This window comes from Legionella gratiana (genome assembly GCF_001467695.1).
GTDB lineage: Bacteria > Pseudomonadota > Gammaproteobacteria > Legionellales > Legionellaceae > Legionella > Legionella gratiana.
The window spans coordinates 295,380-353,050 of record NZ_LNYE01000023.1 but is presented as its reverse complement, the minus strand read 5'-3'; the positions used below and the strand labels follow the sequence as shown (position 1 = coordinate 353,050).

Sequence of the window (57,671 nt, the reverse complement as noted above, 5' to 3'; positions counted from 1 at the left end):
CCTCAATAACATGAGGCAAGCGAGCTAAAGAATAGTCATGCATTGCCACATCCATGCCACGGACCTTATATATATCTGCACTAATATAGTCTGGATTATCAAATCCGTGATCAATAAGATAGGACAACTCTGAACCATTCAGCTCCATGGAACATTTAAAGCAAAACTCCAAGCCGTAGTGCGCGGAAGAAAATAAAGGAGAATCTTTAGGGGAAGCTTTAAATTCTCTTTTTGTATATTCTGCTGCTAAATTTCGAGTCGCTCTTCCCAGAATGGGTTCAATAATATTTTTAATCTCAGATGAGGTAAACTCTTGGTCTGACTTCTTAGATAATAGGGTCCGTAATCGAACTTTCTCCTCTTCTTCAAGTTTTAGTATATTAAAAATATCTTCCGCTAACTCAGGAATGTTCTTGGCTCGTAGAAAATACATTAAAGAAATACTATACGCATAGTACATACAATTGCCTTTACCACTATTATCCACATGAAACATATTTACTCCTTTTGTAAATTATTAATCCTTGACTTGTTCTTGTGCTAATAAACTTTTGCTACCCTCCTTAAAACATAATTGATTACTTGCATCACTTAATTTTATTTTTTAATAGCAATAAGCTGATATTAATCAGTCCTATAAATCATTGAACTGCAAAATTGTATCTCTAAATCTGAAATTTCTTTGGCATTAAATGGAGTATTGATTTTTGCTAAGTAAACGTTGGCTTTTTCGTCCAAAGTGTCTGCTTGTATGATGGGATCGAAACACGTTGACACAACATTAATCCTTTAGTTTTTATTTAGCATAAAATGCAATTTATACGATCAAAATGATATATGCAATATCTTTATGCCATTATCCGATCAGTGAGTGCTAATTATAGAATAAATTGATTACTTTAATTCAATAGCTCATGGAAATCAGTATTGCTGTCAAGCGCTTTTGTATTGTATTCTGAGTTAGTTTTTAGCGTGGATGCTCATTATGAAAGGATACACCAGCTTTTTAGAATCATTACTCATTATTTCAATGTCATTAATTATTCTGTTAGCGATATGGAATGTATTTCAAAAAAAACACACCATATTAAGGAACTTTCCTCTTATAGGTTATGTACGCTATATTGCAGAAGAATTGGGGGTTTACTTAAGACAGTATTTTTATGCTCGAGATCGAGAAGAATTACCCTTTAATCGCACCGAACGTACCTGGGTTTATGAAGCAAGCAAAAACACAGATACCACTATAGGGTTTGGAACCACTCGCGATCGCAAACCGATTAATACAATCTATTTTGTAGACTCTCCTTTCCCAGTATTGAAACGTGATGTTGTAAAAGCACACTCTGTTACCATAGGAAAACATTGTAAATTTCCCTATACAACAAACTCGTTAATTAATATCTCCGCGATGAGTTATGGAGCCATTTCGAAAAATGCAATTTTAGCACTATCTCACGGTGCAAAAAAAGCAGGTTGTTGGCTTAATACTGGCGAAGGGGGATTATCCCCTTACCACTTAGATGGTGGTTGTGATTTAGTCGCCCAAATTGGAACCGCAAAATATGGTTATCATGATGAGCATGGCAACTTATCAGATGAAAAATTAAAAGAGGTTGCTGCGCATCCTCAAGTTAAAATGTTTGAAATCAAACTAAGTCAAGGGGCAAAACCCGGAAAAGGAGGACTATTGCCCGCAGTAAAAGTAACTCAAGAAATCGCTAAAATTCGAGGAATTAAACCGCACCAAGATTCTATAAGTCCCAATCGTTTCCCTGAAATTTCAAACTCCATTGAGTTACTTAATATGATTCATCACATACGAGAAGTAACTGGGAAACCTACTGGCTTTAAAGTCGTTTTAGGAAACTATGAGTGGCTCGATGAGCTATGTCAAGAGATTATCAAAAAGGGAGTTGAATATGCACCTGACTTTATTACACTTGATGGTGCTGAAGGTGGCTCAGGAGCCGCCCCTCTCACTTTAGCGGATTATATGGGCCTTACTTTAACAGAAAGTCTTCCTGTTCTTGTTGACAAACTTGTTGAATATGATTTACGTGAACGGATTAAAATTATCGCCTCAGGAAAATTAATAACTCCTGGTATGGTTGCATGGGCACTTTGTGTTGGTGCTGATTTTGTGAATTCAGCGCGTGGATTTATGTTTGCTCTCGGTTGTGTTCAAGCATTACAATGCCATAAAAATACGTGTCCTACAGGAATTACAACACACAATAAATGGCTTGTTAGAGGTTTAAATCCTAAAGTTAAGACAAACCGCGTATATCATTATGTAAAAAATCTTACTCATGAAGTAGGGGTCATTTGCCATGCCTGTGGTGTAGAAGAACCACGTGACTTAAGGCGACACCATGCCCGCATTGTCTCGGCGCATGGTACCTCAGTATCCTTAGCGGATGTATATCCATCCAAAGAAAAAGGTTCTAAAATTAAAAAAAATCATCAATGATAATTATCCTAAATGTAAAGTGCATAAGCGAAACAACGCTATAAAAAGATGTATTTCTGTAAGAAGACATTATTTATTGTATTTATAGTTCTCCCCATAAATAACTGAAATCTTCCGTCGTGAACAATATATTGTTTTATAAAAGGGTGATTTAAATAACTTTCTGCTTTTTGTCTAAATTTAAAAAGAATATCTTCTAGTCCTTTCTCAGAGAATCTAATGCCAGAATTGGATACCTTATTTAAGGTATCCATAGCAACAGCAATATTTATCAAGTTTTTACCTGTCTTTTCTATGTCTGAATGTATATCTACTCCTGGTATTTGGAGTTTAGTTATAAGACTCTCATCTCTAATGGCAATTTCAAAAGCAAGATTTTTAATTAGACTATCAATTACTACTTTTTTTTCATGTAAAGTACCGTATATTTGATCTAAATAAACTCTATCTGTCTCTATATCCGCTCGATGCAGCTTATCTTTTTCTTTAAGTACTTCCTGAATTATGTATTTTAAGGTACTGAAACAACTCATTTTCTTTATACCCCAACTAGGTTTATTAACCACACATCAATTTCTTCAATAGAGAAAATCTTTACCATTGATTTGCAGTAACTTTTGTTTACTTAATTTAAACATTAAGTAAAATTAATATCCAATCGGTTGTTTTTATATGTTATACGAAAATTTTAAATATTTATTTGTTTTCAACTGGTTATTTGATAATTTCCTAATAAGTTCTGAGAAAATACATAAATTAATGTTTACTGTTGTATAAAGGATTGTTTATAATTCATCATGCTCCTCTCCCCAAACCATTGGAGCTAGCATGGTTATCGATGGTGCTTAATCCTAAGTAGAGTTTCAGTATTAAGCATCAAACCATGTATATAATGTAATAGGTAAGTAAAAGTTGTAACCTCTCTCAACTCACAACACGTAACCTAAGTTTTCTATAACTTTGGATGTTTCAAAATGAGCCAGTTCTTAGACTTATCGCTCCTAAAAGAAAATCGTGACTTTAGATTAATCTATTTAGGACAATTCATTTCATTTATTGGTACCATGATCAGTGGTGTTGCCCTACCCTACCAAATTTATCAAATAAGCCATTCGAGTTTTATGGTTGGGTTATTAAGCCTTGTGCAATTAATGCCTCTATTAATTACTGCATTGATTGGAGGAGTATTTGCTGATCGGTATAATCGTCGAAAATTATTAATTATCAGTGAGCTATTTCTTACATGTGGCTGTTTATTACTCGCATTGAACTCTTATCACGCAAACCCATCTATTTGGCTCATTTTTATTGTTTCAGCCGCAATGTCAGCCATCAATGGCTTACATCGTCCTGCTTTTGACAGTATTATCCAACAAATCGTGAATCCAAGTGATTATAAAAAAGTAGGAGCTCTCGCCACATTTAAATTTAGTTTTTGCATGATTTGTGCTCCCGCTATTGCGGGCCTAATTATCGCTCATTATGGCATTGTGATTACTTATTTAATTGATTTAATTACTTTTTTCTTATCATTAATTACTTTAATCAGAATACATACGCTACCTAAACCAAAAATCCAAGAACACTCATCAATTTTATCGTCACTAAAACAAGGAATCTCTTTTGCATTTAATCGACAAGAATTAATAGGAAGTTATTTTGTTGATTTTTTTGCCATGATTTTTGCTTGGCCCAATGCACTGCTTCCTGCTCTGGCACAATCTTTTGGGGGTGCAAAAACTTTAGGCCTACTCTATTCCGCTCCTGCTGTAGGCGCACTATTTATTTCTTTTTTTAGTGGCTGGACTTCAAAAATAAATCAAGACGGTAAGGCAATTGCAATAGCGGCCATACTTTGGGGAGTCTCAATTATTGGATTTGGGTTATCAAGCTCACTTTGGCTTGTTCTCACTTTCTTAGCACTATCTGGTGCCTTTGATGCTATAAGTGGTATTTTCCGTAGCACCTTATGGAATAATACTATTCCAACTGAATATAGAGGCAGGCTAGCTGGCATTGAAATGATTAGTTATTTAAGCGGCCCTAAATTGGGTGATACGCGCGCGGGATTTATCGCCGCTACGTTTGGGATATCTACAGCTTTGATCTCAGGCGGCATATTATGCATTGTGGGAGTAACCACATGTTGTTTGCTGCTACCAAAATTTTGGCACTATCAATCCCATTCTATGAAATCTGAGAATTCGTAATTAACGTGAGTGAACTATCCTAGAAAAAAAAGTTGAGTCCTACTGCACAAGCTAAGGACCCAACTGCTTTTTCTAGGATTATAAAAATCAGAACAACACTATTCGGTTTTATTCAAATTTCGGCACGAATAAATCAAATCAAATTTTGAATTATATTCTTTTGTTTTCACATCAAAAAAAGCCAGCAGTGTAGAGAATAAATAGTCATGTGATAGAGAGTCTGATTGTTTGTTGCGAAGACAATCCTCTTGTATTGCTAATTGCTTTGCAAGCCCTTTAGACATCCATAAAATCATTGGGACCTTTTTTTGTTCATTCGGAGCCATAAAATAAGGTAATCCATGAAGAAACAATTTATGCTCTCCCAGTGACTCTCCGTGATCAGATACATAAATTAATCCTGTATCATGCGATTCAATCGCATTCAATAGATCAATAGCATTGGCTAATATCGCATCGGTATACAAAATGGCATTATCGTAAGTATTCACCAAGGCCTTTTGCGAGCAACTGGATAAATCTGTGGTTTCACAGGTAGGCTTCCAATGTTTAAACTGCGTTGGATATCGCTCGTAATATGCGGGTCCATGATTACCAAGCATGTGCAATATTATTAACTGATCTCCCTCAGTATTCACAATACGTTGCTGAAGTTGATGCAAGAGAACTTCATCAAAGCAACGTCCTTTTTTACATAAAGCATCTACTTCCAATTTTTCAATGGGTAAATCATCACATACTCCCTTACAACCCGATTGATTATCTCGCCATAATACTGAAATATTAGTTCGATTGAGAAGATGCAGCAATGACTCTGTTTGATTTATTTTTTGACTGTCATAAGCATGGATTCCATAAGGAGAAAACATGCACGGTAATGAAACTGCAGTGGTGGTGCCACAACTAGTTACTTGATTAAAATTAACTACTTGACGCTTTGCAAGTTCAGGTGTTGTTTGTCTGTGATAACCATTCAAACCCCAATTTAATGCTCGAACCGTTTCACCTACAACAAGTACTATAGCCCGAGATTTGCTTTTTTCTGCACGTGGAAGTTGATATGCATCTTCACCAATTTTGATTTTTGTTTTATCCGCACGAGTTTGGCGAGTCTTCCAATATGCTTTTGCAGAAGATGAAATTAAATTTAATGGAGTAATCAAATAGGCAATTTCTTTCCGTTCACGATGAACTGGACCAAAATCATGAAACACTGCCCATCCGCCCCCAAAAACCATACAGAGTGATAAAAAAATTGTTCCCAATCGTCCAATCCAATAAGAAGTGAGACTTCTCTTATAAATTTCAATATGCCATATAATCCAACAAGGAAGTACACCCAAGAATAAAAAATAAGGAAGAATTCGCCATTGCAAGAATTCTCTACTTTCATGATAATCAGTGCTCACAATATTGGTAATCATTGTGGAATCAATATAAACATGAAAAGTATTCATGAAATAAACTGCAATAGATGTGATCAAAAAAAGACAAATGGTAACCCACCGAAAAGTCCAACGATTAATCACTAATAAAAGTAAAAACCATTGTAACCCTGTGATTGCTATTGCAGTGCCCAAAATAACAAACCAAGTATGAACATTCATTAACTCCTTATCACGTAATAATTCAATCCAAAAAGAGCTATTACATGCTAAGGTAAAGAAAATGCTACATAATAAAGTGATTAATTCACTAGACCAATAACTAGTACGCATTAGTTTAAATATGATGGTTTACTCCTCAAAAGGCTATTTCTTAGTCACAAATTAAATCTTGAGGAAAAGTCAGATTTGAGAACCATTTTCATTCAAGATATACCCAATAAATTGTGGTAAAAGGTTCAGCTTAAAAGGGAACTTAGTTTACAAATTTTTTTATTAATTAGATAGTAGCATTCCAAAAACCTTAGTTTTACATGACATTTGCGGCTCAAACTACTCTCTTAAGAACCATAAATGTCACGAAACTTTAGGGGACAAATTAGAGGTATCATAGAATGAGTATATTCACCTAATTTAAGCAGGATATTTAAACCAAATTGGCATAACTTTATTAAGATATACCATAAACTTCCATAAACCAACCTGAGACTCCACATTACCATAGCTATCAGCTTTTGTTTCAGGATAAGCAATCCCCAAACCAAATAATCCAGGACCAATAATACCTACATAGGGGTTATGCTGAGAATATTCATAATCACCAATAACTATAGTTTTACGCTTCTCAAAACCCACTGCATAAATGACATGCTCGCATTCGGGTAAAAAACGTGCACTATTAGGTTCACTAACATTATAACGAACAAGGTTAGGAGGTAAAATACCATCAATATTTTCTCGAGCCCAAGCCGCACTTTGACCTTTTAGTCCAGTATTATCAAAAAGAATCCAATTATCCATTTCAATGGCATAACAACAAGGCGAACGATAAAAATTGATTATTTTTTTTGCACCCAATTCGACCAGGTGTTTTAAGATAATGATCGCGGAATGAGACGAACCAAATACCCCATAAGTTTCCTCATGATGAAACACTGAAGATAGTTTTTCCTTATCAATCGCAATCTCAAAAGGAATAACGTTAACTCCAGGGTAATTAAGTGTGGAAGGTGATGCCCCAGTAGCCAAAATCACATTTTTAGCATAATAAGTTTGTTTCTCTGAATTCAAAGACCATAAACGTTCAGATAAAGACATCGCGTGCACTATGGTTTTTACGGCCTGAACTTTTTTTAGTAAGTGATCGGTAATCCACTGTAACGGCTCAACCACAAAACCTAAAGTACATGTTTCATCTTCTGGTAAGTGATTTAACTTGAAATCTACAGGAGCGTCTTGATAATAAAACGAATTAACCGCAAATAAGAAATTTTTAAAAAGTTTTACCTTAGTATTACTCGATACATTCCGCCAAAAATACCCCAAATCACCAACGTTAAAATGAGGATCCAACCAGAGAATATCCTCCGGTAAAACCCCATGATCCAATAACTTACCTACGGCTGCAATTCCAGCAGGTCCTGCTCCTATTACTGCCCATTGAAATTTCTTATTCTGCATAATTTTTTTATTCATCACAGGTATTTACTAATATACATGTACCCGTACTGCAATCATCGACTGTTTGACATGAAGGATCATAATACCCTTCATCAGGCACCCCTACTACTACATTTGTATCATCATTTAGATTATTATCATACCAAATTCCATCATCCCATGAATTGACATCAATAGTTCCTCCATACCAGACGTTATTGTGATAACCATTATAATATCCATTATGTTCGTAATTACCACTATGATAGCCACCTCCGTAGTGATAACCACCATACTCATAAGCAAAAACTGATGTATTTAAAAGAAATGACCACCAAAAAATGAGAGAAGAGAGTTGCATTTTCATGTTCTTTCCTTAACATGGATAGGCCGCATTTTAATAAAGTATAGTAGGAGTAAAAAAGCTATTAATATCCAACACCATTTTTATGATAAATAAATATAAGATCTGAATATATATGATACACTTAAAATCCGTTTATCTTGATGAGGAAATTTCATGATTTACCTAACGATTCCTAAAGGAATGGTTTTTAAAAAAATAACTACAGAAGACCAAGACAAAAAAACATCAGAAATAAGAGATTGTTTTATTGATGCAACTGGGAAAAATATTATAGAACTTCAGGACTTAGTTAAAGATGCACTACGCACCAACACTGGACGTAAAAAATGTATTAAGTTAGATCAATTTACGATTTATCTCCGTACGCCCCCTAATACTGACGAACCATTTTTAGCATATAACCCTAATCATAATGGAAGATACCCCACTGCAACTGAGCCAGAATATGTGATTGGGAAAAATGCTCAGAAATATGATCCAAAAATTTATTCAAGTTATGGTACTTTTTGGAGTCACCATATGTATTTAACACGCTCCCAAGAGATTGAATTAGAAGAGAAAAGATTAGCTCAGAAAGAAAATCGCAGACATTATGGTGATTGTCCTTTACCAACATAATTCATACCGTTAATTTTGCTCTCTTTAGCATGGGAGAGCAAATAAAATCAGATAGTTAATAGGGCATTGATTGCAAAAGCAATTCGATGACATACACAATCAGTTATGCTAAAATTGCGCTTGTTCCAAAAAATATCGTTTATCCCAGACCTCACAGTAGAGGATATTTTTTGTTTCGTCGAGATAACCCAGATTCGACATATAATTAAAGAAGCAGAAAAAACATTTTTAATAAAGGATAAACAAAAGGAACCTACTGCGGATGTGTGTTTATATATGCCAGTAATTGTTCTTTTAACCAATTCTATATGCTTTGGAACAATGACAAATAACACTATATTGGATACATAATGGCAGTTACAATAAAAACTCCTGACGAAATAGAAAAAATGCGCATTGCTGGCAAACTTGCCGCTGAAGTTCTTGAAATGATCGGACCTTACGTAAAAGAAGGAATTACGACTGATGAGCTGAATACTCTATGTCATGACTATATTGTAGACACCCAAAAAGCCATTCCTGCCCCTTTAAATTATAATGGTTTTCCTAAATCCATTTGTACTTCAGTCAATCATGTTGTGTGTCACGGAATACCCGGTAAAAAAGTTTTAAAAGACGGAGATATCATCAATATTGATGTGACTGTCATCAAACATGACTATCATGGTGATACTAGTAAAATGTTTCTTATTGGTAATCCATCAATTAAAGCAAAACATGTAGTCCAAGTAGCCCATGATTGCTTATTTATTGGAATTGAAATGGTAAAACCTGGAGTCCACTTAGGAGATATTGGCTATGCAATTCAACAGCATGCCGAGAAAAATCGGTGTTCCGTTGTGCGCGACTATTGTGGTCACGGTATAGGTCGCATTTTCCATGAGGATCCACAAGTATTACATTATGGAATACCTGGAACAGGAATGATATTAGAACCAGGTATGACCTTTACAATTGAACCGATGATCAATGTTGGAAAACATCATACACGATTATTACCTGATCATTGGACCGTAGTTACTAAAGATCACAGTCTTTCCGCCCAATGGGAGCATACCCTATTGGTAACAGATAATGGTGTAGAAATTTTGACTCTGCGCGATGAAGAACGAACATAAATTTCCTAGAGCCACCCATCCTTTTTTATCAGGGACACCAGTAAATTTACACCAGCTTAAAAATACTGTTAAAGAGTTTAAAGAAAAACTTCGTAATGAGTTTGATTATAAAACCAATGTTACTACGATCATCCGCAAGTTAGTCGCCTTTATTGATGATCTGATAATTACTCTTTTCATTAAAAACAAACTGGATCATGATGTTTTTTGTCTTCTAGCCTTAGGCAGCTATGGACGCCGAGAATTACTTCTTTATTCCGATATTGATTTACTCTTAGTGCATACCGATAAAGTTTCAAAATCACAATTACAACATGCACAAAACTTCATCCAAGATTGTTGGGACGTAGGATTAAATATAAGCCATCAAATTACACGTGTCTCTGATTGTGCCGAATTAGCCAGGCAAGACATCACGGTCATTTCCAGTCTTATGGATATGTTTTTATTGTGTGGTCGTGGTGCATTGATGGAGGAATTAATTTATCAAACTCATCCCTTACATATGTGGACCAGTCATGATTATTTTTTAGCAAAACTGCAAGAACAGGAAAAACGTGATGCTAAATATGGTGAAACAGCATATAACTTAGAACCCAATGTTAAATATGGCCCGGGTGGATTACGCGACTTACAAATTTTGCTGAGTATCGGGAAACGTCATTTTAATATTAAAAAATTAGCGGATGGCATAAGCTACGGATTTATTACTGATAAAGAATATGAAAATCTAATGTATTGCCAACATTTTCTTTGGCGTGTACGATTTGCCTTGCATGTATTGGCTGAAAAAGCCGAAGAACGTTTGTCTTTCGATTATCAAATTAAACTAGCTCAATTTTTTGGCTATAAGGATAAACCTCACTCATTAGCTATAGAACAATTCATGAAAGATTACTTTAAAATCATTAAACGAAATAGAGAGCTTAATGAAATGTTATTACAATGGTTTGATGAAACTATTGTACGCTCTCCTAAACAACGACTGTTTCACTTGGATAATGAATTTCAACTTTCCAATAATTATATTGAAGTAAAAAATTCTCGAATATTTAGCCAACATCCACAAGCACTTTTAAAATTATTTCTTTGGATTGCAAGAAGACCTGATATTGAAGGAGTTAGAGCAAATACAATCCGATTAATTAGAGAGTCGCTCTACCTTATGAATAAACGCTTTAAAACATCACAAGAAACAACAGAAATTTTTATGAGCATCCTCAAAACTGAAGGTGGTCCTTATGAAGCATTACATAGAATGAGTCGTTATGGTGTGTTAGCTCACTACCTCGAATGCTTTGCCATGGTTACCGGACAAATGCAATATGATCTCTTTCATGTTTATACAGTGGATCAACACACTTTATTTGTCATTCGTAATCTCTCTCGTTTTAAACAAGAAAAATACACGAAACAATTCCCTCTTTGTGCTCAAATAATATCCACGTTAAATAAACCAGAGCTTCTTTATTTAAGTGCATTATTTCATGATATTGCGAAAGGAAGAGGCGGTGATCATTCAGAATTGGGAGCTATTGAAGTACTCTATTTTGCACAAAATCATTGTATTGAAAAAAAAGACTGTGATTTACTTGTCTGGCTAGTTCGTAACCATTTAATCATGTCACAAACGGCACAACGACAAGATATTTATGATCCAAATACAATAAAAAACTTTTGTCAACTATTACCCCAGCCCTATTATTTGGATTATTTATATTTACTTACAGTCGCAGACATTTATGGTACCAATCCTACTTTATGGAACTCATGGAAAGACTCTCTTCTTAAAGAATTATATCATGCAACGAAACATATGCTGCATAAAGAACAAGAATTAATGGATGAATCCGTGCTCATTGGGATGCGAAAGCAATATGCCTTATCGACCTTAACCGCCGAAGGTATAGCTCCTAAAAAAGTAGAATATTTATGGGCACAATTTAAAGATAAGTATTTTTTGCATGAATCTTCAGAAATAATTGCACGCCACGCTAAAGCCATTTTGGCATGTACCCATTTCCCTTTAGTTATGATCATGCCTCACCACAGCCAAGGTGGTACCGAAGTATTTATCTATATGCCTCATTGTGATGATCGATTTGCCATTGCAACAACAGTCTTAAGTAATCACAATGTAACCATCCAGGAAGCAATGATTCTTACTTGTGATAATCAATATGATTTAGATACCTATATCATATTAAATGAACAAAATCAGGCATTTTTTGATAAACAACGCTCTCATGATATTCAAGAAGCATTATGTACTCACTTATCTCAAAGCGGTCAATTACCTGGAGTAGTCAAAAGAAGATTATCTCGTGCTTTAGCACATTTCAATGTTAAAACTCAGATTCATTACTACGATGAAAGTGCAAATAATCAAACTCGTTTATTTTTAGTGACTAGTGACCGACCAGGGCTTCTAGCAACAATTGCTAGGGTGTTTTCAACGCTAAAAATTCACTTACATAATGCTAAGATTGTAACTGCTGGAGAACGCGCTGAAGATACGTTTTATATTACAAATCAAAAAAATCAAGCATTAATTCCTGAAGAAAAAGAAATGCTACGTCAAAAGCTTATTGAAGAACTTTCTAATACAGATTAAAAACACTTAAGCCATCTCTTGATACAGTTGTACTAACACTGTATCAAACGAGTCAATACGTATAAATCCAATACGAGGGAGTTCTAAATCAATAATAATAAAAATGGTGATTGCTATAACTAGCGCATAGCTTACGAGGTGTAAAATACTTCCATCTTTTTTTTCTCCAATATTATATCCTGCAAGCAATGCTCCTAGCAAAGCAAGTCCCACTAGCAGTATAAAAATGATCAACGGGGGGTGAACATAAGAATTTTCATAGCGAGTATTAGCAATATCAAACATTTTATTTAAAGCAGATAGAAGAAGCGAACACTCATACTGGTTATCTTTAGAGATACAGTCCTTTACTGCTAAGTTCCATATTTTCTTCTGTACCGCTTGGGCTTTCGCATGGTTTAATATGAACGTATTAAAATCAGATATTTTTTGATAGTTAGCAATTTGATAAAATAAATACTGTTTAAGCGCTTGACGTAAGTTTTTTTGTATTTCAGAACTCACTAAATCCATTCGAAGATAAACCGTTCTAATTGCATTTGCTTCCTCAATGATTAAATAACGACGTTGATCAAATCTTTGATTAGCCGAGGCAAAAGTAAAAGCTACAATTAATCCTAGTAAAGTAAAAACCGCCCCCTCTACAATTTGAAAGCCAGAGTTATTACTTGTTTTTCTATTTTTAGCCTTTCGCTGGGCACTGTAAATGCCTAAGTACAAAAACAATAAAATAAACGCGAAGAACACGATAAGAAAAAACAAGGCAATCAATTGAAACTTCATAAGAATTCGCTCCAATTATCAATTCGTTATTTTTTATTTAACGTGAACTCTATAAAAAGCAAAAATGCCTTATATGTCGCTAAACGAATGTTATTTAAGTATAGGCTCAGAATTTTAATATTTATGTGGCATATAAATTTATCGACAGGCTTTAAAAAACTCAGTTAACAAAGAAGCACACTGAGCTTGCATTATTCCTTCATCAATTTGAACTTTATGATTAAGCGGATAACCCTGCAATAAATTATAAACAGAACCTGCTGCTCCCGATTTAAAATCACGTGTAGCAAAAACCAATCTTCTAATACGTGCATGAACCATAAGCCCAGCACACATCGCACAAGGCTCCAGAGTCACATATAGAGTTGTATCCAATAAGCGGTGATTTTGTAAGCGCTGTGATGCCTGTCTGATGGCATGAATTTCTGCATGGCCCGATGGATCATGACTGTTTTGGATGAGGTTTCGTCCTGTCCCTAACAGCTGATTATCCTGACTCACTAATACCGCGCCGACAGGAATTTCTCCCTCAGTTTGAGCGAGAATCGCCTGTTCATAAGCTTTACGCATCCAGTATTGATCATTCATTTATAAAAGGCGATTTGGATAACATTGAAAACGCATCATTCCCATTCAATAGTAGCCGGTGGCTTACCAGAGATATCATATGTAACACGGGATACACCATCAACTTCATTGATAATGCGATTAGAAACTTGCCCAAGGAAATCCCAGGGTAATTGTGCCCAATGCGCGGTCATAAAATCGATTGTTTCTACAGCACGCAAACAAATAACATAATCGTATTTACGGCCATCCCCCATCACCCCGACACTTTTAACGGGTAAAAACACTGCGAACGCTTGACTCACCTTATAATAAAGGTCAGCTTTTTTCAGTTCGTCGATGAAAATAGCGTCTGCTTTACGTAAAATATCAGCATATTCCTTTTTCACTTCAGCTAAAATTCGCACTCCTAACCCTGGACCAGGGAACGGGTGGCGATAGATCATATCATGAGGTAAACCTAACTCAAGACCTATATTACGCACTTCATCTTTAAATAATTCACGTATAGGCTCTAATAATTGCAAATTCAATGTTTCCGGCAATCCACCCACATTATGGTGTGATTTGATAACCATTGAAGCACCATTTGTATTTGTCGCAGCAGACTCTATAACATCCGGATAAATGGTACCTTGAGCTAGCCATGAAACCCCAGGAATTTTATGAGCTTCTTCATCGAATACCTCAATAAAGGTATGGCCGATAATTTTTCGCTTTTCCTCAGGACAGGTGACACCTTTCAGCGCATTTAAAAATTTATGTTCCGCTTTCACAGAAATAACGTGTATCCCCATGTTCTTGCCAAACATATTCATGACCTCATCTGCTTCATGAACACGTAACAAACCTGTATCCACAAAAACACAAATCAATTGATTCCCAATTGCTTTGTGTAATAAAGCAGCAACAACAGAAGAATCAACACCACCCGATAAACCGAGCAAAACTTTCTCTGTGCCTACTTGCGCTCTTATTTCATTAATCGTCTCATCAATAATAAGATCCGAAGTCCAATTGGTCGAAGCGTTACAAATATCCACTACGAAACGATGCAAAATACGTAATCCTTGTAAGGTATGTGTTACTTCTGGGTGAAATTGTACCCCATACATTTGACGGCTTTCATCAGCCATTCCCGCAATAGGGGCATTACGTGTTTCACAAACAATTTTAAAGCCTGGAGGCAATTGTGTCACCTTATCACCGTGACTCATCCAAACATCTAATAAAGCACAACCATCGGAATTAATACGATCTTCAATCTGTGAAAATAACTTACTGTGGCCATGTAATTTTAATTCCGCATAACCAAACTCTCGAAGTGGAGAAGATTGAACTTCGCCACCCAGCTGGACTGCCATTGTTTGCATTCCATAGCAAACTCCTAAAATAGGTACTCCCGAAGTAAATAGCCATTGAGGCGCACGTGGGTTTATATCATGGGTTACCGTTGCGGGGCCTCCCGATAAAATTACCCCACACGGCTTTAACGCAATAAATTGCTCTTGCTCAATATTAAAAGGATGAATTTCGCAATAAACACCTAATTCACGAACACGTCGTGCGATCAGTTGTGTATATTGAGAACCAAAATCGAGGATCAATAAAGGATGCTGTTTTAAATCGTTCATGATTAATTATCCACCTGATAATTTGGTGCTTGTTTTGTAATATTTACGTCATGGACATGTGACTCTCGCATGCCAGCATTAGTCACTTGCACAAACTCAGCTTTTGTATGCAATTGTTCAATATTTTCACATCCTGTATAACCCATACAAGAACGCAAACCACCCAGCAATTGATGAATAATCGCTTGCGCTAATCCTTTGTAAGGTACACGTCCTTCAATTCCTTCTGGAACTAATTTCTCGGAACCTAATGATGCATCCTGAAAATAACGATCACTAGATCCTTGTGATAACGCCATCGCACCAATAGATCCCATCCCTCTGTAACTTTTATATGTTCTGCCTTGATATAATTCGATCTCACCAGGAGACTCCTCTGTTCCAGCAAACATGCTACCCAGCATTACAGTATCTGCTCCAGCTGCGAGTGCCTTACAAACATCCCCGGAAAAACGAATGCCACCATCGGCAATAATAGGAATTTTTCCTTTAAGTTCTTGGGCAACATTAGCAATAGCACTAATCTGAGGAACACCAACACCTGTTACAATCCTTGTGGTACAAATAGAACCAGGACCAATACCTACTTTTACAGCATCTGCACCGGCAGCATATAAATCTCGAGCAGCCGCTGCAGTAGCAATATTACCACCAATTACTTGAACATCGGGGAAGTATTTTTTTGTCCATTTGACACGATCAAGAACACCTTGGGAATGTCCATGTGCAGTATCTACAACAAGAACATCAACACCTGCTTCGACTAAAGCTTCAATACGCTCATTTGTTCCTTCAGCCACACCAACAGCAGCACCAACACGTAATTGCTCTGCCTCATCTTTGCATGCATAAGGATTTTCTTTGGCTTTTTGTATGTCTTTTACTGTGATCAATCCTCGTAGGTGAAACGAATTATTAACTACGAGTAATTTTTCGATACGATGCTTATGCAATAAACTCAAAACCTCTTCGCGACTGGCCCCCTCTTTAACAGTAACTAATTTCGCTTTAGGGGTCATTACTTGTTCTACATGCAACGATAAATTCGTTTCAAAGCGTATGTCACGACTGGTTACAATACCTACTAAATCTTCACCATCAACTACTGGAACACCTGAAAAATTATATTTTTCCATCACATCCAATAATTCTCTAACTGTAATATTGGGAGTAACTGTTATTGGATCTCTCACCATACCACTTTCAAATTTTTTCACTTTTCGAACTTCATCAGCTTGAGCCATAATGGTCATATTTTTATGAATAATGCCAATACCACCTTCTTGGGCCAAAGCAATTGCTAAGCGTGCTTCGGTTACAGTATCCATAGCTGCTGAAATAAGAGGTATATTTAATTCAAGCCCGCGGGTTAGTTTCGTTTTTAAAGAGACATCTTTAGGAAGCACTAAAGAATGAGCGGGAACAAGAAGAACATCATCAAAAGTTAATGATTGCTGCACAATAGAAAGAGCCATTTTATTCTCAACACTACGAGGTTAAATTAACCGAATAGTTTACCATAAATAGTGGACAAATTAAACAGATAATTTACAGTAAATAAGCGTAACATCCGATATTAAATATCAATTTTAAAGTGTTTTACTTAATTGTTGCGTATCTTATCGAACTCAAGAATCGCTTATAATTTCAAGATGCCCTAACAAAAAGCATTAAGATTATAAGATCGGCATAAGTTAGATCATTGAAAAATGTTTTTTCATAGATCTCTGTACAACTCTTGAATTTTTTATTGATTAACGTGTACACTGTTGGTTAAATATTGTGTTGAATCAAAAAATAGGAAGGGTTCAGCGTTGGCTAAGATAATCGTAATTACATCGGGTAAGGGTGGAGTAGGAAAAACTACTTCTTCTGCCGCTATTTCTTCAGGTCTTGCTTTATTAGGACACAAAACAGTTGTCATTGATTTTGATATTGGCTTAAGAAATCTTGATATCATTATGGGTTGCGAGCGCCGTGTTGTTTATGACTTTATCAATGTAATCAATGGTGAAGCAAGCTTAAATCAGGCTTTAATTAAAGATAAGCGCATTGCAAATCTTTACATCCTTCCTGCATCTCAAACTCGAGACAAAGATGCATTGACTCTTGAGGGCGTTGAAAAAGTACTTAATGATCTGTCTAAAGACTTTGATTACATTATTTGTGATTCTCCAGCAGGAATCGAAACAGGTGCATTAATGGCTATGTATTTTGCTGACCATGCAATTGTGGTAACGAATCCGGAAGTTTCCTCGGTGCGCGATTCCGATCGAATTTTAGGAATACTTGCCAGCAAAACAAAAAGAGCTATTGAAAATGCACCCCCTATCCAAGAACATTTATTGTTAACTCGTTACGATCCCGAACGCGTCGAACGTGGTGATATGCTTTCCGTAAATGATGTAAAGGAAATATTGGCTATCCCTTTAATTGGCGTCATCCCTGAATCTAAATCAGTCCTTAAAGCGTCAAATACAGGTACCCCAGTAGTACTTGATGAAACTAGTGATGCCGGTGTTGCCTATCAAGATGCTATTGCTCGTTTTCTTGGTGAAGAAAGACCAATGCGTTTTATAAGCAATGACCGTAAAGGATTATTGCGTCGCTTATTCGGTAAAAACAAGGAGGAAGTGGCGATATGAGTATATTTAATTACTTACGTAGAAGGACTGCAACTGCATCAGTTGCTAAAGAGAGACTACAAATAATCATCTCTCATGAGCGCTCACAACGTCATACGCCCGATTATTTACCTAAATTACAAGAGGAAATCTTGGCAGTGATTGCTAAATATGTTCATGTCACCCGTGATCAAGTCAGTGTAAACCTTGAACGTATGGGAGATAACTCCGTTCTCGAATTAAATATTACCATGCCGGATGAGGCTTTAGAAACCGCATAACTACCCCATAAAATTCCGATGAGTATTTAAGAGGTTTTCGAACTTACTCAATTCTTAAATTGGCCGTAAATATATTTTCTAAAAATTATATAAGTGCTCAAATCAGGATAATTCGATCCGCCAAAGATAAAAATCAATGCATTAAAAGTATGACTATAATTAATACAAAGATAATTTGTAATAGTAAATAAGTATGCGTGAAAAGAGCGATCAAAAGGAAGCAAAAGAAGTCATAGTAAACGAAGAATCAATAAAGGAAATGTCGGAGCCTGATCAAAAAATTTTGGCTGATTTTATAACAGAACAAGTAAATAAGGGCATACATGACTGGCAAAAAGGCACCCATTTTGACAATCACGGTAACAAGCTGATACTTGAAGCCGACTTATTTGAGAGGCCTAGAAAAAATGTTGTTGACAAGAAAACACATCAAGCAAGGACAGGTCTTCGTGTGGAAATATTATCTAATGAATTCCTTGGCAAAGGAGGACAAGGATCAGTGTTCAAGACTGTGGGAGTATTAAGCATAAATAATGAACATGTTACATTTAAACATAAAAGTCGCGCTGTTAAATTTAGTAGTGAAAAACCAAATATTGAAAATATCAAAAACCTTGATAATATCGGCGTAAAAGAGCCTGTACAATGGAAAACAACAAAATTTGCAACGACGATGAGATTGATAAAAGGATTTGGGCTTCATAAATTATCCAATAATTTTTACTCATACCAGCCCGCTGAAAGATATAATTTAAATATGTCTTTGAATGAGAAAAAAGCATTAACTTTAGCGCTTCTGGAAGCCTATAAAAAACAAATTTATGATGAAAATAGGGTTCATAGAGATATTAAGCCTGAAAATATTATGTTAAATATTTCAGACGGAAAATTTCTTCCAACGTTTATTGATTTGGATGACGCCGCTGTGATTGGTGACATTTGTGACGTTCTCCCTTACAGCGAAGGTTTTACGCCAAGAGAAATAGTTTATAAAGAATCAATGTTAATTCATCAACCTGGTTCTGGTCAACCTGCGAAAACCTCTCAGGACATTTATTCACTTGGAAAGGTGCTTGCTCAATTATGGAAAGAAGAGCTGGATAATCCAAAGAATGATGAACACTCAAATAACACAAATGCTCTCGGATCGATACAGAATTTAATTCAGAAAATGACTGAAGACAATCCACAAGAAAGAATTGACCTGGATGACGCATTAAAGCTGATTGATCAGGTAGTATTTGATCTGCCAGTTGACAATGAAAAAGAGATTCGACGAATATTTGATAATGCAGTTAAAATAGGTGATTATAAAACAGCTAAAAAATTTCTTGATAAAATAGATATAAATTATCAGGACAGTAAGGGATGGACGGCCTTGCATCACGCTGTTAAGAGCGGTAATCTCAAACTGGTTGAACTGCTGTTGAAAGCAAATGCAGATCCTAAACTAGTAAGCAATGACTCTAAAACCCCTTTTGGTTATATTGATCATAATAAGAACTCCTGGGTTCCAATGATCAACCTGCTGTTGGAATCTGGATCAACATTTCGTTCAGAGGATGCAATTCTGGAAAAAGCATTATTAAATAAAGCACCGATTAACTTTATAAAACTTTTACTGGCTAATCATCATGCAAATCCTAATGATAAGCCTGAAGTAGGTTTGGGTGGATCAGGACAAAAGACTATCACCGAGGCATATCTTTTTCCTACACCCTCAAATACTGAAGATTGGAAACCCATGCCTGAAAGAATTGAAATTGCCAACTTATTATTAGAACATGGTGGAAAATCAAACTGGGATCAGGATACAGACGGAATGTGGTTGTACGCCAGTGAAGAACTCAAAAACTTGGAGGTCTATTTGGGTAACGAATCATTTCGTGAAAATATCCGAAAAGATGATTCGATATTGCCAGTTCTGGTCTCTGCCATCAAAAATTTCACGGGGGAATTTTCAGATAGTTTTGATTTGGATACTGATGACGACGTAAATGATGAATATTTTAAACAAATTGTGGAAATTTTAGAAGAATTTTCTGTGGAAGATAACGACAGCGATCGAGAAGTATACCAAAAATTCTCTGAAATGTTGCAGAAACTGGAAAAATGTTATTCGGATCAGTCCAAACTTGACAAAAGCATAGACATTGAACGGAACCTGAAAGTGCTTGATGAACTGGTTGATTCTGCTCGACGCCTGGCTAAGGTCAGTAAAGAGATGGGTATTGAAATACCACGCCCAAATGAATTAATAGAAAAAAACATCGATATCAGCCCAGATCCATATAAATTCAATTAGCGTCTACTTAATTGAGCACAAGGTTTGCTCTCATTCTTTAAAAGAAGCTGTTGCGCTTCTTTAAAGGAAGGTGTAGGTGCTTCTGGTTTTGTCTTCATAATCTCGGAGCTTGATGTAATTTTTTCAGGAGGGAGTACTTTGGTAAACTTTTTACCACCGAATACACTCACGGACTTGGGTACCACAGGGGGAGCATAGGTTTTTGGAGAATTAAGTAACACTTGATTGGAAACATGGACATCCTTCTTGCTCACAATCATAGAATTAGTAAAATCAGCAATAGGGACTGCAGTCACTGCATTGACAATCAGTGCATTTTTATAATTGATTTTTATATTTTTCTGCATATAACACGACACGATTAACCGGCACTAATAACATTAGATGTCTTTTCTCCATGAGCCGTTCCCTGCCCTACACGTACACTAACCACAGTAGTATTCTTTTCAGCCGACACATCTACCCATTGAGTTTCTCCGGCGGGTAGAAAGCTTACCGTACCATCGATATAGCTAAGTCGTGCTACTTAAGAGGGAGGATCTGCAAAGTCCAAGTGGATACAAAACAAATAAAACATCCGAGAAGGGCGGCTAGCATGGTATTATTTTTTAGTGATCTAATTTCCATGCTATCCTCCCTGAAGAAACACTGATAATAAACTTCTCTATCCTTTCTCCATTAATTATAACTTAAATTATTTCTGATTCTATATCATCCTTATTCGTAACAGTCTTTTTGCTCATTACTGATGCCATGAGTGAAGGACGACGGAGATCCTCGTCATTAAAGTCATCTACCTTAATCACTTCTTGACGTGCCAATTCAGCTTCTTTTAATTGTTTTGCTTCTGAATTACTGAGTAACCCACAAGCCAAAGCCTCGTCAATCTGTTCCAGCAAGGTAAGTGATTTTAAGACATTTTCTTTTACTCCGCGCATTACTTTTCGTTCTAACTCTTCTGCGGCACTAATTTTAAGGAATGCCTCTTCCATACGACCTAAGGGACAATTTTCACCTGATTGTTTATAAACTAATCGAGTTAGACGCGAACGCGTTTCATTAGGTTCAATTAAAATTCGAGCTAACTTATGACCTAATTGATCATCTGGTTTATTTCTACGATTACCTAAGGGTTTGATAATCAATCGTAGAATAATCCTTGCCCAACGGGCAGGAAAATTAACAATCACCCCCTGCATTGCTGTCTCACATTCATACAATAATTGCTGACAGCTCCATTCAACCAAAGGAAAATCAGCTTTGGGCTCACCATCCTCATGAAAACGTTTCAAAACAGCAGAAGCAAGATACAAATTACTAAGCATATCACCAAGACGCGAAGATAATTTCTCTTTACGCTTTAATTCGCCTCCTAAGACAGTCATTGAAAAATCCGCAAGAAATGCCAAATGAGTACTGTACCTGTGGACTAATTGATAATATCGTTTTGCACTACTTACAGGCGCTTTAGACAAGTACGCATCCGTCCAAGCAAAAATAACAGACTTAGTAAAATTAGCCAGGAAAAACCCTGCGTGTGCAAAAAAAGCCTGATCAAAATCAATGAGATTATCATTTCTTATACTTTCTAGCTCCTTAAACACATAAGGATGACAACGTATTGCGCCCTGACCAAAAATAATTAAACTACGGGTTAATATATTTGCACCTTCAACAGTAATCCCGATCGGGGAGCCTTGGTAACCTCTGCCTAAATAGTTATTAGGGCCAAGACAAATTCCCTTGCCACCATGAATGTCCATGGCATCGAGTGCGACCGCTCGTGCTCGTTCTGTGGTATGGTATTTTAATATAGCACCAGCCACAGAGGGTTTGGCTCCATGATCAATAGCCGCAGCTGCCATTGTTAATGCAGCATCGATAATATATGTATTCGCGGCAATGCGCGCTAAAGGCTCTTCAATCCCTTCAAATTTTCCAATGGGTTGATTAAATTGTTTGCGTATGCGTGAATATGCTCCTGAAGCCAAAGCAACTGCTTGAGCCCCTCCATTAGCACTTGACGGCAAAGATATTGCTCTTCCAGCGCTTAAACACTCCATAAGCATACGCCAGCCACAACCTACCATAGCAGCGCCACCAATCAGATAATCCATAGGTATGAATACATCTTTACCTTGAGTTGGTCCATTTAAAAATCCAGTATTGAGTGGGAAATGTCTACGTCCCTTGGTAACTCCTGGTGTATTTGCTGGTATTAATGCACAACTAATCCCCACATCCTCACCACCACCTAACAAATTCTCAGGATCGAATAATCGAAAAGCTAAACCTATTACTGTGGCTACTGGACATAAAGTGATGTAACGCTTGTCCCAATTTAAGCGTATTCCCAATACTTTTTGACCATTAAATTCCTGGTGACATACAATTCCCTTATCTGGAATCGATGCGGCATCTGAGCCCGCATTAGGCCCAGTCAAAGCAAAACATGGAATTTCTCGTCCATCAGCCAATCGTGGCAAATAATAATTTTTTTGCTCTTCAGTTCCATATTTGAGTAACAACTCCCCAGGCCCCAAAGAATTTGGAACAGAGATAGTAGTAGCTACAGTGATTGAACGGCCATAGATTTTCACTAAAACTGACATTTGCGCGGTGGCAGAAAATTCGAGTCCGCCATAACTCTTAGGAATGATCATACCTAAGAAACGATTCTCTTTAATAAACTGCCAAATCTCGGGGGGTAAATCAGTAAGATTATGAGTTATATTCCAATCATCAATCATAGCGCATAAAGTATTCACAGGACCATCAAGAAATGCTTGCTCCTCAGCGGATAAGTGCACAACTGGAGCATTTCTAAGTGAAGAAAAATCAGGTGTACCACTAAATAAATCGCCTTCCCAGCTCACTGTACCTGCTTCTAGAGCTTCTCTTTCTGTTGCAGACATAGAAGGCATCGCTTTGCTGACTGCTCTAAAAAAATGTTTCGATAACAGTTCTCTTCTTAAAGGCTTTATAGAGCAGACAATTAAAATGAGTTCAATGACAACAAGAAGAATTTTAGTGAATAAACTCGGAGAACCATAGGAAAAGACAAGAGCACTAAATAAAGCAAAGCTAATAGCCCAAACCGAAATGGCTGCTTGTCTCGTAAGTAAAACTCCTGCTGCTCCAATAATTAGAAGCACTAAAATAGCATGTAGCACTGTATTCTCCTTAATTAATGTAGTTTGATATAAAAAAACTTATTTTTATATCGAACTGTTTTTATTTGGTACATCTAAAGGTCTAGTGAAATAAGAAACAATTTTTATAATTTGCTTTGCCGACAATTCAGGGTGCTCCATAGGAAACAAATGAGTTCCTTTAATCTTATGATGGATGACATTGAAATATTTTTTCATATAACGTACATCCATTTTAGCAACCACAGTACTTTTGTCACCATAAATTAATGCTGTTGGAATAAGCAACTTACCTTTATAATTAGGAAGAACATGGGGAATCGTACGATAAATTTGATATTCGATATGTCTGTCGAAACGCAAATAGTAACCCTCGTCCGTATGTTCTAGTCCATAAGTAATATAATCATTTAAACAGTCATCAGTAAACGTTTTGAATAAGTCTCTTGTTTTTAAATAACTAATTAATTGATCATGATCGTTCCAGTACATACGACGCCCTTTAGTTTTATGTGCGGGTGTAATCCGATCAATAATACCTAACGCCTTTGCAAGACGTACCATACTTGATTTAAAAGTACCAATTAATGGTGAGTCTAACATAATTACGGCTTTAAATAATTCGGGTTGTTCTATCGCGGCTAATAAACTTAAAATACCGCCTAAAGAATGCCCAACCGCAATGACAGGTCGGGTTGCTTGCGTTTTAACACTAGCAATCACTTCCAATACCAGATTGTGCCAATTTTCACTGACTGGAAATAATGGGTTGTGCCCAATCCTATCTATATAGCAATAATCAAATTGATTCTCTAAACAATTCAACATTTGTTTATAACATAAAGCTGGAAAACCGTTTCCATGAGCAAAATGAATCAATTCCTTCATAAAGTCACCACTTATTCTTAATTAAATAAATCTCAATCATTATTCGTGTGGGAACATTTTAACTCATCATGTCTTAGCCATTCTCCTGCTTTCGGCACGTAAGGCATACAAAGCAAAACTGTAATACCCTATAAGCACCGGTAATAAAATAAATCCTGAGCCTCTGAAAAGATAATTAATCGTCAACATAAAAATCATTAGTAAGAGCATGGGAGTTCCAGCAACAACTAAAAGTCGACATGATTGCTTAAACCCAATATTAAAGGAAAAAAATATACTGGAAAAAAGTTGCCCTAAAAATCCCGCTACTAGAAAAAATGTAACAAACATTGAAAATAATATTGCAACCACTATAGGATACATCAATACTTGCGCGAAGTAGTTCAAATTAGTTATTCTCTGCTCTTTAGCAACGATTTTACCATCAAACACTAAATTAGTTTCTTTATCGAACTCCTGTACCACTGGAGGATCATTACTTATATCAGATTGAGTCATATTCAATAGCTGAGTGCCTGGCACTCTTAAAGAAATTTTATTTTTATTCACCAAAATTGTAAGCGAAGGATATTTAGAAAAATCGTTAATTTTTCCGGTAGTATCAATAATAATCACCACGTGTCCTTGATCATCTTTCACCAGATAAGGCATAGGTTTATCAAAAACAACATTGCCATCCTGTATGTAAAAAATAGGCAGCTCTTCTAAAGGCTCAATAATTTGTTTCTGGAAAGAATCATTTAAGCTTAAATCCATTCTTATAACTAATGGAATTGAAAATAGAGCAATAGCAAATAAAAGATAAAGGAGTCCAAATCCCTTCCAACGCTTTCCTACATCTACATAAAGAAGTCTAGAGTAAAAAGACATATACAATGCAGACCAATAACGATAGTTAGGAGTATCAATTAATTTTAGTTTATGGTTTTCTTTTCTCATACTACCTCTCCAATTCGTTTTCCCGATTGACGGTGGAATAGATGTATCTTTATTTTAGGTAGCTCAACATAAAATTGTCCACTAGGAAGAGATTGATCTGCCGCAATGCGCAAATTTAAAATCGATCCATTTTTATTCACTGTAGCTCTTATTAACTTATCAGCGCCCATATCATCTATAAACTCAACCTGGATTGATAGAGCTTGCGGATTACTTTCTGAACAAAGTGATACGTGCTCTGCACGAATCGCTAAAATGATTTCTTCCTTATCTTTCAAATTCTGCGCTAAATCTGGGACAGGAAAACTCAGTCCTAATTCTGTATGCACGCGATGATTATTCTTATCATAACAGCCAGGTACAAGATTCATAGGATAATGGCCTGTAAACCCTGCCACAAACAAGGTTGCTGGATTCTGATACAACTCTTGGGGTGTTCCTATTTGCTCCACGATTCCTTGATTAAGCACCATCACTCGTTCAGCCATTGTCATGGCTTCAGTTTGATCATGTGTCACATATAAACTCGTTGTATTCAATTGTTGGTGTAAGCGTCGAATTTCATGTCGCATTTCAGTGCGCAATTTCGCATCTAAATTAGATAAAGGTTCATCAAATAAAAAAACAGCGGGGGATCGGACCATCGCTCTTCCCATGGCTACTCTTTGTTTTTGTCCCCCAGAAAGTGCATGCGGTTTACGCTCTAAATAGGGAGTTAATCGCAATAATTGGGCTGCCTCATGGACTCTTTTTTGGATATCTGCTTTCTTAAATCGTCTCATTTTTAACCCATAGGCCATGTTTTCGAATACCGTCATATGGGGATAAAGCGCATAATTTTGAAAAACCATAGCCATATCTCGCTTTGCTGCAGGAATTTTATTAACGCATTGATTATTAATTAAAATAGATCCTGAGCTTAAATCATCCAAACCTGCAATTAAACGCAATAAAGTTGTTTTTCCACATCCTGACGGACCGACAATTACCATAAATTCGCCTTTTTTAATACTTACATTAACGTGATTTAAGACAGTTGTTTGTCCAACATGTTTTGAAACCTCAATTAAATTGACTGTTGCCATATTTATTTTAACCCTTTTTCAAACCAGCGCTGCATCAACATCACAACCAAACAGGGTGGAATTAAAGCAATTAACGCGATAGTCATAATATAATGCCATTGAGGAATTTGGTCAGCTACACCCGCAAGATAACGAATACCCATCACTACAGTAGCCATTTTTGTTTCTGTAGTAATCACTAATGGCCAAAGATATTGATTCCAGCCATACACAAATAAAATCACAAACAGTGATGCAATCTGTGTTTTAGATAAAGGTAAAACCACATCAAAAAAGAAACGTATCGCCCCCGCTCCATCCAATTTCGCTGCATCAACAAGTTCAGCAGGGATGGTTTTAAAAAATTGACGAAATAAAAAAGTACCTGTTGCAGAAACAAATAAAGGCAAAGTTAATCCTGTAAACGAATTTAATAATCCAAAAGAAGCAACCACCTGGAATGTTGGGACAATCCTGACCTCAATAGGTAACATCATAGTCGTGAAGATCAATGCAAAACACAGCTTTTTAAAGCGAAAATCAAAGTAAACCAAAGCAAACGCAGATCCTAAGGCAAAAATAATTTTGCCAAAAGCAATTGCTAAAGCCATAAATAAGCTATTAAGCAACATAAAAGTAATGGGTTCTCCCCCTGTAACTGATAGACCTTCTGTCATTACAGATTTTATATTTTTAAATAATAAAGACCCGGGAATCATAGGAATATGAGATTGCATCATAATGCTGCCATCATTACTGGCAGCTACAAGTGCCAAATATACGGGCAATAACATTAAAAGAACAAAAATACACAAAAATCCATGAGATAAAACACGTGTGAAATAGCGTTTCATGCGTAATGAACCTTCTTTTCAAGGTATTTGAATTGCAGTAAAGAAATAATGATTACAATAATCATCAGTAGTACTGATTGTGCCGATGAACTTCCTAAATCCATTCCCTCAAATCCATCTTGATATACTTTATAAATTAAATTAGTCGTACTATTACCAGGGCCACCATGCGTCATTACTTGAATAATGCCAAAGGTCTCAAAAAAACCATACATTAAGTTCATAATGAGCAAAAAAAATGTTGTTGGTGATAAAAGTGGAAAAATAATCTGCCAAAAACGTTGCCATCTAGAAGCACCATCAATAATTGCAGCATCCACTAATGAGGACGGTATCGCTTTGATGGCTGCAAAATAAAATAAAAAATTATAACTAAATTGCTGCCAACTGGCAGTAATTATAACGACTAAAAGCGATTGGTTTACATTATTGACGTAATCAAAATGTATTCCTATTGACTGCAAAAAATGAGTCAACCAACCCAAAGTTGGATGACATAAAAAACGCCATAAAATTGCAGCTACTGCAGGTGCCACAGCATAAGGCCAGATTAACAAAGATTTATAAACCCCTTGCGTCTTACCTCGATTATTCACTAATATGGCAATGAAAAGTCCTAAACTCATAGTGAGAAAAGTGACACTAAAAGCAATGCTAAAAGTAACTCCTATTGCCTTGCTGTAACTTGGATCTCGAAAAAGATCTAAAAAATTGGCAAACCCAGCAAATCGTTTATGTAGGCCAAAAGCATCTGTATAAAAAAAAGAGTGCAATAATGCATTGCATGCAGGCCAAATAAAAAACATCCAGGTTACAATAAGTTGAGGAATTATAAAAAGCCAAGCATAAAGACGTTGATGATTGAATTTAGCCATTGCCCAACAAATAAAGGGGTATGTATAAGCATTATATAGGGATGGTTATTGAAGTAAAGTAGGGGTTGTTTACATTTCGCTAGCCAGCTAAGAAAATAAATGGACGCTAATTGATAACTACGATAAAAAGGAACATATGCGCTACGTACATATAGAAAATCCTGGGCCGCATAGTCGTTTATTCATTGAAAATGGTGCCACACCTGAATACAGTGATTCACAAATTCTAGTGCGAGTTAAAGCAACTGCTCTAAATCGAGCCGATATTATGCAACGGTATGGAAAATACCCCCCTCCTCCTGGAGAGTCTGAAATTCCTGGCTTAGAAATAGCCGGAGATGTAATCGAGGTAGGCGCAAAAGTGAGTCATTTCAGACCAGGTGATAAAATCTACGGTTTAGTAGGTAGCGGAGCGTATGCTGAATTTTGTCCTGTTGAAGCATCACTTGCACACCACCTTCCTGAGAATTGGGATTATACACTTGCAGCTGCACTTCCTGAAGCGCTCACAACTGCTTATGCTACTTTATTTGATCTCGGTAATTTTCAATCGGGACAAAACTTACTTATTCATGGAGCAGGAAGTGGCATCGCCTCATTCACAATTCAAATGGCTAAACTTGTCCATGGAAATGTAATCACTACTGTGGGCACAGATGATAAAGTAGAAAAAGCGGTCAAACTAGGTGCAAATCAGGTCATTAACTACAATAAACAAGATTTCGAAGATTTAATTGAGGATCACAGTATTGATTTAGTCATTGATTTTATTGGCGGCGAATATTTTAATAAGCATCTGCATCTACTCAAACCTAAAGGTAAATTAATTCAGATTGCTTGTCTCAAAGGCAGTGCTGTCGAATGTAATCTTGCCCTGATTATGCGTAAGAGACTGGAAATTATTGGTTTTGTGCTTCGTGCTCAAAGTATTGAAGAAAAGGCCAAATTATGGAGTGATGCCCATAAAATGTGGATTACTTCTCTCAAAATAAAACAATTAACCCCAATTATTGATTCTACGTTTAATCTCGAGCACATTGAGGAAGCACATCGATATATGCAATCAAGTGCTCATTTTGGCAAAATAGTCGTTCTTATCGATTAAACCTAGTAGTTTAACCGAATAGCCTTCATTCAAACTTCTACGATAGATACTCCAGTGATAAACCGAGGTAATAGCATAAACTTTGGTTTTATCAATTAACAAGAAAAATGACTTCTGTTTATTTTTGTAAAAATGAACGAGTAGAAACCCTTAAAAGCAAATAATTATCAAATTATTTCATATCATATATCGATATAATTTATTTTACTTACTGACTAAATATTGATTAAATAGTACATAAAAAACGAGCTAAAAATTAAGTGCATCTGTTTTAATTGTGCTTAATGATCTCAGCAATAAGCATAATTTAGGGGGATAAATGTGGCGAAGAAGTAACCAGTCTAATTTAGGTAATTCTGCGGCTTTAAAGTATCGAATAGCTTTCCATCCGAGCCATGAATGCTCATATAATGAGATTTCCATCCATTATTATAAACCTAAACCCACTATCTCTATTTTTTTTCGTTTAAGCAATCCTAATATACATAATAAATTAGTTCATGCTTTAGAAAAAAAATACCATTTACCCTCCTGGGAAAAAACTCCTTGGATATTTATTACGCTGAAAGCATTAGATAAAAATGAGGCTGAGGAAGTTTTTGACCTAATCAACAATGAAGTGCCTACTTTATTGCCGAAGAATGCATTTAATAGTGCCGTTACAGATATGTTAACTAAAGTTATCCCCACTGAAACACGAGTTCCATGGGGGAAGACTTTTGATATATTTGAGCGCTCTGTGGACTCCTTAACAAGAGAATTAAGCAGCCAAATGGATGAGGGGACGATTACGGATGAGGGGATAATAAAAAAACATGATGAAGCACAAATCGAGCGTGAAGAGAAAAAGGAACAGGAAGAAACTGATACAGCGGAAGTAAGTCAAAATGTGCCTACTTTATCAAATAAAGAAAAATTATTAATCATAATAGATACGCTTAAATATAATATGTTAACGCAACAAAATGGACGCAAAACAATTAGAAATCATGAATGGAAGGTAAATCTGTTAGTTGAGATACAAAATAAAATTATCAGAGAAGATCCTCAGCATATTGATATAAACCGATATTGTGATCATATTCATGATGTTTGTGCAATGAAAAGAAATCCTTTGCATTTTTGGTCAGAGCCGCACAGCGTATCTGAGCTTGCATCGTTGATCAATGAGCTTGGGTTAGAATGGAATACATCGACAAATGCTATTTCTGTTTTTTACTTGTAGGAGTAAGCGTCCGATGCAATAGCTGCTCATAAATAGGTCCATTTGGAGCAAGCTGCATCACAATGGTTGCGGTAATACAAGCCATCATCACTGGAAATATGAGATAATAATTATGAGTCATTTCAACCACTAATACTGCCCCAGTAATAGGAGATCGAGTCGACGCAGCAAAAAGTGCAGCCATTCCTGCGATAGCAAACATGCCTGGTTGTGTTAAAAAATCAATGTGTAGGAACTCCAATATACGAAACATCGCCAAGCCCAGAAGTGTGCCTATAGAAAGGATCGGAGCAAAAATTCCTCCTGGCACAGCAGTTCCGTAACAAGCCATCATGCCTATAAATCGGACTATTAATAAAAAACATAAAAGACTAAAACTTGGTGATAATGTTATTGCCTGGTGAATAATTTCCATTCCACCCCCCACAGATGCAGGATGATGTATTGCCAGAAAACCTACTATAAAACCTACAATTAAAACATAACACGACTTCTGTCTCGGGGTTAAATTATCCAAAAGTTCGAGAGTTTTCATTAAAGCAAGATTAAATAAAAGTCCTACAAAACCAACCACAATACCAAATAAAGCAAATAACCATAAGGCATCAAGTTGTGGAAATTCGAAAACACTCATTGGAATAGTCGGCTGAGGTCCAATCATAAACTCCAAAATTACCGTGGCTGTAATACAACAAATAACCACCATACTGAAGCTTGTAAAGGAATAGTTAAATTGGTTACGCATTTCTTCCATGACAAAAATCACTCCTGCTAACGGAGCATTAAATGCAACAGCTAAACCGGCAGCAGCTCCTGCGGCAATCAAACTATCTTTTCTGCGTCGTGCTAAATTAAATAAACTGCCAAGCATTTCCCCTAAATTACCACCAATATGAATAGTAGGTCCCTCTCGACCTAAAATCATTTTTGCCCCAAGCGCTAAAATACCAAAAAAAAATTTTACGGGTAATAAACGCCGCCAAAATATAGGTCTTACGTGGAGTAAGGCTCCTTCTATTTCGGGAACGCCACTTCCTGAGGCCTCTGGGGCAAAATGCTTCACTGCAAGATAAGCAGAATAAACCATGGTCATTGAGACTAATCCAGAAATAAATCCTGATGGCCATCCATTGATACTTAAAAAATGATAAAAGTTATCTAATAAGGTACCCAGTACATCAATAGACAAACGAAAGGTTGATCCTACTAAACCAACTACAATACCCAATACAACCGATACAATATAGAGTACCAATATTTTATGGCGCATTGTCTAAATCATCTCCATCAAATTTGTAATAATTTTTATTCCTGCTTGATTCACTAAAGACAATATTGTTTCAGGATGAAATTGCACTGCATGAATCGGCAAACGCTGATGAGAAACAGCCATCACAATCCCATCATCACTCACTGCCGTAACAATCAACTCTTTAGGCATGGTTTTTAAACGCGCATAAAGCGAGTGATATCTACCTGCTTTGAAATTCTCGCCTAAACCAGAAAATAAACGAGTTGGATGGGTCACCTTAATCATTGAAGGTTTACCATGCATGGGATAATCAAGGACATCTAAAACACCACCAAAATGCTCAACAATACCTTGTAAGCCTAAACAAACACCAAATAAAGGAATACTGCGAGAAATAACTGCGGCTATTGTTTCTGAAACTTGGAAATCACTAGGTTTACCTGGGCCAGGAGATAAAACTACAAGATCATATTTTTGCTCTTGTAAATAGTGTAATGCCTTATCAAACCTAATAGTATCTACTTCAGCTCCTGTTTGACGTAAGTAATTTGCCAAGGTATGAACAAAAGAATCTTGATGATCAATCAACAAAACACGTTTACCTTTTCCTGTTAGATGTAACGAAGGTTTAAGTTGCAAACTGCTTTCTTTTTTTTGCAATATGTCTAAAAAAGCGGATGCTTTCAGACGCGTTTCTTGCTCCTCGGATTCAGGAACTGAATCATAAAGCAAGGTAGCTCCCACACGAATTTCCGCAATTCCTTTTTCAAGACGAACGGTTCGTAATACCAAACCTGTATTTAAGTTGCCATCAAAACCAAACCACCCCACAGCACCCGCATACCATTTGCGTGGCGATTTTTCATGCTCCTCAATAAAATTAAGAGCCCAAATTTTAGGTGCTCCTGTAACCGTTACCACCCACATATGGGTTAAAAAGGCGTCAACAGCATCGAAATTTTCTCTTAAAATCCCTTCCACATGATCTACAGTATGAATAAGCCGAGAATACATTTCAATTTGTCTTCGTCCAATGACTTTTACTGAACCTGCCTCACAAATTCGTGACTTATCATTCCTATCTACATCAGTACACATTGTTAATTCGGACTCTTCTTTTTTTGAGTCGAGTAACGCTTGGATATTCTGAGCATCTTCAATCGCATCAGCACCGCGCTTAATCGTTCCAGAAATTGGGCATGTTTCTACTCTTCTTCCTTGTACACGTACATACATTTCGGGCGAAGCACCAACCAAATACTCTCCTTCACCTAAGTTAATAAAAAAACCATAAGGAGACGGATTTAATCGCTTCATTTGCCTGAATAAAGTAGAAGGCAACTCTGTATAGTGGGTATAAAAGGTTTGACTTGGTACTACTTCAAATAAATCACCACAAGCAAAACGATCTTTAGCGATATCGACAATTTTTGCATATTCCCCAGGCACATGGTCACACGTTTTTTCAGGTTTGTGAAAAGCCTCATACGGTACAGAAATACCTTCCCTAGCTAAAGACTTAGTGGATTGATCGTGAAATTGAAACTCATAACGGCGAACAAAAGCCTCTTCTTTTTGATGATTTACTACAAAAATTTCATCAGGAAAATAAAGAACCATATCCCTTTGAGATAAATCTCGTTCTTTATGCTTTTGCAAATCCTCAAATTGAAAAATTAAATCAAAACCAAAGGCTCCATATAATCCTAGATAAGATTCATTTTCTATTTTAAAAAAAGCTAATAGCAAACGAATAACCGTAAAAACAGAGGGTTGATGACTGCGTTCTTCCTCACAAAATACCCGCTCAGAAGCTTTAATTTTAACTTGAACCATAGAGTGATGGTGCGTCACTATTTCTAAAGAGTTTTCTTGTTCCAACAAAGGAACAATAAAAGCCAACAATACATGTCCTCGATGATTCAACGCATCGATTTGCACAAAGTTTTTTCGACATACGAATGCTAGGGGCGGATTATAAAAACCTATATCCCAACACGTATAACGTCCTGGATATTCAAAACTCGATGCAAATAAAGCGCCTCGTTGTGTGTCTAAATGTTCAAGAAGATTTCCTATACCTTGGTGGTAATCTAAACTCTGTTGAGCACACTCGATCTCAACACCACCTTGGGTTTTGTATTGCTGCAACATGAATAAAAACTCAAAAATGACTAGGGTGACTTATCATTGTACTTTAAAATAGTTGTTCTGCAAGAATCTCGATGATAAAGCAATTTCTGCTTTATGATGTACCCTGTTTTCATTTCGAACATCTTTTCATTTGAAATTAGGGCAATGATATGGACTCATCCTCCCTTTTAAACGGCTACTAAATGAGCCAAAATGGTTTCGTCAGAAACTAAACAAGAAAAGGAGAGTCCATATCATTGCCCTATTGTGACATTATATTCCACACGCACTATTTTATTTTTTATTCTCTAAAAGCGCTCTTTAATAAGTTCACTCAAAGAACAGTTTTTATCGATTGCTTCTTTAACCCATACTCCAACCTGATGGTGCGCATCTCTAAATGGTACTCCTTGCAATACCAATGATTCTAAGAGTGCAGTAGCCTCTAAATAACCGCTATTGGCCTTTTGTTGCATCACATTTGTATTAAATTGCACGCTTTGTAAAAAAGGAGTTATAATTTCCAAACAGGAACTCAATGTATTTACTGTATCAAACAAACACTCCTTGTCTTCCTGCATGTCTTTATTATAAGCAAGTGGCAAGCTTTTCATTACAGTTAAAATACCCATTAGATGTCCATAAACACGACCGCTTTTCCCCCTAATGAGTTCTAAAACATCAGGATTTTTCTTATTCGGCATCAAAGAAGAACCTGTAGCAAATGCATCATCAAGAGTGATAAAACCAAACTCCTGGGTAGACCAAAGAATTAAATCTTCAGACAAACGTGATAAATGCATCATAATGATTGCGGCAACAGAACAAAACTCAATAATAAAATCTCTATCACTTACAGCATCTAATGTATTTTCAATAACTCCTTTAAACTCCAAAGTCTGTGCCACCCATACTCTATCGAGTGGTAAGGCGCTTCCTGCCAAAGCCCCTGCTCCTAAAGGGGAATAATTCATTCGCTCTTGCCAATCATGCAGACGTTCTAAATCTCGATGAAACATGGCACTATAAGCTGCAAAAAATTGGCCCAGATAAATAGGTTGAGCTTGCTGTAAATGGGTATAACCAGGCATTTTATCTTCAGCATGGAGTGTTGCGAGTTCTTCTAAAACATGCAACAAATGATTTAAAAGCTGGCTGATGTGCAACCCTACATCGCGAGAATATAACCTTAAATCCAAAGCAACTTGATCATTACGACTACGACCTGTATGTAGTTTTTTACCTACTTCACCAATTTTCGCAATCAATAATTGTTCAATGAGCATATGAATGTCTTCACAGGACTCATCAAACGCATGAGTTTTGTTTTCGAGCTCATGACTTATTTCTGTCAAAGCATTATAGATACATTCCGCTTCACTCTGAGTAATAAGTCCTTGGCGAGCAAGCATTTTTGCATGTACTTGACTTCCCAATATATCATGCTTAAAAAGTATCTTATCAAAAGGCAATGAAGCATTAAAATGCATCACTCTGGGATCCAGTGCTTTCTTAAATCGCCCTCCCCAAGTTTTATGACTCATTATGTTTCTCCTTGCTTTGATGTACCTTGCCATAAACTTGTGCTGACAGAGAAAATAAATTAATAAACCCTTCGGCATCCTGTTGATTATACACACTGTCTTCTTCAAAAGTTGCCAAAGCAGGATCATGAAGACTATAAGGTGAATGCATACTTTCAGGAATTATATTTCCTTTAAATAACTGTAAAGTCACCGTGCCAGTAAGATGCTGCTGAGTCACATCAATGAGTGCATCCAATGCTTTTTTAGCGTGGGAAAACCAGCGTCCTTCGTAAACAAGATTAGCATAAGTTTGTTGTAACGATTGCTTTAAATGCAATGTTGCCCTATCTAAACATAAACTTTCTAACATTTGATGTGCTTTATAAAGCACTGCTGCCGCAGGCGCTTCATACACTCCTCTGATTTTCATTCCAACTAATCGATTTTCTACAATATCAGCCACACCTATTCCATGTACTCCTGCAATTTCATTTAATTCTTTCAACAATCCAACTGGAGATTTTTCTTTAGAATTCAGCGCAATAGGTACACCTTGTTCAAAATCAATACTTACAAGCTCTGAATGATTGGGTGTATGTTCTAAAGCTGCGGTCATTAACAACAAATCATTCGGTTTGGGCTGTCCTGGATCCTCCAACACCCCACCTTCGTGCGAAATATACCAAAGATTATGATCGCGTGAATAAGGAGATTTAGGAGTTACCGGCACTTCTATTCCATGTAATTGAGCATATTCTATTGCTTCTTGCCTGGACTTTATCTTCCAAATTCGCCATGGAGCAATAATTTTAAGTTCTGGTGCCAAAGCTTTTATCGTATATTCAAATCGCACCTGATCATTACCCTTTCCAGTTGCACCATGAGCGATTGCATCCGCATTTTCTTGTAAGGCAATTTCAACTAATTTTTGCGCGATTAAAGGCCGGGAAATAGTACCTAAAACATATTGATTTTCATAAAGTGCTCCTGATTTTACTAAACGCCACAGATAATTACTCACAAACTCCTCTTGAACATTCATTACATAAGCTTTTGTAGCACCACTTTTAATTGCCTTTTCCTTAATTGCCGATAAATCTTCATTTTGTCCTAAATCACAAACCATAGCGATAATTTCTGCTTGTTGATAATGCTCTTTAAGCCAGGGAATCATCACTGAAGTATCAAGGCCACCTGAATAGGCAAGAACAATTTTTTTTATGGATTCAGTCATCATTTACTCCTGATAATATTGTTTTAAATATGCTATGGGTTCCGCTAATTCTTTGGGTACCACATCTGCGACTAATTGGCCGTCTTTAAGAATAATTAATCGATCAGCCATCTTGCTCAGAAAATCAAGATCATGCGAGGCAATAATCATCGTAACACCTAAGGACTTTACTGAATTTAATAGACTAATCACTTCATCAATCGTTGCCAAATCAAGGCCTGATGTAGGTTCATCACACAGTAACAAATGAGGCTGCATCATCAAACTTCGCGCTAAGGCAACACGTTGTTTTTGTCCTCCAGATAATTGTTGTGGGTAAACATATGCCTTATCACTCATTCCTAAACTCTTTAAAAAAGCATGTGCTTGTTCCTCATGATTTACATTTTTGTGATGTAATTGTGGTGCATAAACTAAATTTTGCATCACCGTCATATGAGGAAAAAGTTGAAAATCTTGGAACATAAAACCACTTTTCCCTACCACTTCAATTGACCCTGAATCTAAAGTTTCTAACTGTTGTATGCAACGTAATAAGGTGGATTTTCCACTTCCTGATGGCCCAGCCAAACCAAGTACAGTATGAGCTTTCACATGAAGATCCAAATTGTTTAATACGGGTAATGCACCGAAGTACTTACACGCCTTATTAATGGTTAACATAAAGCCCCCTGTGTTCCATTTTTTTACCCAATGCTTCGATTAAAAGAACCAAGGCATAGTAATAACAACCAGCAATACAAAGAGGTATAAAATAGGTAAATTGTTCAGCGGCAACAGATTGAGCTCTACGCATCAAATCCATACCACCAATAGTTGCGATTAACGCTGTTTCTTTGAGTAGAGCAATCATTTCATTAATAAAAGCAGGTAACACATTTTTAATTACTTGGGGTAAAACAATATCTTTCCATAAATAAAAATTTGGAATATGCAGTGTTTTTGCAGCTTCAAACTGACCTTTTGGCAAATGATCGATTCCTGCTCGCAAAATTTCTGCTATGTACGCGGAACTGTTCAACCCAAACGTGATTAGACCCGCTACCATAATATTTGCTTTAATCCCAATTAATGCGGGTACTGCAAAATAAATAAAACTCAGCTGTAAGATTACTGGAGTTCCTCGCATAATCGAAATAAATCCATTAATAAGCGGTTTCATTATTCCTTGATAGCGTAATAATGCCAGTAAAGTACCCAATACAGTTCCTATCAACAAACCACCGAATAGTAGCGTTAAAGTCACGAGAATCCCTTCGCCAATATAGAGAATATCTTGATTTAACTCGGCCATTGTGTACCCTCCAACCATTTCTTCTTCAATTTGGCTAATTCACCGTTTTGCTCGAGCTCGTGTAAGGCTTGGTTTATCTTCTGAGTTAAAGGAGAACCTTTTTTCAGTGCTAACCCATAGCCATCTGCTGATTGAGCAATCACTGCAAAAGACAATCCGGGATTTTTTTGGCTATAAACAGCTCCTTGTATTCCATCTACCAAGACTAAATCTACATGTCCCGCTTTCAAGGCGGCTATAGTTTGATTGTTATTATCCATCACCAATATATTGGCATTGGGTGCATTCTTTTTTAACCAAATTTCCATAGTAGTTCCCAATTGGACTGCTATTTTTTTATCAGTTAATTCTTTTGCATTCTTAATTGGTTTTTCTTTTGGGAATACAGCTGCCATGCTTTCAAAATAATAGGGTTCAGTAAAATCAAAATTCTTTTTTCGCTGTTCTGTAATGGTAATTGTAGAAATCGCTGCATCAACCTGTCCCATGCTTAATGCGGGTAAAATACCGCTGAATTGCATGGTATCAAAATAGACTTCTTTGCCCAGTTTTTTTGCAATTAAACGTGCCAGATCAATATCAAATCCTTTAATTTCCCCATAATCATTATATTCAAATGGTGGATATTCAGCAGCTACGGCAAAGTGAATTGACTGTGTGTCTTCATCAGAAATACTAGCATAGCAAAGAGAAATGAAAAAAGCCAAGCCTGATAAAACAATAAAAAACGGTGTCTTCATTTGAATTTAAATCCAGTTTTTATGCGTTTTTTAAATTTAACAGTGACAACTTGCTTTGTCAAGAAATTGTGAATATAATTTCTTAAAAGTGACTATGCATTCAAAATATCCAATAAAAGGGAGAAATCAATGAGCCAAGATCCAGCTCTGGATGGACATATATTAAGTATTGTGCAGACAGAACAAATTGAAGAACAAATTGATTTACAAAACGCATTAAAAAAGCGAGGCTACACGATCCCCCAGGCAACATTATCTCGTCGACTCAAAAAACTAAAAATAGCGAAAATTGGTGGCACTTATCAAGTAATCGATTTTAATTTGCCCAATTTGCCCTTAGTATTGAACATGCAAATCTCGGATTATGGACTCATAATACTCCACACTCATCCTGGAAACGCTAATAGTCTTGCCTTTTACATTGATAGAAAATACGTCTCTTTTTCCCTTCAAAATACACAAAACTCCGGTATTTTAGGAACTATTGCAGGTGATGACACCGTGCTTCTTATTGTAAAAAATAAGGAACAACTGCCTCATGTAGTCCAATTGTTATACGATGAATTTCCTTATTTAAAAAGAGGTTGAATGTAACATTAACTGCAACCCTATCATTACTGCGAAAGCGCTGAGGAATCCCCGACCTCTGCTTTAGTAATGGTATATACCCTACCATTACATGACGCAGCTCTCCTCACCCCAAAATACAATTATATTTGTAAGTTCTTACATCCTAGATATAATAAGGTTTCCACGTGTAAGGTACCCAATTTATGACCATTTCAGTAAAAGAGTTAGAAAAGATTTCACAACTAGCCTATCTCGATACAGATATAGAACATTCACCTAAGCTTATCGAAGATATTAATGCCATTATGAACTTTGTAGATCAATTACGTGCTGTTGATACTCAAGGCGTAGAACCACTTTTTCATCCTCTTGCTCTAAACCAGTGCTTAAGACCTGATGTGGTTACTGAAGAAACTTGCGTGACTGAATTAGCAGCACTTGCGCCCAAATTTGCAAAGGATCTTTATCTAGTACCTCAAGTTATAGAACAGAGTAAATAACTATGGAAATCTTATCTCTAAAACACTATTCTCATGCCTTGCATCAAGGTAAACTTTCTAGCGTTGAATTAACGAAACATTGCCTAGCACAAATCAAAAAACAGAACGATTTAAATGCATTTATTAGCCTTGATGAAGAATACGCTCTGCTTGCAGCCCAAAAAGCCGATCAAGAATTAAAAAATGGCCAAGGAAAAGTACTTACAGGAATTCCGATGGCACTGAAAGATTTATTTTGTACGGAGAGAATGACGACCACGTGTGCTTCTAAAATGCTCGCTCGTTTTCAATCTCCTTATCAAGCAACTTTGGTGAATAAACTCTTAGAACACGGCGCCATTCTTCTTGGCAAAACCAATATGGATGAATTTGCCATGGGTTCATCCAATGAAAACAGTTACTTTGGAGTAGTTAAAAATCCATGGGATAAAGAACGAGTTCCAGGAGGTTCTTCTGGAGGTTCCGCTGCAGCTGTAGCTGCAGGTTTAATCCCTTTTGCTATAGGCTCTGATACAGGCGGCTCAATAAGACAACCTGCTGCTTTGTGTGGAATCAGTGGAATAAAACCTACCTACGGTCTTATTTCGCGTTATGGAATGGTTGCCTATGCATCCAGTCTTGATCAGGCAGGACCTTTGGCCCGAAGTGCTGAAGATCTCGCATTAGTACTTCAAGCGATGGTAGGGCATGATCCTAAAGACTCAACCTCAGTTGAATCAGCAATTCCTAATTATTATGAAGCGCTCAATAGACCCTTAGCCAAACTCAAAATAGGCCTACCTTCATGTTTTTTTCAACCCCAAGTAGAACAAGAGGTACAGCAAGCAATCCGTACAGCAGTTACCGTTTTTGAGGGAATGGGCGCTGAAATTATGGAGTTGGATTTACAACTACAGCCATTATGGGTACCTTGTTACTATGTAGTTGCCTGTGCTGAAGCTTCATCCAATTTATCGCGTTATGATGGACTGCGTTTTGGTTATCACAGTGATAAAGCAACAAACTTAACGGAGCTCATTCGTAATACACGTAGTGAGGGATTTGGTATTGAAGTAAAACGACGAATACTTACAGGAACTCATGTGCTTTCTTCGGGTTACTTTGACGCTTATTATTTGCAAGCACAAAAAATTCGTCGCTTAATTCAAGAAGAACTTGTCACTACCTTAAAAACAGTAGACATAATTTTGGGACCAACTTCTCCAACATGCGCCTTTAAGATCGGCGAAAAGGTTAAGGATCCTATTCAAAATTACCTAGCTGATGTCTTTACTGTTGCTGCTAATCTTGCCGGATTACCTGCAATTTCCATCCCCGCAGGATTTGCTCAAGGACTACCTATAGGATTGCAACTTATGGGCAAGCATTTTAGCGAATCTCATTTGCTTCAGATTGCTCATCATTATCAACAACAGACCAACTGGCATTTAGCCAGTCCAAATCAATAAAGGTGGACTATGGAATGGGATACAGTCATCGGGCTCGAAGTACATATTCAGCTTAAAACAAAATCTAAACTATTTTCCGGCGCATCTACCGCATTTGGCTCCACTCCTAACTCACAAACATGCTTTATCGATGCAGGATTTCCTGGTGTCTTACCTGTATTAAATCGAGAAGCGGTGACCATGGCGATTCGATTTGGTTTAGCCATCCAAGCAGAAATTCAAGAGCAATCCGTTTTTGAGCGCAAAAATTATTTTTATCCTGACTTGCCTAAAGGATATCAGATTAGTCAATTTCAAAAACCAATTATCAGTAACGGTAAATTAACTATTACTTTGAATAATGGTAGCGAAAAAGATGTTTTCATTGCACGTGCCCATTTGGAGGAAGATGCGGGTAAATCATTACATGGGGTACATTCTGGTTATAGTGGCATTGATCTTAACCGTGCAGGCACACCATTGTTGGAAATTGTAACCACCCCCTGTCTATTTTCCAGCCACGAAGCCGTTAGCTATCTCAAAAAATTACATCAATTGGTTCAGTTTTTGGATATTTGTGATGGGAACATGCAAGAGGGTAATTTTCGTTGTGATGTGAATCTCTCATTAAAACCGAAGGGATCGTCTGCCTTAGGGACACGAACTGAATTAAAAAACTTAAACTCATTTCGTTTTATTGAAAAAGCAATCGCCTATGAACAAGCGCGGCATTTGGATTTATTGGAACATGGGCAACAAGTAATTCAAGAAACGCGTCTTTATAATCCTGATACGCATACTACTCATGCGATGCGTAGTAAAGAAAATGAAAACGATTACCGTTATTTTCCAGATCCTGATTTATTACCGATTCAAATCACCCCTTCTCTCATTGCTGAAGTAAAAAATAATTTACCCGATCTCCCTGATAAAATTCATCTGGAATTAAAAAATACTCCTTTATTAAATGAGGGAGACATTAATTTTATTCTTTCTTCGCCATCAGCCTATTATTTTTATAAAGAAATAAAAGCACAAAGTCATGCCCCTGAAAAAATGATTATTAATTGGTTAAAAGGACAATATACCGCGGCTTTGAATGAAGAAAACCTAACCTTCAATACACCTCGTATACCCGCAAAAATCATGGCGAATCTCCTCGATAAGTTACATGATAATATTATCTCTCTAAACAATGCCCGAACCATTTTTGTTTTACTATGGGCCGGTGAACAAGATATTGAAGCAATCATCGAGCGCGAAGGTTTTCGTGAATCAGATAATACCGTTCTTTGGGAAGATATGATTGTTCAATTAATAAAACAATATCCCGAGCAAGTTGCCGATTACAGGGCAGGAAAAGAAAAATTATTGGCCTTTTTTATTGGGCAAATAATGAAACAAACTAAAGGAAAAGCAAATCCGGAGCAAATTAATCTTCTTCTGAAGAAACACTTAATAGGAAAGTGATCCAACTCACTCTAGTTTATTGCTTGCATTTTAGCAAGCTCTCTGAAATTGAGTGATGCTTTTACGCGCCCTCTAATTTTTGATTGCGACTCATTTGCTTGAAATAATAAAAAATTAGTACTAAATATTATTCATTACTCACATCACATAAGATGAGCACAAACCAAGTAGCTATGGAATCGAAATAATTAATTTTTGGAAGAACTGTTGTATCTCTTTCATATGGACTGGTATTAATTTGAGGAGAAAGGTTAATATGGCTAAGAAGATGCAAGGAAAGCCAATATGGGATAGAGTAGCTTTTCTATTTCAAGGAGGAGGTGCTCTAGGCGCTTTTCAAGTTGGTGTTTTTGAAGCGTTACAAGAAGCTGGATATCATTTTGATTGGGTGAGTGGCATATCAATTGGCGCAATTAATGCTGCTATTGTTTCTGGAAATAAACCAGAACATCGTGTGGAAAAGTTAAAAGAGTTTTGGCAGATAATTAGTTCTCCAGAATCGCTGAGTTGGTGGCACTATTTAGGAGCAGATGAAGGGCTAAAGAAGTTATATAATCAATGGCATGCTCATACAACATTATTATTAGGTCAACCTGGATTTTTTCAGCCACGCATGATCTCCCCTCATTTTATTCATCAGGCCGTTCCTGATGAGATCAGTTTTTATGACACATCAATACTTCGTAATACTCTGGAGAATCTGATCGATTTCGATCGTTTAAACAGCGGCAAAACACGTCTAACTTTATCTGCAGTAAGAGTAGATAATGGACAAGAAGTTCATTTTGATACAAAAAATCAAAAAATACATCCCGAACATATCATGGCAAGTGGTGCTTTACCCCCTGGATTTCCAGCAGTAAAAATTGATGGGATATATTATTGGGACGGTGGAATTGTCAATAATACACCAATTGAGGTTATTTTGAATGATTTACCCCGCAAAAACACGTTGTGCTTTATGGTACATTTGTTTGATCCAGAGGGAGATTTGCCTTCTAATCTTGACCAAGTCTTATTAAGGCATAAAGATATTAGTTATGCGAGTAATTATAAACGTGTAATAAAGTCCTTTAGTGAAGCTCACGAAATGCGACACGCAATTTCCGCTCTTTATGATATGCTTCCAGATGAACTAAAAAAAGATCCTAAAGCACTAAAGTTAAGAGCACTTGGATGTAAATCGACCATGTTGATGGTACGGTTTCATCGCCACCATACATCAACCGATCTTTCTTCCAAAGACTATGCCTTTTCACCCACCTCAATACATGAAGGTATTGAAATGGGATACGAACAAGCAATGATGGCCCTTAAAAAATCAGCTTGGTTAAAACCCGTACCCAAAGATGTAGGCGCAATTTTATACGATATGCATTTGCATGAGGAGCCCTCTACACATCACCAATAAAATTATTAATGTATTAGAAATTTATTTAAAAGGAGTGTTCCATGAGAAATATCAGTTGGATTTGGCAAGGAGCCGTTGCAGGAATAATTGCAGGCATTGTTTTTACTTTTTTTCTAGTGCATGCAGGAATGCTTACAACACTTGGCAATATCATCAATCTTCCTAATACAGAAGGCGGCTTATTAGTTCATGCGGTAGTAAGTATAGGAAGTGGGATTGCTTTTGCTCTAGTATTAGGATGGTTAATCAACTCCTGGACTTCTGCTGTAGTTCTTGGCGTACTTTTTGGTTTCGCTTTGTGGGTAGGTGGACCTATGACTATATTACCCGCATTATCATCAGGCGTTTCTTTATTTGCAAAATGGACTATTGAAGGTATAAAACAAAATGTACCGGCTTTAGTAGGTCATATTGTGTTTGGTGTTGTATTAGGTATTAGCTACTTTATGCTTAAACAAAAAACTAAATAAATCACGAAACTAGACAGCCGTAGAGCCTGAATTAAGGATAAACTAAAATGGGTAATGAATTACATCATATCGTAGTTGTAGGTGGTGGAGCTGGTGGAATAGAACTAGTTACTCGTTTGGGTAAACATTTAGGGAGGAAAGGACTAGCAAATATTACTCTTTTAGATAAACAAGATACCCACATATGGAAGCCATTATTGCATGAAGTAGCGGCCGGCTCCCTCGACTCAAATATGGATCAGCTCAATTTTTATTCTCACTCAGTATCCCATTATTATAACTATCAACCAGGAACGATGATAGGTCTGGATCGTAAAACGAAAGTCATTCGTATTGCTGCTCTAATGGATGAGGAACAAAACATTATAGTGCCAGAGCGAACTTTAAAATACGATACATTAGTGATTGCCGTAGGCAGTCAAAGCAATGATTTTAATACTCCTGGAGTTAAAGAATATTGCTTAAGCATTGATAGTATTGATCAAGCAAATCATTTTCAAAAGAAATATGTAGATAAATTATTATCACTGCAATATGCTCCTGGAGAAGCACATCAAGATTTTAATATTGTAATTATTGGAGGTGGAGCTACCGGAATCGAACTGGGATCAGAATTACTCCATACCCTTAATCAGACTGAAAAATATCAATTTAATCATAGAGTTAGAAAATTAGCAAAAATTACCGTTATTGAAGGCGCTCCTCGTATTTTACCAGTTCTTCCTGAATTACTTTCTACTTTAACTGCTAAAAAATTACACGAATTAGGGATTGAAATTTTAACAAATGAAATTGTAAGTCACATTGATAATGAAGGAATTCACACTAAAAGTGGGAAAATTTTACCTGCGAGTATATGTGTATGGGCTGCAGGCGTTAAAGCCCCTGAGTTTTTAGCTACTCTTGATGGTTTAGCCGTGGATAATTTAAATCGTATAGTGATTAATTCAAAACTACAAACCATGAATGATGAATCTATTTTTGCAATTGGGGATTGTGCCCAAGTAATAGATGTTGCTACAGGAAAGCCTGTGCCTCCACGTGCACAAGCAGCTCACCAGCAAGCTTACCTCTTAGCAAAATCATTGAAGAATAAACTTAATAATAAGGAACTTCTTGATTTTAAATATGAAGATCGAGGTTCTTTAATTGCATTAAGTTGTTATGGTGCCTATGGAGATATTTCAGGTATCGGCAAAGCGCGTTACTTTCTAGGAGGCAAAGTGGCTCAACTTGCTTATCGTTCATTATATCTTATGCATTTATCAGTATTGTATGGAATATGGTGTTCATTTTTACTCCGAATAGCCAATAAAATGCTAAGTCGTACCCGGCCCAAACTGAAATTACACATTAGCAAACACTAAAAAATTATAACAGGTCAGCCTCGATCAGAGAACGGTCATGTTTGGTAGGCAACGGACCTTAACTCAGTAGCATTAACCTATGCGCCGCTCGCTTTTCTGAAATATTTTTCGTTCAACCTGCCCGTTCTGGCCAAGATTCACCATCCCTCGTGAACTCTTACCGTCTGTTTTATTTTGAAGATGAAAAACTTGGAAGAAAAAGAGTCAGTCGATAAGCCGGGTTCTGTCATGGACAATCATTCATCTGGGACGTGTGTCACCACACGCCTCAAGCGACCTACCCGAATCCCGTGTGGGCCACACGTCATAGCTTTACAGCTAAATGGATTCCTATTTGGTCTTGCTCCGAGTGGGGTTTTCCCTGCCACAACTGTTACCAGTTGTGCGGTGCGCTCTTACCGCACCATTTCACCCTTACCTCAAAAAAGGCGGTATATTTTCTGTGGCACTTTCCGTAGATTTGCATCTCCCAGGCGTTACCTGGCACTCTGCCCTTTGGAGCCCGGACTTTCCTCTCTTTGCAACAGCAAAGAGCGATTGCCTGACCAACTCTGTTATCAATAGTAGCAGAGTGCCTATCGAAAGACTACTATTTGGAGATAATTAATCGAAAAATGACATTAAAAATTTTAGGTTAAATAATTAGAAATCACGAGTTCCAATAAATTCATCGTCAAAATAACGCTTCAACTTAGTACGCAAAGTTCCACGGCTTACACCAAGAACACGAGCAGCTTTTGATTGGTTGTAGCGAGTTAATTCCATAACAGTACGAAATAACGGCGCTTCTACCTCTTCAACAATTAATTGATATAAATTCAAATTAGAATCTTTATTATTAATGCTCGTCAAATACCCCTTAACAGCACGAATTACTTGATGTGAAAGTGCTTCGCTGCTTTGCACCATTGTTTCTGTGCTCATTTAAGTCTCCTAGTACAAATTAACAAGTAAAATTATGCCCAGCACATACACTCACTGAACACCATGGTCTATATAGTACCAAACATCTCAAAGAGTGTAAATATTGTTTTAATGATATTCATTTATTAAGGAAATATTAAGTTAAAAAATTCTATCACTTTACCTGTTAAATGGACAGATGAATTTTTTAATTAATGTGAGATCGACATAAAAATGTAATTTTTTATGTCGATCTTTCGTGCACAAAGTTGCTTTTAGATCTTGATGAAATATTCAGACGTAAACAAACTTTAGGGAGGTTACTATGTCTTCACATGCTTATTTTAAAGCAGGTGAAATAGCTTGTAATAAAGATTTAAATACTTTAGGAGTTCCTGCAACAATATCTCCATATTTAATAAAATCGTCTCCGCCCTGTAAATCACTAATTAAGCCCCCAGCTTCTCTAATTAATAGTGATCCTGCAGCAATATCCCAAGGACGTAAACCGAACTCCCAAAAACCGTCCAATCGTCCACTAGCTACATAAGCTAAATCAAGAGCAGCAGATCCCGTTCTTCGTACACCTGCGCACTTACCAAATAGTGCTTCAAATGTAGGTAAATATCTTTGCGCCACATTAACGTCTCGAGATGGAAATCCAGTTCCTAATAATGCAGCCATAAGTTGAGTTTGTTTCGAAACACGAATTCTTCTATCATTTAGTCGAGCACCCCGTCCACGACTCGCAGCAAAACATTCATGTCGTAATGGATCATAAATAACTCCATGCTCTATTCTTCCTTTAATTTTTACCGCGATAGAAACAGAGAAAAAAGGAAATCCGTGCAAGTAATTAGATGTTCCATCTAAAGGATCAATAATCCAAATTGTTTCTCCATCCCCTTCTTGCACCCCACTTTCCTCAGCTAGAATTCCATGCTCAGGATAGGCTTTATAAATTGTATTAATAATAGTCTGTTCGGCTTTGATATCTACTTCGCTAAAATATTCATGGTTATTTTTAGCGGTAATTTTAAGGCGATCCACTTGCTCCATATGACGAATTATTATATCACCGGCTTGCCGCGCTGCATTAACTGCTATATTTAAAAGTGGTTCCATGAATATACTCTATGTAATCTACAAAGCTAGCGATTCTATCATACTTTTTTTGCACAAAGAGAGTTAAATGTTATGATCGCCTGATCTAAATGCATTAATTACTATTTTTTATGAATCTAAATTCTATTCGTATCATTTTAGTTGCAACTTCTCATCCAGGTAATATAGGTTCAACAGCTCGGGCAATGAAGACTATGGGATTAAATGCTCTTTATTTGGTTAAACCCAAATCCTTTCCTGATCTTCGTGCACAAGAAATGGCAGCTGGAGCTGATGATCTTTTAGCAAGTGCGGTTGTTACTGAATCTTTAGATGAGGCTTTGATTGGGTGCCAACTCATTTTAGGTTCGAGTGCAAGACCTAGAGGGCTATCTTTGCCCGGTTTAACTCCCGCATCTTGTGCGGATTTAGTGAATCAGCAAACAGAGACGACTCAAATTGCTATTATATTTGGACGAGAACATGCGGGCCTTACTAATGAAGAACTGCTAAAATGTCATTATCATATAAATATTCCAAGCAATCCTGAATACAGTTCGCTAAACTTAGCCCAAGCGGTACAAATCATTGCTTATGAATTACGGATGAAATTGTTAGCGCCCAAAGCAGAAGTAGCATTACGACAAGACGAATACGCAACTGCAGAGGATATCGAACAATTTTATGAGCATCTCAAAGAGGTTTTTATTGAGATTCGATTTTTAAAAGCGTCCAATCCTCGACGTTTAATGCAACGTGTACGACGGTTATTTAATCGTGTGAGCTTAGAGAAAATGGAAGTGAATCTTTTAAGAGGAATGTTAAGTCAAGTACAAAAATCACTTAAATGGGCAAGCAAAAGAGACAGTAATGAATACGATCATTAAAAAGCCAATTTATTTTGACTACATGGCAACAACGCCTGTTGACCCCCGTGTTGTAGAGCGGATGCTCTGTTATTTAGGGCCCGATGGAAATTTTGGTAATCCTTCATCGAGTACGCATGAATATGGTCGGCTTGCAGCTCGTGCGGTAGAACATGCCCGCACACAAATTGCAGAGGCAATTAATGCTTCACCTCAAGACATCGTGTTTACATCGGGAGCAACTGAAGCAAATAATTTAGCAATAATTGGTGCCGCTCATTTTTATCAAAACAAAGGAAAACACCTAATTACTATGAGTACAGAGCATAAAGCAGTACTCGATAGTTTTAACCGCTTAGAAAAGGATGGGTTTGAAGTAACTTATCTTCAGCCAGAACCTAATGGTTTACTAGATCTTGAAAAATTAGCTAAAACATTAAGATCCGATACTATTTTAGTATCCATTATGCATGTAAATAATGAAATTGGGGTGATCCAAGATATTGCAGCTATAGGTGCTTTATTACGCCACAAAGGAATTATTTTTCATGTTGATGCAGCACAAAGTGCAGGAAAAATTCCGATTAACCTAACTCAGTTATCTGTAGATTTAATGGCATTTTCAGCACACAAAAATTATGGACCTAAAGGTATTGGTGCATTGTATGTCAGACATAAACCTAGAATTCGTCTCCAACCACAAAGCTTCGGTGGGGGACATGAAGGAGGTCTGCGCTCAGGGACTTTAGCAACCCACCAAATAGTAGGAATGGGAGAAGCATTTGCATTAACGGAGCTTTTGCGTGCAGAAGAGCAAGCACGTATTTTAAGTTATAGTAAACGCTTATGGAATGGCATAAAACATTTACCCGGTATTCAGCTCAATGGTGATGAGCAAAAGCGAATCGCTGGAAATTTGAATATGAGTTTTGCGGGATTGGATGGTGATTCTTTGCTTTTAGCATTGAATGAATTAGCACTGTCTACTACCTCAGCATGCAGCTCTGCAAGTATCCAACCCTCTTATGTTCTTAAAGCCTTGGGATTAAGCAATGATCTAGCACAAAGTACGATAAGATTATCCATTGGACGTTTTACTAAAGAAGAAGAAATTGAACATGCAATGAATACGATTTGTACTCAAGTCACTCGATTACACGAAATATCACCATCATGATGTATAATAAAATAGTACAAGACTGCTTTTTTTGGCCAAAACATGTAGGAGTCATTGATATCAATCATGCTCTTGCTGGGGTAGTAAAAAACAGTCAAAAAAATCAGGGAACTATTGAGTTTTACATGCAATGCGACTCAGAAGGTATCATTATACGCGCTTGCTTTAAAACCAATGGTAATCCCTACGTAATTGCTAGCTTAGAATGGTTATGCAGACAATTAGAGGGAAAAGCTGTAGATGATGTGCCGCAGATTGATTATCAGCTCATCATTAAAAGCTTGGATATTCCTATTGCTCAATATCCTATAGCATTAAGGATTGTAGATATTTATAAAGAAGTTATGCTTTTAATGAATAAGAAGGTAACTTCTCAATAATCAGGCAAATTGCATTCTAAGTCCCGCGGCTCGTCCGCAGTATCCAGAGATCGAGGCACAGAACGAAATTTCTAGATTCTGCGAACAAACCGCAAAACCTAGGCTGCTGTTTGTTGCCTGGACTTATTGGGGAAGCTACATAATAAGAACAGAATTTGAGAGGTAGTATCATGAGCGTCACTATGCATCATACAGAAAATAAAACACCTGAAATCAGTTTTACTGATGCAGCTTTAAAACATGTAGTGTCTTATTTACAAAAAAAACCGGGGCACGCAGGCATCCGTCTATCAGTAAAAAAAACGGGATGTTCGGGTTTATCCTACGTAATAGATTATGTGTTAGCCCCATTGGAAGGAGATTTAATGCTACCTTTAACTGAAGAATACGTTGTTTGCGTTGATAAAGCCAGTTACCCATTTCTTAAAAAAATGGAAGTTGATTATGTAAAGCAAGGATTAAATCATAAATTTGTATTTAATAATCCCAACCAAACAGGGCAATGTGGTTGTGGAGAAAGCTTTACTGTCGATTAATAAGCATTCATGGAGTATATGCCCTTCTTGAAGTTATAAATCCCTACTGAACGCACCATTAAGTTTTATTTAGAACTGGATAGTATAGTAAAAGCCCTTATAAATTTTCATAGAAAATTTATAAGGGCTAACCTTACTTAAATCCTTGCCTTGCACCAAAACTTAAAGGCAACTCATCTGCCATAGCAGTTCCAATATTTTTAGTGACACGATCAAGGAAGTTTTGTTTATGAGTGTAATCAATAACATCGGGAATTTTAATGATGTCGCGGGCCAACTGTCCGCTACTCGCATATCCATCAATTAAGCCCATAGTTAACGCTTGCTCACCGGTCCAAAAAAGTCCTGAAAAAGTTTCATCATCAATATGTAAACGATTTCCCCTTCCCTCTTTCACCCGATCAATAAATTGCTGGTGCACTATATCAAGCATGATTTGTAGCTTTTGCTTTTCAAGGTCAGTTTGTGGAGAAAAGGGGTCTAAAAATCCTTTATGGACACCAGACGTTTGTAATCGGCGTGAAACTCCGATTTTGTTCATCAAATCAATGACACCAAATCCATTATATAAAACACCAATGGAGCCTACCATACTTGCAGGACTTGCATAAATAGTATCTGTAGCGACAGCTACATAATAAGAAGCAGAAGCACAGGCATCGACACAAACTGAATAAATTTTTATATCGGGGTATTTTTTTTGATAAAATTTTATCGTATTGTACATATACTCAGCCTGAACAGGACTTCCACCCGGACTATTAATACGAACAATTAATGCTTTTAACCCTGAATTTTTATAAGCAGCATCAAGACCTTTTGCAAAATCATCTGCATTAGCAGGTTTTGCATCAGCCATTTCACCATTAATGTCAACAATCCCAACATGAGGTTTAGTATTGGTACCTGATTCTTCATTGGAGCTCATAGAAAATTGATAAACAACATAAGCGATAATTAATAAATAAATAACACGCATAAACCATTTCCATCTGCGCTTTCTTTTCGCCTCTTTCATATAATCAATGATGATTTGATTCAGCAAAGCTTGTGAATCCTGACTCGAATTAGAAGAAATATCATTTGCCATATTAAAGTCACTTGAAATTATTTAATTAAGCCTCATTTTACGGTAGATGAAAGAAAATTAACACCCATTAAATAAGGTGAATCGTTATGAGAATGGATAAACTGACATCAAAGTTTCAAATAGCTTTAGCAGATGCACAGTCTCTAGCTTTAGGAAGAGATAATGGTTTTATAGAGCCCGAACATTTAATGAAGGCACTTTTGGATCAAGAAGGAGGCAGCTGTAGACCCTTGCTCAGTAAAGCAGGAGTGAATATCCCATTATTAAGAACCCTTCTCGATCAGGCACTGGATAAACTTCCTAAAGTCGCCGGTATAGGGGGTGATATTCATATTTCCAATGCATTAAATCGCCTATTAAATCTCACTGATAAATTAGCCCAACAAAAAAAGGATAACTTTATTTCCAGTGAGCTTTTTATTTTAGCTGCACTAAGTGAAGAAGGAGTTCTTTCACGAATACTCAAACAAACTGGTGGTGAAGTCAAAGCTATAGAAAAGGCAATTAATGAGTTAAGAGGAGGAGAAACAGTTAATGATCCTAATGCCGAAGAACAACGACAAGCGCTTGAAAAATATACTCTAGATTTAACAGCACGTGCAGAACAAGGTAAACTAGATCCAGTCATAGGACGCGATGACGAGATCCGTAGAACCATCCAAGTCTTACAAAGACGCACTAAAAACAACCCTGTTTTAATTGGTGAACCAGGAGTTGGCAAAACTGCCATTGTTGAAGGATTAGCACAACGCATTATTAATGGCGAAGTTCCTGAGGGTCTAAAAAATAAACGATTACTCGCTTTAGATATGGGCGCACTAATTGCCGGAGCAAAATATCGTGGTGAGTTTGAAGAGCGACTTAAAGCAGTACTTAATGATTTAGCAAAACAAGAAGGCCAAATTATCCTCTTTATAGATGAACTCCATACCATGGTTGGCGCCGGAAAAGCAGAGGGCGCAATGGATGCAGGAAATATGCTTAAACCTGCTTTAGCTCGTGGTGAGTTGCATTGTATAGGCGCAACTACATTGGACGAGTACCGACAATACATTGAAAAAGATGCTGCTCTGGAGAGGCGCTTTCAAAAAGTTTTAGTGGATGAACCAAGTGTCGAAGACACCATAGCCATTCTTCGTGGATTAAAAGAACGCTACGAAGTTCATCATGGCGTTGACATTACCGATCCAGCAATTGTAGCGGCAGCAACTTTATCACATCGATATATTACAGACAGGCAATTACCTGATAAAGCGATTGATTTAATCGATGAAGCAGGAAGCTTGATTCGCATGGAAATCGATTCAAAACCTGAAAGTATGGATAAATTAGAGCGACGTTTAATTCAGTTGAAAATTGAACGGGAAGCACTCAAAAAAGAACATGATGAAGCCTCAAAAAAACGACTTGAAGATTTACAACATACTATCGACGAATTAGAGCACAATTATTCTGATTTAGAAGAAGTGTGGAAAGCTGAAAAAGCAACCATGCAAGGAGCAACTCAAATTAAAGAAGCTCTTGAACAAGCAAAACTTGAAATGGAAACTGCACGTCGTGCTGGTGATTTAAGTCGAATGTCTGAATTACAATACGGACGCATTCCAGAACTTGAAAAACGCTTAGCACAAGTGGCTACTGCGGAATCACATGAAAACAAATTAGTTCGCAATAAAGTAACTGAAGATGAAGTTGCAGAAGTTGTTTCTAGGTGGACAGGTATTCCTGTGGCTAAAATGATGGAAGGTGAAAAAGAAAAATTACTGAAAATGGAGGAAGTACTTCATCATCGCCTCATAGGACAAAATGAAGCCATAGAGGCAGTGTCTAACGCCATACGTCGTTCACGTGCGGGCTTATCTGATCCTAATCGACCTATTGGATCTTTTCTGTTCCTTGGACCTACCGGGGTCGGCAAAACAGAACTGTGTAAAGCTCTGGCAACGTTCCTTTTTGATACAGAAGAAGCAATGGTACGTATCGACATGTCTGAGTTTATGGAAAAACATTCTGTTGCACGCTTAATTGGCGCACCTCCAGGTTATGTGGGTTATGAAGAGGGCGGTTACTTAACAGAAGCCGTACGTCGCAGACCTTATTCCGTTATCTTACTGGATGAAGTAGAAAAAGCACACTCTGATGTGTTTAATATTCTCCTTCAAGTCATGGACGATGGCCGATTAACTGACGGCCAGGGACGTACTGTAGATTTTCGCAACACTATTATTGTCATGACGTCCAATCTTGGCTCGAATCTAATTCAAGAAATGGGTAATAAATTCAAATACGAGCAAATCAAAGAAGCTGTCATGGAAATGGTTCGCCAACATTTTCGTCCTGAATTTATTAACCGAATTGATGATACAGTTGTCTTCCATGCTTTGGTTAAAGAGCAAATAGCAAAAATTGCTGCCATACAAATTAGCTATTTACAAAAACGCCTCAAACAACAAGACATTCATCTTGTAGTGACTCAAGAGGCACTAACGCATTTAGCTGAAGCAGGATTTGATCCAGTATATGGTGCTAGACCTTTAAAGCGAACCATCCAGCAACAATTGGAAAATCCTCTGGCACAAGCACTCTTAACCGGAAGATTTAAATCAGGTGAAACAATTGATGTAACTTATCAAGATGGAGAGATGAAGTTTACAAGTCACGAATAGATCATTCAAATTAAATGAATTGGTAGCCTGGGTGCAGCATCTGAATCTTCTACACATCTTGTCTATCGCAAATAAAACATGATCATATTTCTTTTGCAGAAGGGACGGTATTGAGAACATCGTCACCCTCTGCGTAAGCAAGGAGTCTCGTAAGCGTATGACTGCAAGATGAAGTTTAGAGCAAAGATTTGTTACTTTTAGACCTTCCGCTTTTGCGGAAGGAGACGGTATTGAGAAGTCCCTCCCCCTCTGCGCAAGCAGCTGTCTCTTGATGAGATAGGATCAAGAGACAGCTGCCGCATAGCGGAACCCGGGGTTCGCTATGCGGCACCCAGGCGACCATGAATCCCCAATATGAAAGATCCTCCCATGATCTGTGAATCCCCAAGGTCATGGGAAAAGCTAGAAACCTCTTCACTTTAAAAGTTAAATTGAGGAGGCTGCTCTAGAGTCTCTTCCACTTGAACTTCTCTTTTTGCCTCGAGCGCCTTCTTGAAGTCCCGAGTTTTTTCCGATACATCGGATTCTTTAACTTTTGCTGCTATTCCCGTTCCAATGCTAGCCGCTGCCAGTGCCCCAGCTACAGCCATACCCACAATAAACCCAATACCTGTAGGAGCAAGAGCAAATGCTGCTATTGTCGCAATAACAGCAAATAGTCCACATGCTGCAGAAACTGCCTGCAACTTCTCAGATTTTGCTCCAACAAGCTCGTCTGAAAGATAGGCAAGTGCGCAAAGAGATTTTGATTTAGTTCTAGGGTCTCCATTAGGATCCGCAGCAATTCTCGCATTTCCTACTAAACTATTCAATTTTTGACAATCTTGTAGTGTTATAGGTGAGTTCAATGCATCACTAATGGTGCTACACAGTGCATCTCTTGTTTGTTTTATTCCGGGATTTATGTCCATCTCGGCTAAAGATTGATTGCCGTCGCGAATTTTTAGCTTATAAAGATCAATTAAATAAGACTCTATTGCAGTTCTCTTTTCAAGATCATGCTCATTGCGCAATTCCAATAATTTTTCTTTTATTATGGTATTAATAGTTGTTTTAAATCCTTTAAGAAAAGATTCTATCTGCTGACGTTCTTCCTCACTTAATTTTTCTTTAAGCTGATTGATTTTCTTCTCTATTATTTGTTCAATTATATTATCTTTATTTTCATTCCCATCAAGGATTTGAACTACTGCTTGGCTACTTATTTTGCTCTTAGAAAGTACTTCAGCAATCTCTTTATTTCCCATTTTCGAAAGATTGTGATCAATAAATTCGTTCACTCTTTTAGAAGGTAAGCGCTTTTCAGAGTAGGATTGCGATATAAGTTTTGTAAAATCGAACTCACTAGCAACCTTCATTGCTGTCCCTTGCTCCGCCGCGGAACTCATCGAAGCTTCCCGAACTGCTACATAAAGAGGTTTCCAATCAGCTACTTCTTTTGGAATACTACCTTCGCCTGGTATTGATGCTATTAACGTTGGGCTTCCATAATTATAGACTTTATCTCTTCTTGTTACTGGAATAGGCAAACAGTGGTGCTTTTTTAACTCATCAAAAATTTCCATGTTTTTTGATGTACTATGTCCTTTAATCTCATCAGGCGCCGGAAAAACGTCATCGAATTTAGAGGCCTCTAATCCCTTTATGTTTCTATTAAAGTCAACGAAGTCCCAGTCTCCATTAGCATCACGGCGATATAGTTTAAATTTTTCCTCCTCACCTGGGATTTTAATTAGGATAGGAATATTGTGTTTTTTGGCTTCTGATATTGCCTTGTTTGTTTCTTCACTTTCAAGATTTGTTGTTGTGTGTGTTAAAAAATTAAGAAGATTCTCATTGGCTTGTTCTTGAGTTAATTGGGGTCCGGAATATCCTCTTAAGTTTAAGATTACATTCTTAGGAATTAATTCGGGATGTTCTTTAAAAAAAAGTTCCATACTTTCGACGATATCTTTACGATCATCGTAAAAATTAAATTCAATGATATCATCAGGATTTTCCATGGCAGCATAATGCATTTGGGCCAAAGCCAAAGAGACCTTACTTTCATCATCTATTAACTCTAAAAATCCATCCTCATTAAATTTAGTTGAACTTATTTCCTCTTTATAACTCCCATTCTCATTTAAATATTCCTTCTCCTTGAATTTTCCAAGCGTTTCTCCTGCCACAACTACATCACTCTCTAAATCCGGCAGTAGAAAAGGATTAAATGTTGCTTTTTCTCCCAATTCTTTAGCAATAGCCTCCATTCTCGGGTAAACGGAGCCAGGAGGATAGTCCGTGCCCGTTCCATTATTAAGATCTATATAAGGTGTTTGGCGATTAGAGCCAATGAAAAGAACTGTTTTATCTTCTGTTTTCAAAGAATCTAGAAATTCACGATTTGCCTCTAGGTACGCTTTATTGGATTCTTCAAGTGTTCGTTCTGTAATCCAGTTTCTACCAAGATTAAAGCTTGAGGCCTCGTTGCTATAACATCCATCAAAATCCAGAGAGTGATAAACTACTTTATTCCTATCCAAGAGCAGTGCGCCTCCAACTATGGGTCCCCACGATTGGTTTTTTCTAATTGCATCCCTCATATTGTTAAGCTGCTTTTCATAGGCCTCCTTGGTAGGATTCTCTATAAAAGCTTTTGTATCATTAAGGTATGTAGTTATTCTTTGCAAATCCTCTGTACTCAAATCAACATTATCTTTAAGCTTTTTAACAGCGCTTAAAAGGTTTCCAACTCTTGAATCAACTAAACTAATTCTTTCTAAATCCTTATAAGCCTTGTTGAAATTGACTCGAGCTTCTAAATTCTCATCCA

General features: G+C 37.0%; 50 protein-coding genes and 1 other RNA gene (1 of these 51 only partly in view). 22 read left to right on the top strand and 29 right to left on the bottom strand.

Annotated features, from left to right (window positions below; genetic code table 11):
- Together Lgra_RS12405 and Lgra_RS18330 are read right to left on the bottom strand one after the other, a co-directional pair.
- Nucleotides 1-496: the 5' portion of a hypothetical protein gene (locus Lgra_RS12405; RefSeq protein WP_058499583.1), read on the bottom strand. 1,271 nt of this gene lie to the left of the window's left edge; only the first 496 of its 1,767 coding nucleotides appear in the window; it begins with the start codon at nucleotides 494-496; its stop codon lies off the left edge, out of view.
- Nucleotides 497-624: 128 nt separating this feature from the next.
- Nucleotides 625-777, bottom strand: a complete 153-nt coding sequence (locus tag Lgra_RS18330) for a hypothetical protein (protein ID WP_157068270.1) — start codon at nucleotides 775-777, stop codon at nucleotides 625-627.
- 208 nt (nucleotides 778-985) lie between these two features.
- Between Lgra_RS18330 and Lgra_RS12400 the strand changes: the two genes are divergently transcribed.
- On the top strand, nucleotides 986-2,473 hold the full coding sequence (locus Lgra_RS12400; protein WP_058499582.1) for an FMN-binding glutamate synthase family protein: 1,488 nt from the start codon (nucleotides 986-988) through the stop codon (nucleotides 2,471-2,473).
- A 38-nt stretch (nucleotides 2,474-2,511) separates the two neighbouring features.
- Here the strand turns inward: Lgra_RS12400 and Lgra_RS12395 are convergent, their stop codons facing one another.
- Nucleotides 2,512-3,039, bottom strand: a complete 528-nt coding sequence (locus Lgra_RS12395; RefSeq protein WP_238584442.1) for a hypothetical protein — start codon at nucleotides 3,037-3,039, stop codon at nucleotides 2,512-2,514.
- A gap of 408 nt (nucleotides 3,040-3,447) precedes the next feature.
- Between Lgra_RS12395 and Lgra_RS12390 the strand changes: the two genes are divergently transcribed.
- Nucleotides 3,448-4,683, top strand: coding sequence for an MFS transporter (locus tag Lgra_RS12390; protein ID WP_058499581.1), 1,236 nt, complete (start codon nucleotides 3,448-3,450; stop codon nucleotides 4,681-4,683).
- 98 nt (nucleotides 4,684-4,781) lie between these two features.
- Here Lgra_RS12390 and Lgra_RS12385 read toward each other — a convergent pair whose 3' ends face one another.
- The 3 genes from Lgra_RS12385 to Lgra_RS12375 form a co-directional block, all read right to left on the bottom strand.
- Nucleotides 4,782-6,401, bottom strand: a complete 1,620-nt coding sequence (locus tag Lgra_RS12385) for a phosphoethanolamine transferase (protein WP_058499580.1) — start codon at nucleotides 6,399-6,401, stop codon at nucleotides 4,782-4,784.
- Nucleotides 6,402-6,701: 300 nt separating this feature from the next.
- On the bottom strand, nucleotides 6,702-7,748 hold the full coding sequence (locus tag Lgra_RS12380; protein ID WP_058499631.1) for an NAD(P)-binding domain-containing protein: 1,047 nt from the start codon (nucleotides 7,746-7,748) through the stop codon (nucleotides 6,702-6,704).
- A gap of 7 nt (nucleotides 7,749-7,755) precedes the next feature.
- Nucleotides 7,756-8,094, bottom strand: coding sequence for a hypothetical protein (locus tag Lgra_RS12375; RefSeq protein WP_058499579.1), 339 nt, complete (start codon nucleotides 8,092-8,094; stop codon nucleotides 7,756-7,758).
- A gap of 153 nt (nucleotides 8,095-8,247) precedes the next feature.
- Between Lgra_RS12375 and Lgra_RS12370 the strand changes: the two genes are divergently transcribed.
- The 3 genes from Lgra_RS12370 (at nucleotide 8,248) to glnD (ending at nucleotide 12,444) form a co-directional block, all read left to right on the top strand.
- The gene (locus Lgra_RS12370) at nucleotides 8,248-8,712 is read left to right on the top strand and encodes a hypothetical protein (protein WP_058499578.1); all 465 of its coding nucleotides are present in this window, start codon (nucleotides 8,248-8,250) and stop codon (nucleotides 8,710-8,712) included.
- Nucleotides 8,713-9,062: 350 nt separating this feature from the next.
- Nucleotides 9,063-9,830: a type I methionyl aminopeptidase gene (map, locus tag Lgra_RS12360; protein ID WP_058499576.1), complete on the top strand. Its 768-nt coding sequence runs from the start codon at nucleotides 9,063-9,065 to the stop codon at nucleotides 9,828-9,830.
- Nucleotides 9,814-12,444: a [protein-PII] uridylyltransferase gene (gene glnD, locus Lgra_RS12355; protein ID WP_058499575.1), complete on the top strand. Its 2,631-nt coding sequence runs from the start codon at nucleotides 9,814-9,816 to the stop codon at nucleotides 12,442-12,444. Before map ends, glnD begins: the two co-directional genes overlap by 17 nt.
- A gap of 6 nt (nucleotides 12,445-12,450) precedes the next feature.
- On the opposite strand, the gene Lgra_RS12350 is transcribed toward glnD, so the two are convergent.
- The 4 genes from Lgra_RS12350 to guaB form a co-directional block, all read right to left on the bottom strand.
- Entirely contained in the window at nucleotides 12,451-13,227 is a 777-nt protein-coding gene (locus Lgra_RS12350; RefSeq protein WP_058499574.1) for a bestrophin-like domain, read from the bottom strand.
- 138 nt (nucleotides 13,228-13,365) lie between these two features.
- Nucleotides 13,366-13,815, bottom strand: coding sequence for a tRNA adenosine(34) deaminase TadA (gene tadA, locus Lgra_RS12345; protein WP_058499573.1), 450 nt, complete (start codon nucleotides 13,813-13,815; stop codon nucleotides 13,366-13,368).
- A gap of 35 nt (nucleotides 13,816-13,850) precedes the next feature.
- On the bottom strand, nucleotides 13,851-15,428 hold the full coding sequence (gene guaA / locus Lgra_RS12340; RefSeq protein WP_058499572.1) for a glutamine-hydrolyzing GMP synthase: 1,578 nt from the start codon (nucleotides 15,426-15,428) through the stop codon (nucleotides 13,851-13,853).
- Nucleotides 15,429-15,430: 2 nt separating this feature from the next.
- Complete coding sequence (guaB, locus tag Lgra_RS12335) at nucleotides 15,431-16,903, bottom strand: IMP dehydrogenase (protein WP_058499571.1); 1,473 nt, start codon at nucleotides 16,901-16,903, stop codon at nucleotides 15,431-15,433.
- A 339-nt stretch (nucleotides 16,904-17,242) separates the two neighbouring features.
- Here guaB and minD point away from each other — a divergent pair, with 339 nt between their 5' ends.
- The 3 genes from minD to Lgra_RS12320 all read left to right on the top strand — a co-directional run bounded on the left by minD (nucleotide 17,243) and on the right by Lgra_RS12320 (nucleotide 20,638).
- A complete protein-coding gene (gene minD, locus Lgra_RS12330) occupies nucleotides 17,243-18,073 on the top strand; it encodes a septum site-determining protein MinD (protein WP_058499570.1) in 831 nt (276 codons plus the stop codon).
- Nucleotides 18,070-18,333 carry a cell division topological specificity factor MinE gene (gene minE, locus Lgra_RS12325; protein WP_058499569.1) on the top strand — a complete coding sequence of 88 codons (264 nt, stop codon included), beginning with the start codon at nucleotides 18,070-18,072 and terminating at the stop codon, nucleotides 18,331-18,333. Before minD ends, minE begins: the two co-directional genes overlap by 4 nt.
- Nucleotides 18,334-18,526: 193 nt before the next feature.
- On the top strand, nucleotides 18,527-20,638 hold the full coding sequence (locus Lgra_RS12320) for an ankyrin repeat and protein kinase domain-containing protein (RefSeq protein ID WP_058499568.1): 2,112 nt from the start codon (nucleotides 18,527-18,529) through the stop codon (nucleotides 20,636-20,638).
- On the opposite strand, the gene Lgra_RS18070 is transcribed toward Lgra_RS12320, so the two are convergent.
- The 7 genes from Lgra_RS18070 to Lgra_RS12285 form a co-directional block, all read right to left on the bottom strand.
- Nucleotides 20,635-20,985 (bottom strand): hypothetical protein, encoded by a 351-nt coding sequence (locus Lgra_RS18070; RefSeq protein ID WP_174905293.1) that lies wholly within the window; start codon nucleotides 20,983-20,985, stop codon nucleotides 20,635-20,637. The two genes, Lgra_RS12320 and Lgra_RS18070, sit on opposite strands and share 4 nt — an antisense overlap.
- 342 nt (nucleotides 20,986-21,327) lie before the next feature.
- Nucleotides 21,328-23,811 (bottom strand): acyl-CoA dehydrogenase, encoded by a 2,484-nt coding sequence (locus Lgra_RS12310; protein WP_058499566.1) that lies wholly within the window; start codon nucleotides 23,809-23,811, stop codon nucleotides 21,328-21,330.
- Between the two features lie 45 nt (nucleotides 23,812-23,856).
- Nucleotides 23,857-24,678 (bottom strand): alpha/beta fold hydrolase, encoded by an 822-nt coding sequence (locus Lgra_RS12305; RefSeq protein WP_058499565.1) that lies wholly within the window; start codon nucleotides 24,676-24,678, stop codon nucleotides 23,857-23,859.
- Nucleotides 24,679-24,744: 66 nt separating this feature from the next.
- Complete coding sequence (locus Lgra_RS12300) at nucleotides 24,745-25,617, bottom strand: DUF1189 family protein (RefSeq protein ID WP_058499564.1); 873 nt, start codon at nucleotides 25,615-25,617, stop codon at nucleotides 24,745-24,747.
- Nucleotides 25,614-26,702: an ABC transporter ATP-binding protein gene (locus Lgra_RS12295; protein WP_058499563.1), complete on the bottom strand. Its 1,089-nt coding sequence runs from the start codon at nucleotides 26,700-26,702 to the stop codon at nucleotides 25,614-25,616. Before Lgra_RS12295 ends, Lgra_RS12300 begins: the two co-directional genes overlap by 4 nt.
- 2 nt (nucleotides 26,703-26,704) lie before the next feature.
- Nucleotides 26,705-27,535 carry a sn-glycerol-3-phosphate ABC transporter permease UgpE gene (gene ugpE / locus Lgra_RS12290; RefSeq protein ID WP_058499562.1) on the bottom strand — a complete coding sequence of 277 codons (831 nt, stop codon included), beginning with the start codon at nucleotides 27,533-27,535 and terminating at the stop codon, nucleotides 26,705-26,707.
- Complete coding sequence (locus Lgra_RS12285; RefSeq protein ID WP_058499561.1) at nucleotides 27,532-28,410, bottom strand: ABC transporter permease subunit; 879 nt, start codon at nucleotides 28,408-28,410, stop codon at nucleotides 27,532-27,534. The genes ugpE and Lgra_RS12285 overlap by 4 nt, the downstream gene beginning before the upstream one ends.
- 136 nt (nucleotides 28,411-28,546) lie before the next feature.
- Here Lgra_RS12285 and Lgra_RS12280 point away from each other — a divergent pair, with 136 nt between their 5' ends.
- Together Lgra_RS12280 and Lgra_RS12275 are read left to right on the top strand one after the other, a co-directional pair.
- Nucleotides 28,547-29,515, top strand: a complete 969-nt coding sequence (locus Lgra_RS12280; RefSeq protein WP_058499560.1) for an NAD(P)H-quinone oxidoreductase — start codon at nucleotides 28,547-28,549, stop codon at nucleotides 29,513-29,515.
- A 319-nt stretch (nucleotides 29,516-29,834) separates the two neighbouring features.
- Nucleotides 29,835-30,740 (top strand): hypothetical protein, encoded by a 906-nt coding sequence (locus Lgra_RS12275; RefSeq protein WP_058499559.1) that lies wholly within the window; start codon nucleotides 29,835-29,837, stop codon nucleotides 30,738-30,740.
- Here the strand turns inward: Lgra_RS12275 and clcA are convergent.
- From clcA to Lgra_RS12240, 7 genes are all read right to left on the bottom strand, one after another.
- Nucleotides 30,718-32,010, bottom strand: a complete 1,293-nt coding sequence (gene clcA / locus Lgra_RS12270; RefSeq protein ID WP_058499558.1) for a H(+)/Cl(-) exchange transporter ClcA — start codon at nucleotides 32,008-32,010, stop codon at nucleotides 30,718-30,720. The genes Lgra_RS12275 and clcA overlap by 23 nt on opposite strands.
- Before the next feature lie 3 nt (nucleotides 32,011-32,013).
- Nucleotides 32,014-34,146: an anthranilate synthase component I gene (locus Lgra_RS12265; RefSeq protein WP_058499557.1), complete on the bottom strand. Its 2,133-nt coding sequence runs from the start codon at nucleotides 34,144-34,146 to the stop codon at nucleotides 32,014-32,016.
- Nucleotides 34,147-34,433: 287 nt separating this feature from the next.
- Complete coding sequence (gene argH / locus Lgra_RS12260; protein ID WP_058499556.1) at nucleotides 34,434-35,669, bottom strand: argininosuccinate lyase; 1,236 nt, start codon at nucleotides 35,667-35,669, stop codon at nucleotides 34,434-34,436.
- Nucleotides 35,659-36,885: an argininosuccinate synthase gene (locus tag Lgra_RS12255; RefSeq protein WP_058499555.1), complete on the bottom strand. Its 1,227-nt coding sequence runs from the start codon at nucleotides 36,883-36,885 to the stop codon at nucleotides 35,659-35,661. The genes argH and Lgra_RS12255 overlap by 11 nt, the downstream gene beginning before the upstream one ends.
- A gap of 3 nt (nucleotides 36,886-36,888) precedes the next feature.
- A complete protein-coding gene (locus Lgra_RS12250; RefSeq protein WP_058499554.1) occupies nucleotides 36,889-37,548 on the bottom strand; it encodes an amino acid ABC transporter ATP-binding protein in 660 nt (219 codons plus the stop codon).
- The gene (locus Lgra_RS12245) at nucleotides 37,535-38,179 is read right to left on the bottom strand and encodes an amino acid ABC transporter permease (protein ID WP_058499553.1); all 645 of its coding nucleotides are present in this window, start codon (nucleotides 38,177-38,179) and stop codon (nucleotides 37,535-37,537) included. The genes Lgra_RS12250 and Lgra_RS12245 overlap by 14 nt, the downstream gene beginning before the upstream one ends.
- Nucleotides 38,167-38,919 (bottom strand): substrate-binding periplasmic protein, encoded by a 753-nt coding sequence (locus Lgra_RS12240; RefSeq protein WP_058499552.1) that lies wholly within the window; start codon nucleotides 38,917-38,919, stop codon nucleotides 38,167-38,169. The genes Lgra_RS12245 and Lgra_RS12240 overlap by 13 nt, the downstream gene beginning before the upstream one ends.
- Nucleotides 38,920-39,048: 129 nt before the next feature.
- On the opposite strand from Lgra_RS12240, the gene Lgra_RS12235 reads away from it, so the two are divergent.
- The 7 genes from Lgra_RS12235 (at nucleotide 39,049) to Lgra_RS12205 (ending at nucleotide 46,134) form a co-directional block, all read left to right on the top strand.
- Nucleotides 39,049-39,507, top strand: coding sequence for an arginine repressor (locus tag Lgra_RS12235; protein ID WP_058499551.1), 459 nt, complete (start codon nucleotides 39,049-39,051; stop codon nucleotides 39,505-39,507).
- A 185-nt stretch (nucleotides 39,508-39,692) separates the two neighbouring features.
- Nucleotides 39,693-39,989, top strand: a complete 297-nt coding sequence (gene gatC, locus Lgra_RS12230) for an Asp-tRNA(Asn)/Glu-tRNA(Gln) amidotransferase subunit GatC (RefSeq protein ID WP_058499550.1) — start codon at nucleotides 39,693-39,695, stop codon at nucleotides 39,987-39,989.
- Between the two features lie 2 nt (nucleotides 39,990-39,991).
- The gene (gene gatA / locus Lgra_RS12225) at nucleotides 39,992-41,437 is read left to right on the top strand and encodes an Asp-tRNA(Asn)/Glu-tRNA(Gln) amidotransferase subunit GatA (RefSeq protein WP_058499549.1); all 1,446 of its coding nucleotides are present in this window, start codon (nucleotides 39,992-39,994) and stop codon (nucleotides 41,435-41,437) included.
- Between the two features lie 9 nt (nucleotides 41,438-41,446).
- Entirely contained in the window at nucleotides 41,447-42,886 is a 1,440-nt protein-coding gene (gatB, locus tag Lgra_RS12220; RefSeq protein WP_058499548.1) for an Asp-tRNA(Asn)/Glu-tRNA(Gln) amidotransferase subunit GatB, read from the top strand.
- 256 nt (nucleotides 42,887-43,142) lie between these two features.
- Complete coding sequence (locus tag Lgra_RS12215; RefSeq protein WP_058499547.1) at nucleotides 43,143-44,297, top strand: patatin-like phospholipase family protein; 1,155 nt, start codon at nucleotides 43,143-43,145, stop codon at nucleotides 44,295-44,297.
- A gap of 41 nt (nucleotides 44,298-44,338) precedes the next feature.
- On the top strand, nucleotides 44,339-44,767 hold the full coding sequence (locus Lgra_RS12210) for a hypothetical protein (RefSeq protein WP_058499546.1): 429 nt from the start codon (nucleotides 44,339-44,341) through the stop codon (nucleotides 44,765-44,767).
- A gap of 47 nt (nucleotides 44,768-44,814) precedes the next feature.
- Nucleotides 44,815-46,134: an NAD(P)/FAD-dependent oxidoreductase gene (locus Lgra_RS12205; protein WP_058499545.1), complete on the top strand. Its 1,320-nt coding sequence runs from the start codon at nucleotides 44,815-44,817 to the stop codon at nucleotides 46,132-46,134.
- Between the two features lie 196 nt (nucleotides 46,135-46,330).
- On the opposite strand, the gene rnpB is transcribed toward Lgra_RS12205, so the two are convergent.
- The 3 genes from rnpB to Lgra_RS12195 all read right to left on the bottom strand — a co-directional run bounded on the left by rnpB (nucleotide 46,331) and on the right by Lgra_RS12195 (nucleotide 48,162).
- Nucleotides 46,331-46,687, bottom strand: an RNA gene (rnpB, locus tag Lgra_RS12590) — RNase P RNA component class A.
- Between the two features lie 89 nt (nucleotides 46,688-46,776).
- Complete coding sequence (locus tag Lgra_RS12200; protein WP_058466000.1) at nucleotides 46,777-47,058, bottom strand: helix-turn-helix domain-containing protein; 282 nt, start codon at nucleotides 47,056-47,058, stop codon at nucleotides 46,777-46,779.
- A 318-nt stretch (nucleotides 47,059-47,376) separates the two neighbouring features.
- Nucleotides 47,377-48,162: an inositol monophosphatase family protein gene (locus Lgra_RS12195; RefSeq protein WP_058499544.1), complete on the bottom strand. Its 786-nt coding sequence runs from the start codon at nucleotides 48,160-48,162 to the stop codon at nucleotides 47,377-47,379.
- A 110-nt stretch (nucleotides 48,163-48,272) separates the two neighbouring features.
- Here Lgra_RS12195 and trmJ point away from each other — a divergent pair, with 110 nt between their 5' ends.
- From trmJ to Lgra_RS12175, 4 genes are all read left to right on the top strand, one after another.
- Complete coding sequence (gene trmJ / locus Lgra_RS12190; RefSeq protein ID WP_058499543.1) at nucleotides 48,273-49,028, top strand: tRNA (cytosine(32)/uridine(32)-2'-O)-methyltransferase TrmJ; 756 nt, start codon at nucleotides 48,273-48,275, stop codon at nucleotides 49,026-49,028.
- Nucleotides 49,012-50,184, top strand: coding sequence for an IscS subfamily cysteine desulfurase (locus tag Lgra_RS12185; protein WP_058499542.1), 1,173 nt, complete (start codon nucleotides 49,012-49,014; stop codon nucleotides 50,182-50,184). The genes trmJ and Lgra_RS12185 overlap by 17 nt, the downstream gene beginning before the upstream one ends.
- The gene (locus Lgra_RS12180) at nucleotides 50,181-50,564 is read left to right on the top strand and encodes an iron-sulfur cluster assembly scaffold protein (RefSeq protein WP_115385440.1); all 384 of its coding nucleotides are present in this window, start codon (nucleotides 50,181-50,183) and stop codon (nucleotides 50,562-50,564) included. The genes Lgra_RS12185 and Lgra_RS12180 overlap by 4 nt, the downstream gene beginning before the upstream one ends.
- 170 nt (nucleotides 50,565-50,734) lie before the next feature.
- Nucleotides 50,735-51,100 (top strand): HesB/IscA family protein, encoded by a 366-nt coding sequence (locus Lgra_RS12175; protein WP_058499540.1) that lies wholly within the window; start codon nucleotides 50,735-50,737, stop codon nucleotides 51,098-51,100.
- A gap of 133 nt (nucleotides 51,101-51,233) precedes the next feature.
- Here Lgra_RS12175 and Lgra_RS12170 read toward each other — a convergent pair whose 3' ends face one another.
- A complete protein-coding gene (locus tag Lgra_RS12170; protein ID WP_058499539.1) occupies nucleotides 51,234-52,190 on the bottom strand; it encodes a S49 family peptidase in 957 nt (318 codons plus the stop codon).
- 86 nt (nucleotides 52,191-52,276) lie between these two features.
- On the opposite strand from Lgra_RS12170, the gene clpB reads away from it, so the two are divergent.
- Nucleotides 52,277-54,856, top strand: coding sequence for an ATP-dependent chaperone ClpB (clpB, locus tag Lgra_RS12165; protein WP_058499538.1), 2,580 nt, complete (start codon nucleotides 52,277-52,279; stop codon nucleotides 54,854-54,856).
- 419 nt (nucleotides 54,857-55,275) lie between these two features.
- Here the strand turns inward: clpB and Lgra_RS12160 are convergent.
- Nucleotides 55,276-57,671, bottom strand: a 2,396-nt coding sequence (locus Lgra_RS12160; protein ID WP_193786666.1) for a hypothetical protein, incomplete at its 5' end; no start/stop codon positions are given.

Excerpts from the sequence above, each read along its gene's own strand:
- map (WP_058499576.1), top strand. The coding sequence starts at position 9,063 with ATGGCAGTTACAATAAAAACTCCTGACGAAATAGAAAAAATGCGCATT.
- Lgra_RS12215 (WP_058499547.1), top strand. The coding sequence starts at position 43,143 with ATGGCTAAGAAGATGCAAGGAAAGCCAATATGGGATAGAGTAGCTTTT.
- Lgra_RS12170 (WP_058499539.1), bottom strand. The coding sequence starts at position 52,190 with ATGGCAAATGATATTTCTTCTAATTCGAGTCAGGATTCACAAGCTTTG.
- Lgra_RS12245 (WP_058499553.1), bottom strand. The coding sequence starts at position 38,179 with ATGGCCGAGTTAAATCAAGATATTCTCTATATTGGCGAAGGGATTCTC.
- Lgra_RS12205 (WP_058499545.1), top strand. The coding sequence starts at position 44,815 with ATGGGTAATGAATTACATCATATCGTAGTTGTAGGTGGTGGAGCTGGT.
- Lgra_RS12255 (WP_058499555.1), bottom strand. The coding sequence starts at position 36,885 with ATGACTGAATCCATAAAAAAAATTGTTCTTGCCTATTCAGGTGGCCTT.
- Lgra_RS12175 (WP_058499540.1), top strand. The coding sequence starts at position 50,735 with ATGAGCGTCACTATGCATCATACAGAAAATAAAACACCTGAAATCAGT.
- clpB (WP_058499538.1), top strand. The coding sequence starts at position 52,277 with ATGAGAATGGATAAACTGACATCAAAGTTTCAAATAGCTTTAGCAGAT.
- Lgra_RS12180 (WP_115385440.1), top strand. The coding sequence starts at position 50,181 with ATGATGTATAATAAAATAGTACAAGACTGCTTTTTTTGGCCAAAACAT.
- Lgra_RS12380 (WP_058499631.1), bottom strand. The coding sequence starts at position 7,748 with ATGCAGAATAAGAAATTTCAATGGGCAGTAATAGGAGCAGGACCTGCT.
- Lgra_RS12250 (WP_058499554.1), bottom strand. The coding sequence starts at position 37,548 with ATGTTAACCATTAATAAGGCGTGTAAGTACTTCGGTGCATTACCCGTA.
- gatA (WP_058499549.1), top strand. The coding sequence starts at position 39,992 with ATGGAAATCTTATCTCTAAAACACTATTCTCATGCCTTGCATCAAGGT.
- gatB (WP_058499548.1), top strand. The coding sequence starts at position 41,447 with ATGGAATGGGATACAGTCATCGGGCTCGAAGTACATATTCAGCTTAAA.
- ugpE (WP_058499562.1), bottom strand. The coding sequence starts at position 27,535 with ATGAAACGCTATTTCACACGTGTTTTATCTCATGGATTTTTGTGTATT.
- argH (WP_058499556.1), bottom strand. The coding sequence starts at position 35,669 with ATGAGTCATAAAACTTGGGGAGGGCGATTTAAGAAAGCACTGGATCCC.
- Lgra_RS12370 (WP_058499578.1), top strand. The coding sequence starts at position 8,248 with ATGATTTACCTAACGATTCCTAAAGGAATGGTTTTTAAAAAAATAACT.
- Lgra_RS12320 (WP_058499568.1), top strand. The coding sequence starts at position 18,527 with ATGCGTGAAAAGAGCGATCAAAAGGAAGCAAAAGAAGTCATAGTAAAC.
- trmJ (WP_058499543.1), top strand. The coding sequence starts at position 48,273 with ATGAATCTAAATTCTATTCGTATCATTTTAGTTGCAACTTCTCATCCA.
- Lgra_RS12275 (WP_058499559.1), top strand. The coding sequence starts at position 29,835 with ATGTGGCGAAGAAGTAACCAGTCTAATTTAGGTAATTCTGCGGCTTTA.
- Lgra_RS12195 (WP_058499544.1), bottom strand. The coding sequence starts at position 48,162 with ATGGAACCACTTTTAAATATAGCAGTTAATGCAGCGCGGCAAGCCGGT.
- Lgra_RS12350 (WP_058499574.1), bottom strand. The coding sequence starts at position 13,227 with ATGAAGTTTCAATTGATTGCCTTGTTTTTTCTTATCGTGTTCTTCGCG.
- Lgra_RS12385 (WP_058499580.1), bottom strand. The coding sequence starts at position 6,401 with ATGCGTACTAGTTATTGGTCTAGTGAATTAATCACTTTATTATGTAGC.
- Lgra_RS12400 (WP_058499582.1), top strand. The coding sequence starts at position 986 with ATGAAAGGATACACCAGCTTTTTAGAATCATTACTCATTATTTCAATG.
- Lgra_RS18070 (WP_174905293.1), bottom strand. The coding sequence starts at position 20,985 with ATGCAGAAAAATATAAAAATCAATTATAAAAATGCACTGATTGTCAAT.
- Lgra_RS12240 (WP_058499552.1), bottom strand. The coding sequence starts at position 38,919 with ATGAAGACACCGTTTTTTATTGTTTTATCAGGCTTGGCTTTTTTCATT.
- Lgra_RS12280 (WP_058499560.1), top strand. The coding sequence starts at position 28,547 with ATGCGCTACGTACATATAGAAAATCCTGGGCCGCATAGTCGTTTATTC.
- Lgra_RS12210 (WP_058499546.1), top strand. The coding sequence starts at position 44,339 with ATGAGAAATATCAGTTGGATTTGGCAAGGAGCCGTTGCAGGAATAATT.
- glnD (WP_058499575.1), top strand. The coding sequence starts at position 9,814 with ATGAAGAACGAACATAAATTTCCTAGAGCCACCCATCCTTTTTTATCA.
- Lgra_RS12305 (WP_058499565.1), bottom strand. The coding sequence starts at position 24,678 with ATGAAGGAATTGATTCATTTTGCTCATGGAAACGGTTTTCCAGCTTTA.
- Lgra_RS12185 (WP_058499542.1), top strand. The coding sequence starts at position 49,012 with ATGAATACGATCATTAAAAAGCCAATTTATTTTGACTACATGGCAACA.
- Lgra_RS12375 (WP_058499579.1), bottom strand. The coding sequence starts at position 8,094 with ATGAAAATGCAACTCTCTTCTCTCATTTTTTGGTGGTCATTTCTTTTA.
- gatC (WP_058499550.1), top strand. The coding sequence starts at position 39,693 with ATGACCATTTCAGTAAAAGAGTTAGAAAAGATTTCACAACTAGCCTAT.
- Lgra_RS12265 (WP_058499557.1), bottom strand. The coding sequence starts at position 34,146 with ATGTTGCAGCAATACAAAACCCAAGGTGGTGTTGAGATCGAGTGTGCT.
- tadA (WP_058499573.1), bottom strand. The coding sequence starts at position 13,815 with ATGAATGATCAATACTGGATGCGTAAAGCTTATGAACAGGCGATTCTC.
- clcA (WP_058499558.1), bottom strand. The coding sequence starts at position 32,010 with ATGCGCCATAAAATATTGGTACTCTATATTGTATCGGTTGTATTGGGT.
- Lgra_RS12285 (WP_058499561.1), bottom strand. The coding sequence starts at position 28,410 with ATGGCTAAATTCAATCATCAACGTCTTTATGCTTGGCTTTTTATAATT.
- minE (WP_058499569.1), top strand. The coding sequence starts at position 18,070 with ATGAGTATATTTAATTACTTACGTAGAAGGACTGCAACTGCATCAGTT.
- Lgra_RS12390 (WP_058499581.1), top strand. The coding sequence starts at position 3,448 with ATGAGCCAGTTCTTAGACTTATCGCTCCTAAAAGAAAATCGTGACTTT.
- Lgra_RS12235 (WP_058499551.1), top strand. The coding sequence starts at position 39,049 with ATGAGCCAAGATCCAGCTCTGGATGGACATATATTAAGTATTGTGCAG.
- guaA (WP_058499572.1), bottom strand. The coding sequence starts at position 15,428 with ATGAACGATTTAAAACAGCATCCTTTATTGATCCTCGATTTTGGTTCT.
- Lgra_RS12300 (WP_058499564.1), bottom strand. The coding sequence starts at position 25,617 with ATGAGAAAAGAAAACCATAAACTAAAATTAATTGATACTCCTAACTAT.
- guaB (WP_058499571.1), bottom strand. The coding sequence starts at position 16,903 with ATGGCTCTTTCTATTGTGCAGCAATCATTAACTTTTGATGATGTTCTT.
- Lgra_RS12200 (WP_058466000.1), bottom strand. The coding sequence starts at position 47,058 with ATGAGCACAGAAACAATGGTGCAAAGCAGCGAAGCACTTTCACATCAA.
- Lgra_RS12295 (WP_058499563.1), bottom strand. The coding sequence starts at position 26,702 with ATGGCAACAGTCAATTTAATTGAGGTTTCAAAACATGTTGGACAAACA.